Source organism: Gemmobacter nanjingensis, from assembly GCF_014652195.1.
GTDB classification, from domain to species: Bacteria; Pseudomonadota; Alphaproteobacteria; order Rhodobacterales; family Rhodobacteraceae; genus Gemmobacter; species Gemmobacter caeni.
The window spans coordinates 901,599-942,096 of the sequence record NZ_BMYI01000001.1 but is presented as its reverse complement, the minus strand read 5'-3'; the positions used below and the strand labels follow the sequence as shown (position 1 = coordinate 942,096).

Annotated in this window: 43 protein-coding genes and 1 pseudogene (1 of these 44 running past the window's edge); 24 read left to right on the top strand and 20 right to left on the bottom strand. The window is 65.5% G+C overall.

Going from position 1 to position 40,498, the window contains the following annotated elements; genetic code table 11:
- Nucleotides 1-98: 98 nt before the first annotated feature.
- Nucleotides 99-644 (bottom strand): annotated as a pseudogene (locus tag IE126_RS05005) (MFS transporter); the annotation flags it as partial.
- Between the two features lie 158 nt (nucleotides 645-802).
- On the opposite strand from IE126_RS05005, the gene IE126_RS05000 reads away from it, so the two are divergent.
- The 3 genes from IE126_RS05000 to IE126_RS04990 are packed head-to-tail and all read left to right on the top strand — an operon-like array spanning nucleotide 803 to nucleotide 2,944.
- Nucleotides 803-1,843 (top strand): aldo/keto reductase, encoded by a 1,041-nt coding sequence (locus IE126_RS05000; RefSeq protein WP_108128889.1) that lies wholly within the window; start codon nucleotides 803-805, stop codon nucleotides 1,841-1,843.
- A gap of 58 nt (nucleotides 1,844-1,901) precedes the next feature.
- Nucleotides 1,902-2,441, top strand: a complete 540-nt coding sequence (locus tag IE126_RS04995) for a hypothetical protein (RefSeq protein WP_189380316.1) — start codon at nucleotides 1,902-1,904, stop codon at nucleotides 2,439-2,441.
- Nucleotides 2,441-2,944 (top strand): lipocalin family protein, encoded by a 504-nt coding sequence (locus tag IE126_RS04990; RefSeq protein ID WP_229825233.1) that lies wholly within the window; start codon nucleotides 2,441-2,443, stop codon nucleotides 2,942-2,944. The genes IE126_RS04995 and IE126_RS04990 overlap by 1 nt, the downstream gene beginning before the upstream one ends.
- On the opposite strand, the gene IE126_RS04985 is transcribed toward IE126_RS04990, so the two are convergent.
- A complete protein-coding gene (locus tag IE126_RS04985; protein ID WP_108128886.1) occupies nucleotides 2,932-3,795 on the bottom strand; it encodes a helix-turn-helix domain-containing protein in 864 nt (287 codons plus the stop codon). The two genes, IE126_RS04990 and IE126_RS04985, sit on opposite strands and share 13 nt — an antisense overlap.
- Before the next feature lie 99 nt (nucleotides 3,796-3,894).
- On the opposite strand from IE126_RS04985, the gene IE126_RS04980 reads away from it, so the two are divergent.
- On the top strand, nucleotides 3,895-4,794 hold the full coding sequence (locus IE126_RS04980) for a fatty acid desaturase (RefSeq protein ID WP_189380314.1): 900 nt from the start codon (nucleotides 3,895-3,897) through the stop codon (nucleotides 4,792-4,794).
- Here IE126_RS04980 and IE126_RS04975 read toward each other — a convergent pair.
- Nucleotides 4,791-5,477 carry an NUDIX hydrolase gene (locus IE126_RS04975; protein WP_054301543.1) on the bottom strand — a complete coding sequence of 229 codons (687 nt, stop codon included), beginning with the start codon at nucleotides 5,475-5,477 and terminating at the stop codon, nucleotides 4,791-4,793. The two genes, IE126_RS04980 and IE126_RS04975, sit on opposite strands and share 4 nt — an antisense overlap.
- Entirely contained in the window at nucleotides 5,455-5,844 is a 390-nt protein-coding gene (locus IE126_RS04970; RefSeq protein ID WP_054301544.1) for a DUF983 domain-containing protein, read from the bottom strand. Before IE126_RS04970 ends, IE126_RS04975 begins: the two co-directional genes overlap by 23 nt.
- Before the next feature lie 235 nt (nucleotides 5,845-6,079).
- Between IE126_RS04970 and IE126_RS04965 the strand changes: the two genes are divergently transcribed.
- The 4 genes from IE126_RS04965 to IE126_RS04950 are packed head-to-tail and all read left to right on the top strand — an operon-like array spanning nucleotide 6,080 to nucleotide 8,273.
- Nucleotides 6,080-6,718 (top strand): EF-hand domain-containing protein, encoded by a 639-nt coding sequence (locus IE126_RS04965; protein ID WP_229825229.1) that lies wholly within the window; start codon nucleotides 6,080-6,082, stop codon nucleotides 6,716-6,718.
- Nucleotides 6,719-6,776: 58 nt separating this feature from the next.
- A complete protein-coding gene (locus tag IE126_RS04960) occupies nucleotides 6,777-7,382 on the top strand; it encodes an RNA polymerase sigma factor (protein ID WP_054301545.1) in 606 nt (201 codons plus the stop codon).
- On the top strand, nucleotides 7,379-7,759 hold the full coding sequence (locus IE126_RS04955; RefSeq protein WP_108128883.1) for a dihydroorotate dehydrogenase: 381 nt from the start codon (nucleotides 7,379-7,381) through the stop codon (nucleotides 7,757-7,759). The genes IE126_RS04960 and IE126_RS04955 overlap by 4 nt, the downstream gene beginning before the upstream one ends.
- Nucleotides 7,760-7,763: 4 nt before the next feature.
- Nucleotides 7,764-8,273: a periplasmic heavy metal sensor gene (locus IE126_RS04950; protein WP_054301547.1), complete on the top strand. Its 510-nt coding sequence runs from the start codon at nucleotides 7,764-7,766 to the stop codon at nucleotides 8,271-8,273.
- A 6-nt stretch (nucleotides 8,274-8,279) separates the two neighbouring features.
- Here IE126_RS04950 and IE126_RS04945 read toward each other — a convergent pair whose 3' ends face one another.
- On the bottom strand, nucleotides 8,280-9,659 hold the full coding sequence (locus IE126_RS04945) for a diguanylate cyclase (RefSeq protein ID WP_108128881.1): 1,380 nt from the start codon (nucleotides 9,657-9,659) through the stop codon (nucleotides 8,280-8,282).
- A 123-nt stretch (nucleotides 9,660-9,782) separates the two neighbouring features.
- On the opposite strand from IE126_RS04945, the gene IE126_RS04940 reads away from it, so the two are divergent.
- From IE126_RS04940 to IE126_RS04915, 6 genes are all read left to right on the top strand, one after another.
- Entirely contained in the window at nucleotides 9,783-10,064 is a 282-nt protein-coding gene (locus tag IE126_RS04940) for a DUF3572 domain-containing protein (protein ID WP_108128880.1), read from the top strand.
- A 29-nt stretch (nucleotides 10,065-10,093) separates the two neighbouring features.
- A complete protein-coding gene (locus IE126_RS04935) occupies nucleotides 10,094-10,801 on the top strand; it encodes an HAD family hydrolase (protein ID WP_108128879.1) in 708 nt (235 codons plus the stop codon).
- Nucleotides 10,802-10,898: 97 nt separating this feature from the next.
- The gene (locus tag IE126_RS04930; RefSeq protein ID WP_054301551.1) at nucleotides 10,899-12,458 is read left to right on the top strand and encodes a trimethylamine methyltransferase family protein; all 1,560 of its coding nucleotides are present in this window, start codon (nucleotides 10,899-10,901) and stop codon (nucleotides 12,456-12,458) included.
- Between the two features lie 58 nt (nucleotides 12,459-12,516).
- Nucleotides 12,517-14,253: a DUF4153 domain-containing protein gene (locus IE126_RS04925; RefSeq protein WP_189380313.1), complete on the top strand. Its 1,737-nt coding sequence runs from the start codon at nucleotides 12,517-12,519 to the stop codon at nucleotides 14,251-14,253.
- A 53-nt stretch (nucleotides 14,254-14,306) separates the two neighbouring features.
- Nucleotides 14,307-14,906: a heme NO-binding domain-containing protein gene (locus IE126_RS04920; protein ID WP_189380312.1), complete on the top strand. Its 600-nt coding sequence runs from the start codon at nucleotides 14,307-14,309 to the stop codon at nucleotides 14,904-14,906.
- A complete protein-coding gene (locus IE126_RS04915; protein WP_189380311.1) occupies nucleotides 14,903-15,907 on the top strand; it encodes a GGDEF domain-containing protein in 1,005 nt (334 codons plus the stop codon). The genes IE126_RS04920 and IE126_RS04915 overlap by 4 nt, the downstream gene beginning before the upstream one ends.
- A 9-nt stretch (nucleotides 15,908-15,916) precedes the next feature.
- Here the strand turns inward: IE126_RS04915 and IE126_RS04910 are convergent, their stop codons facing one another.
- The 5 genes from IE126_RS04910 to IE126_RS04890 all read right to left on the bottom strand — a co-directional run bounded on the left by IE126_RS04910 (nucleotide 15,917) and on the right by IE126_RS04890 (nucleotide 20,726).
- On the bottom strand, nucleotides 15,917-17,155 hold the full coding sequence (locus tag IE126_RS04910; protein ID WP_189380310.1) for a mandelate racemase/muconate lactonizing enzyme family protein: 1,239 nt from the start codon (nucleotides 17,153-17,155) through the stop codon (nucleotides 15,917-15,919).
- 315 nt (nucleotides 17,156-17,470) lie between these two features.
- A complete protein-coding gene (gene pcaD, locus IE126_RS04905; RefSeq protein WP_189380309.1) occupies nucleotides 17,471-18,253 on the bottom strand; it encodes a 3-oxoadipate enol-lactonase in 783 nt (260 codons plus the stop codon).
- Between the two features lie 3 nt (nucleotides 18,254-18,256).
- Nucleotides 18,257-19,234, bottom strand: a complete 978-nt coding sequence (locus tag IE126_RS04900; RefSeq protein WP_189380308.1) for a threonine ammonia-lyase — start codon at nucleotides 19,232-19,234, stop codon at nucleotides 18,257-18,259.
- On the bottom strand, nucleotides 19,231-20,055 hold the full coding sequence (locus IE126_RS04895) for an alpha/beta fold hydrolase (RefSeq protein ID WP_054301558.1): 825 nt from the start codon (nucleotides 20,053-20,055) through the stop codon (nucleotides 19,231-19,233). Before IE126_RS04895 ends, IE126_RS04900 begins: the two co-directional genes overlap by 4 nt.
- Complete coding sequence (locus tag IE126_RS04890) at nucleotides 20,052-20,726, bottom strand: haloacid dehalogenase type II (protein ID WP_189380307.1); 675 nt, start codon at nucleotides 20,724-20,726, stop codon at nucleotides 20,052-20,054. Before IE126_RS04890 ends, IE126_RS04895 begins: the two co-directional genes overlap by 4 nt.
- 127 nt (nucleotides 20,727-20,853) lie before the next feature.
- Here IE126_RS04890 and IE126_RS04885 point away from each other — a divergent pair, with 127 nt between their 5' ends.
- The 3 genes from IE126_RS04885 (at nucleotide 20,854) to IE126_RS04875 (ending at nucleotide 25,277) form a co-directional block, all read left to right on the top strand.
- A complete protein-coding gene (locus IE126_RS04885; RefSeq protein WP_189380306.1) occupies nucleotides 20,854-22,635 on the top strand; it encodes an ABC transporter transmembrane domain-containing protein in 1,782 nt (593 codons plus the stop codon).
- A gap of 119 nt (nucleotides 22,636-22,754) precedes the next feature.
- Nucleotides 22,755-23,207 carry a peptidoglycan-binding protein LysM gene (gene lysM, locus IE126_RS04880; RefSeq protein ID WP_054301561.1) on the top strand — a complete coding sequence of 151 codons (453 nt, stop codon included), beginning with the start codon at nucleotides 22,755-22,757 and terminating at the stop codon, nucleotides 23,205-23,207.
- Between the two features lie 183 nt (nucleotides 23,208-23,390).
- Nucleotides 23,391-25,277: an acyl-CoA synthetase gene (locus IE126_RS04875; protein ID WP_189380305.1), complete on the top strand. Its 1,887-nt coding sequence runs from the start codon at nucleotides 23,391-23,393 to the stop codon at nucleotides 25,275-25,277.
- 6 nt (nucleotides 25,278-25,283) lie between these two features.
- Here the strand turns inward: IE126_RS04875 and dtd are convergent, their stop codons facing one another.
- The 9 genes from dtd to IE126_RS04830 all read right to left on the bottom strand — a co-directional run bounded on the left by dtd (nucleotide 25,284) and on the right by IE126_RS04830 (nucleotide 34,660).
- Nucleotides 25,284-25,724, bottom strand: coding sequence for a D-aminoacyl-tRNA deacylase (dtd, locus tag IE126_RS04870; RefSeq protein WP_189380304.1), 441 nt, complete (start codon nucleotides 25,722-25,724; stop codon nucleotides 25,284-25,286).
- On the bottom strand, nucleotides 25,721-26,644 hold the full coding sequence (locus IE126_RS04865; RefSeq protein WP_189380303.1) for a carbohydrate kinase family protein: 924 nt from the start codon (nucleotides 26,642-26,644) through the stop codon (nucleotides 25,721-25,723). The genes dtd and IE126_RS04865 overlap by 4 nt, the downstream gene beginning before the upstream one ends.
- A gap of 136 nt (nucleotides 26,645-26,780) precedes the next feature.
- Entirely contained in the window at nucleotides 26,781-27,746 is a 966-nt protein-coding gene (locus tag IE126_RS04860) for a phosphoribosylaminoimidazolesuccinocarboxamide synthase (protein ID WP_189380302.1), read from the bottom strand.
- A 67-nt stretch (nucleotides 27,747-27,813) separates the two neighbouring features.
- Nucleotides 27,814-28,914, bottom strand: coding sequence for a primosomal protein N' (replication factor Y) - superfamily II helicase (locus IE126_RS04855; RefSeq protein WP_189380301.1), 1,101 nt, complete (start codon nucleotides 28,912-28,914; stop codon nucleotides 27,814-27,816).
- Nucleotides 28,915-28,917: 3 nt separating this feature from the next.
- A complete protein-coding gene (locus IE126_RS04850; RefSeq protein ID WP_108128866.1) occupies nucleotides 28,918-30,027 on the bottom strand; it encodes an SPFH domain-containing protein in 1,110 nt (369 codons plus the stop codon).
- Nucleotides 30,028-30,171: 144 nt separating this feature from the next.
- Entirely contained in the window at nucleotides 30,172-31,137 is a 966-nt protein-coding gene (locus tag IE126_RS04845; RefSeq protein ID WP_407645982.1) for a DUF2927 domain-containing protein, read from the bottom strand.
- Nucleotides 31,138-31,146: 9 nt separating this feature from the next.
- Entirely contained in the window at nucleotides 31,147-32,331 is a 1,185-nt protein-coding gene (locus IE126_RS04840) for a toxic anion resistance protein (RefSeq protein ID WP_054300866.1), read from the bottom strand.
- A gap of 84 nt (nucleotides 32,332-32,415) precedes the next feature.
- Nucleotides 32,416-33,324 (bottom strand): 5-bromo-4-chloroindolyl phosphate hydrolysis family protein, encoded by a 909-nt coding sequence (locus tag IE126_RS04835; protein ID WP_189380300.1) that lies wholly within the window; start codon nucleotides 33,322-33,324, stop codon nucleotides 32,416-32,418.
- A gap of 205 nt (nucleotides 33,325-33,529) precedes the next feature.
- Nucleotides 33,530-34,660, bottom strand: a complete 1,131-nt coding sequence (locus IE126_RS04830) for a pseudouridine synthase (protein ID WP_189380299.1) — start codon at nucleotides 34,658-34,660, stop codon at nucleotides 33,530-33,532.
- A gap of 140 nt (nucleotides 34,661-34,800) precedes the next feature.
- Between IE126_RS04830 and IE126_RS04825 the strand changes: the two genes are divergently transcribed.
- Both IE126_RS04825 and IE126_RS04820 read left to right on the top strand, forming a co-directional pair.
- A complete protein-coding gene (locus tag IE126_RS04825) occupies nucleotides 34,801-35,241 on the top strand; it encodes a nucleoside deaminase (RefSeq protein ID WP_189380355.1) in 441 nt (146 codons plus the stop codon).
- A gap of 69 nt (nucleotides 35,242-35,310) precedes the next feature.
- On the top strand, nucleotides 35,311-35,769 hold the full coding sequence (locus IE126_RS04820; protein ID WP_108128861.1) for a DsrE family protein: 459 nt from the start codon (nucleotides 35,311-35,313) through the stop codon (nucleotides 35,767-35,769).
- 29 nt (nucleotides 35,770-35,798) lie between these two features.
- Here the strand turns inward: IE126_RS04820 and IE126_RS04815 are convergent, their stop codons facing one another.
- Nucleotides 35,799-36,494, bottom strand: a complete 696-nt coding sequence (locus IE126_RS04815) for a metal-dependent hydrolase (protein WP_189380298.1) — start codon at nucleotides 36,492-36,494, stop codon at nucleotides 35,799-35,801.
- A gap of 131 nt (nucleotides 36,495-36,625) precedes the next feature.
- On the opposite strand from IE126_RS04815, the gene IE126_RS04810 reads away from it, so the two are divergent.
- The 5 genes from IE126_RS04810 to IE126_RS04790 all read left to right on the top strand — a co-directional run.
- Nucleotides 36,626-37,522, top strand: a complete 897-nt coding sequence (locus IE126_RS04810; protein WP_108128859.1) for a calcium-binding protein — start codon at nucleotides 36,626-36,628, stop codon at nucleotides 37,520-37,522.
- Between the two features lie 69 nt (nucleotides 37,523-37,591).
- Nucleotides 37,592-37,879 carry an Asp-tRNA(Asn)/Glu-tRNA(Gln) amidotransferase subunit GatC gene (gatC, locus tag IE126_RS04805; protein ID WP_054300861.1) on the top strand — a complete coding sequence of 96 codons (288 nt, stop codon included), beginning with the start codon at nucleotides 37,592-37,594 and terminating at the stop codon, nucleotides 37,877-37,879.
- Nucleotides 37,876-39,357, top strand: coding sequence for an Asp-tRNA(Asn)/Glu-tRNA(Gln) amidotransferase subunit GatA (gene gatA, locus IE126_RS04800; protein ID WP_189380297.1), 1,482 nt, complete (start codon nucleotides 37,876-37,878; stop codon nucleotides 39,355-39,357). The genes gatC and gatA overlap by 4 nt, the downstream gene beginning before the upstream one ends.
- A gap of 61 nt (nucleotides 39,358-39,418) precedes the next feature.
- A complete protein-coding gene (locus IE126_RS04795; protein WP_229825228.1) occupies nucleotides 39,419-40,078 on the top strand; it encodes a hypothetical protein in 660 nt (219 codons plus the stop codon).
- Between the two features lie 4 nt (nucleotides 40,079-40,082).
- Nucleotides 40,083-40,498 carry the 5' portion of an N-acetylmuramoyl-L-alanine amidase gene (locus IE126_RS04790; protein ID WP_189380296.1) on the top strand. 274 nt of this gene lie beyond the right edge of the window, so only the first 416 of its 690 coding nucleotides appear in the window; its start codon is at nucleotides 40,083-40,085; the stop codon falls past the right edge of the window.

Sequence of the window (40,498 nt, the reverse complement as noted above, 5' to 3'; positions counted from 1 at the left end):
CTGAAATGCCGCACAAAAGGCCTGATAGAAGACCGCACTCGATCACACCTCAGGAAGCGTCAAAAGCAACTTGCATCACGGGCGGCAACCATAGAAGGGGGCGCCTCGCTGCGGGTCAGGGTCAGCGGGAAGATGGCACAGCAGCACAGCAGCGCCAGCAGGTTGTAGGAAACGTAGGAGGCAGGCTCCAGCACGCCGATCATCAGCTGCGCGCCAAGGCTGCCCGCGATGTCCACAACCCGGTAAACCCCCATGGCGCGGGCGCGGGTCGCGTTCGTCACCTTGTCCTGCAACCATGCCTCGATGATCGTGTAACAGCCTGCAACACAAAGGCCCGAAGCCATCCGCATCACCGACCAGGCCAGCGGATCGACGATCAGCATATGCGCCAGAATGCCGATGGTCCCCGCCGCCGTGAAGGCCGCGAAGGCGCGGGAATGTCCGACAGACCCCATAAGCCGCGGCGCCCACCAACAGCCAATGAAGAAGCCGAAGAAATGGGCCGAGCCCAGCAGACCAAGCTGTTCGGTGGAAAAACCGAGGCTCGCGCCCGAAATCGCGTCCAGCGGCGCGACCCCACCCGAACCGAGTTGCAGCAGCACGACAGCGAGGAACAGGGCGGCAAAAGAGATCAGCAGTCGCATCGGCTCGTCATTCCGGCAGGGCTTGAGGGGCAGGTTGGCCCGGATTGCGCCCGGATGACAGGGCGAAATGATCACAGTTTGTAACAGCGCGTGAGGTGGCGCAGGTCTTGCCACTGCGGCGTTCCGCTCTAAGCTGATGCCCGACAAGGAGAAACGTGATGAAACAGGTTGCACTGGGCCGCAGCGGGCTCATGGTTTCGGAACTCTGCCTCGGCACGATGACCTGGGGCACCCAGAACACCGAGGCCGAGGCCTTTGCCCAGATGGATATGGCGACAGAGCGCGGCGTGACCTTCTGGGACACCGCCGAAATGTATCCGACCAACCCGGTCAGCGCCGAAACCGTCGGCGGGACCGAAGCGATCATCGGCAACTGGTTCGCCGCGCGCGGCGGGCGTGAGCGTGTGGTTCTGGCGACCAAGATCACCGGCAAGGGCAAGACGGTGCGCGCCGATCAGCCGATTAGCGCCGCCACCTTGCGCACGGCGGTCGAAGGTTCGTTGCGGCGGTTGCAGACCGATTACATCGACCTTTACCAACTGCACTGGCCCAATCGCGGCAGCTATCACTTCCGCCAGATGTGGCGCTATGCGCCGCGTTTCGACGACCCCGCAGCGATCCGCGACAACATGGCCGAAGTGCTGCGCGCTGCGGGCGATCTGGTGGCTGAAGGCAAGATCCGCGCGCTTGGCCTGTCGAACGAAAGCGTCTGGGGCGCGGCCGAATGGCTGCGGCTGGCCGGGATGGAAAACCTGCCGCGCATGGCCAGCGTGCAGAACGAATATTCGCTGCTCTGCCGCCAGTTCGATACCGACTGGGCCGAGTTTTCGGTGCTGGAGGACATGCCGTTGCTGGCCTATTCGCCGCTGGCAACGGGGCTGCTGTCGGGCAAATATGCCGGGGATGTGGTGCCCGAAGGCACGCGGCGTGAACGAACGCCCGATCTGGGCGGACGTGTCACCGCGCAGGTGTTTCCTGCCGTTTCGGCCTATCTTGGCCTTGCGCGCGATCATGGGCTTGATCCTTGCCAGATGGCGATTGCCTTCACCCGTCAGAGGCCGTTTGCCTGCATTCCGATCATCGGCGCCACGACACTTGCGCAGCTTGAAAGCAATATCGGTGCGGCAGATCTGACGCTGTCGGACGAGGTTCTGGCCGATATTGACGCCTTGCACCGTCTTTACCCTGCGCCTTACTGAACGGGTTGCGCCCGTGCCGGGCTTCGGGCCTATTGGGGCGGGATGAGTGGGGGACGGGATGCGCCGTATTGCAGCGCTGTTGACGATTGGCCTCCTGGCGGCCTGCCAGTTGCCTGCGGGGCTTGGGGGCGGCAAGACTGCGCCGCCGCCTGAAGCTGGGGTAACTGCCGCGCCGGGGGCGATCACCGGCGGTCCGGTGACGACCACGACATTGGCCCCGGCAACCGCGGCGTCCGATGTCAAACCGGCCGCCGCGCCTGACCCAGCGCCGAAGGCTGCGCCAGAGGCCCAACCCGGGGTGCCTCCCACCGCCGCACCGCCCAGGCCTGTAACGGCGCCTCAACCTGAGCCTGCCACGAAGACCGCCGCGCAGATCAGTTGCGAAAAGGCGGGGGGCACCTGGTCCGCTGCCGGGCTGTCGCAGGCCCGGACCTGCGTGCGGCGCACGCGGGACGCGGGCAAGCAATGCAGCCGCGAAAGCGATTGCGAGGGATTCTGTCTTGCCCGCTCGCGCAGTTGCGCGCCGGTCACGCCGCTTTTCGGCTGCAACCCCATCCTTCAGGCCGACGGGCGCGAGGTGACACTGTGTCTCGACTAATGTTTGCACTGCTGCTGGCGCTGTCCGCCTGTGCCAAAACACCGGAGCCGGAACGCGCCTTTCGCAACACGGCGGTGCCGATCTATTCCAGCGCTGTGCTGGATGCGGCAAGTCTTGCCGGTCGCTGGCAGCAGGTCGGCACCTTCGCGGCAGAGGCGGGGGGCTGCCGGGGCGGGATGGTCAGTTTCGGCCCGTCGGGCGCGCAGGGTCTGCCGGTGGAAGCCGATCTTTGCCTTGACGGGCAGCGCGCGCGCTATCGCGGTAACGCCCGGCTGGTTGCGCCCGGTCGTTTGCAGCTCGAGGCTGCGGAAGGTGCGCTGGCCGAACCGTGGTGGGTGCTGTGGGCCGATGCCGACAGCCGCACGCTGGTCATCGGCACGCCGTCGGGGCGCATGGGCTTTGTGCTGGAACGCGGTGGCGTAACCTCGCCTGACCGGCTGAAGGCCGCGCGCGAAATCCTCGACTGGAACGGCTATAGCCCTGCCGGGCTTCAGATGTTCTGAACGCGCGTCCGCAGATCGCGCATATGCGCGGCAAAATCGCGGGCGCCCAGGGTTGCCTCGCGCACCAGCCAGTCGAAATGCGCGCTGATGGTCTCGACCCGCGCACGGTCCCGGAAGGCGATGTAATGGCGACCGAGATACACCACCGCCAGCAGCGGGCCGAACACCGTCACGGGCGCTGAAAACACCCGCCGCGCATCAAAGAGATACAGCCTCAGCGAGGGGTAAAGCTGATCCGCCAGCGTCTCGAACCGCTCGATCTGACCCAGCCGTACCTCAACCGGAAGCCCGGCGTAATAGCCGGTGCCGGTGGCAAACGCCTCCATCTCGTGCAGCGGCAGGGCGATTTCGTAATCCGATTGCGCGGTGCGCAGCCAGGCCAGCTGATCCTCGAAGGCGCCGATCGCCTGTTCGGCGGTGCGGCCCAGTTGCGGGCGATATTCCCATTCCACCAGAGCGCGGGTTTTCAGCATGTCGGGCAGCGTCGCCGGGACATGCCGGATCTTGTAGCCCGCCGCCTCGCGGTGCCAGCCGAAGATCGCCTCGTCAAACAGGGCGCGCGGCGCTTCCCGCATCGTCAGTTGCGTGGCCAGCAGGTCGGCCACCGGCTCGGGCCGTTCGGTCAGGCCCAGAAGCCAGTCTGCGCTGATCCCCAGCGCCTGCGCGCAATCGGCGGCCAGTTGGGCATTGGGTAGCCGCACCCCATCGGCCAGAAGCTGCGAAATGGTGGAACGGTCTGCCCCGGTCGCGCGCGCCAGCGCGGCCTGTGTCATCTGACGCGCGGCCATCGCCTCGGCCAGTCGGACGCGAAACAGGGTGGCGCGGTCACGTTTGTCGATCTTTTCCATCATTGATGACTATAATCAATTCTGATGACTTTGTCATGCGCATCTTCCGCATTCTCGCAGGTCGTGCCCGGTGCTAAGCCCTTGAAAAATGCCGGAGCCGCTATGCGCCACCCCCCCCGCACCGTTGAATGGATCACCCTGTCGCTGCTGCTGATGACCTATGCGCTTTGGGCGCTGGGCACGACCTGGGCCTTTGATCTGTCGCCTGTGCTGGGGGTGGCGCTGACCGGAGTTGCCATCGCTCAGTTTTCTTCGCTGCAACACGAGATGCTGCATGGTCATCCCTTCCATTCGCGGATGGCCAACGAGGCGCTGGCCTTCCCGGCGCTGAACCTGTCCGTGCCCTATGGCCGCTTTCGCGACACCCATCTGGCGCACCACCATGACCCGGTCCTGACCGACCCCTACGACGACCCGGAATCGAACTATTTCGATCCGGCGGTCTGGGCGCGGCTGTCGCGCCCTGCACGCTGGCTGCTGGAGGTGAACAACACCCTCGCGGGGCGGGTGCTGCTGGGGCCGCTGATCGGCAATCTGCTGTGGCTGCGCACCGAGGCCGGGCTGGCATTGCGTGGCGACCGGGCGGTGATCCGCGACTGGCTGCTGCATCTGGCGGGGCTGGTGCCGGTGATCTGGTGGATCTGGGTCGCCCCGATGAGCGGCTGGGCCTATCTGATGGCGGCCTATATCGGCCATGCACTGCTGAAGATCCGCACCTTTCTGGAACACCGCGCCCATGAGGCTGCGCGCGCGCGCACCGTGATCATTGAAGATCGCGGCCCGCTGGCGCTGCTGTTTCTGAACAACAACCTGCATGTGGTGCATCACATGCACCCGAATGTGCCCTGGTATGCCCTGCCTGCGCTTTATCACGCGCATCGGGATCATTATCAGCGACGCAACGATGGCTATGTCTACCGCAGCTATGCCGAGGTGTTTCGCCGCTATCTGGTGACGGCAAAAGATCCGGTGCCGCACCCGCTCTGGCCGTTCCGGCGTTAGGTGATCCGCCGGAAGGTGGGCCGGGTGCCGGAATTGTCGAAGAACGGCACACCGGGTTGCTGGCCGCCGCGCATCAGAAGGGCGACTTCAGACAGGACGACCTCGGTGATGAAGGGCAGGTCCAGCCGCCGCACCTCGGCCAGAGAGATCCAGTGCAGATGCGAAAGCTCGTCACAGGCGGCCGAGAAATCCTCGACATCGCCCTGAACGGCGCTGGCATCGGCAAGGAAGAACCGCGCGTCAAAGCGGCGCGGCCGGCCCGGCGGCGTGATGGCGCGAAAGATGAAGCGGAAACCCGAGGCATCGGGGCGCAGACCGCGCGCGGCGAAGCTCTGCCAGTCTGCGGGCGGATCGGCCCAGGTGGCGGGCTGGCCCAAAGCCAGGCCGGTTTCCTCGAACAATTCGCGGATTGCGGCGGCGGCCAGCGTGTCGGGTGCGATGTCCGTTCCGGCCAGCCGACTGCGACAAGGCTCACCCAGCGGCGCGACCAGCGGAACGGCAGCATCGGCGCGGTCCACCGCACCGCCTGGAAAGACGTATTTCGAAGGCATGAAGGCCGCACCGGCGCCGCGCTGGCCCATCAGTACCTCGGGGCCACCGGCCCGCGCGCGGGTCAGCACCACGGTTGCTGCAGGCCTTACCGGCGTATCGGCTGGCCGCTCAGTCACTTGAGCCGAATCCATGCATGCGCCGTGACCATTGCAGCGCCACGAAGGCGCCTTTCACGCGCGGCAGAAGCCAGAGGGTCATCGCAACCGCGATCACCGAAAAGATTGACACCAGAATCAGCGGATCGGGCCGCCATTTCACAAAGGCCCACAGCAGCGCCGGTCCCATGATGTGCCCGACGATCAGAATGGTGATATAGGCCGGGCCATCATCTGCGCGCTGGTGGTGCAGTGCCTCATGACAGACGGGGCAGCTTTCGCGCACCGTCAGATAGCCGCGCAGCACCGGCCCCGCCCCGCAGTTCGGGCAGCGCCGCCGCCAGCCGCGCACGATAGCGGGCCACAGCGGGCGGTCGTCTTCGGTCTGCGCCAGTGCTGTCATCGGTGAACCTCGGATCAGGGGGGCATAGCGGTCTGGATCGGCGCAGCATAGTCATGGCGGCAGGGCAGGAGCAAGGGGCGCGGAAAACATGCGCTGGAAAGTCGCATTTAGGTGCTCACGGGGCCGTGACCGAAAGTGAGCGGTGATTGCGACGGAAACCCAGCCGCCGGGCGTTTGTCTGGCATGACGGTGGCGCCATGCAGAGGCGGCCCACCCGACAGACAGGAGATTGAAGATGCAGAAACGCACCCTCGTTTACACCGCAGCGCTGGCCTCGATCCTGGCCGGTGGTCTGGGATCTGCCGCGCTTGCAGACCGGATGCGCGATCATGGCGGTATGGGGCCGATGGGCATGATGATGCAGGACGGCCCGATGTTCGATTTTGACAAGTTGGATGCCGACAAGGACGGCAAGATCACGCCCGAGGAATTCGCGTCAGCCCGCGCGGCGCGGGTGGCTGAACTTGATGCCGACAAGGATGGCAAGATCAGCGCCGACGAACTGGTGGCGATGCGGATGCGGGGTGCGGAAGAGCGTATCCGCGCGCAGGTCGATCAGATGATGCAGCGTCTGGATGCGGATGGCGACGGGATGCTGACGGCGGCCGAGGTTCTGGCGATGCCCGGACCGGGGCCGAAGATGCTGGCCCGCGTCGATACGGACGGCGATGGTGCGATCAGCAAGGCCGAGGCGGATGCCGCGCGCGAGAAGATGATGTCACGCATGGAGCGCCGGGGTCATGGCGAGCACGGCAAGGGCGGGCATGGCAAGGGCTGGCATGGCAAGGACGGTCGCGGGGCCAAGGGGCAGGGCGGCAAGCCGGTGATGCCGCAGCCCGAAGAGGGTGCGGCGGAAGACGGCGCAGGGAATTGACGAGTGCCGGGCCGCGGCGATTGTCGCGCCCCCGTTTCGCGGATAACACCCTTGCAGGATGTCCATGCCCCTTGACGTTTCCTCAGACCTGCCCGACGCGGTTCTGCTTGCCCGGTATGCGGCGGGCGACCGGGCGGCTGCGCGGGTTCTGACCTTGCGGTTCACGCCGCGCGTTCTGGGATATGCCACCCGTCTGCTGGGCGACCGTGCCGAGGCCGAGGATGTGGCCCAGGAAGCCATGTTGCGGCTCTGGCGGATTGCGCCGGACTGGCGCGCGGAAGAGGCGCAGGTCAGCACATGGCTGTATCGTGTGGTCACCAATCTGGTGACCGACCGGCAGCGCGCGCGGGCGAGGCGTCCCCTGGATCTGCCGGAGACGGCACCTGAGGTGGCGGATGATGCGCCTGGCGCGGCGGCGGCGATGATGCAACGCGACAGGATGGCCGCACTCGACACCGCCCTGACTGCCCTGCCGGAGCGGCAGCGTCAGGCGGTGGTGTTGCGCCACCTTGAGGGACTTGCGAACCCCGAGATCGCCGGGATCATGGGCATCGGGGTAGAGGCTGTGGAAAGCCTGACCGCACGGGGCAAACGCGCCCTTGCTGCGGTCTTGTCGGGCCAGCGCGCGGCGCTGGGCTATGAGGATGAGGAGACCGGGACATGAGTGTCAGGCTTCGGGATGATGTGGGACTGACGGCCGAGGCGCTGGACAGCCTGTTTGATGAGGCGCGCGCCGCTGCGCCGCCCGAGGCTTCGGGGCTGATGGCGCGGGTGCTGGCAGATGCCTATGCCGCGCAGGATGCCCTGCCGCAGCATACGGCTCAGCGCCGGCCTGCCGCGCGCCGGGGCTGGCTGGCGGGGTTGTTTTCACCCGCGAACAACCGCGCGGCGGCGGGCCTGGTGGCTGCGACACTGGCAGGGGTCTGGATCGGCTTCGTGCAACCCGCGCCGGTCGCCGATGTATCGCAGGCCCTTGAACCCGCTGCGGTGGATGTGGTCGAACTGATCCCCGATCTTGAAATCTGGCTGGCGGAGGGATGAAGCCATGACGACGACCCCTGAACCACGCCCGGCCAGTCACCGCAGCCTGCGGCGCTGGAAGATCGCCTTCTTCGCCTCGCTGGCGGTCAACCTGATGGTTGCCGGTATCGTGGGCGGTGCCCTGCTGAAAGACCCCCATGACCGTGGGCGCGAAGTGCGGGATCTTGGTTTCGGTCCCTTCACCGAGGCGCTGAGCGAGGCGGATCGTGACGCCCTGCGCAAATCCTTTCGCGACCGTCGCCCCGATTTCCGCGCGGCGCGGGCACAAATGCGGGCGGATATGGGCGAGATGCTGTCTGCCCTGCGGGCCGATCCTTTTGATGCCGGGCGGCTTTCTCGGGCTTTCGACACCCAGCAGGCGCGTCTGGCCGATCACCTGAAACTCGGGCAGGATCTGCTGCGCGAGCGGCTGGCCGGGATGAGCGATGCCGAACGCCACGCCTTTGCCGACCGGCTGGAACAGCGCATCACCCGCAAGCGCCCGCCGCCCGAAGACCGCAAGGGCGACAGGTAAGGCGCCTCAGGCAGCGCTGCGGCTTTGGATCACCTGATTGCGGCCGCGCGATTTCGCGCAAAGCAAGGCCTGATCGGCCATGTCGACCAGATCAGCCGCCGGAATTGCGGCTTGTGCGCTGTCCTGCACGGCGAGGCCTATGGACACGGTAATCTGCAAGGTTTCCCCCCCCGGCAGGGCAACCGGGGGCTTTTCGATGGCATGGCGCAGCCGTTCGGCAATGTGACGGGCCTCGGAGGCGCCGGATTCGGGCAGGATCACCAGAAATTCCTCGCCGCCGATGCGCGCAACCAGATCCGCCGGACGCAGGTTCAGGCTTAACCGCTGCGCGACCTCGACCAGAACCGCATCCCCTGCCGCGTGGCCCCAGCGGTCGTTCACCTGTTTGAAACGGTCGAGGTCGATTACCATGACCGCGAAAGCGCTGCCGCAGGCATGGGCGCGCTCGGCAATCGCGGCCAGTCGGGGCTGGGCATAGCGGCGGTTGTAAAGCCCGGTCAGCGGATCGGTCACAGCAAGGCGCAGCCCGTCCTGCACCGAATGGCGCAGACGGTCGCCGGTGCGTTTGCGCCGCAGCAATGCCTGAAGCCGGAAGGCCATTTCCTCGGCCGGCAGATCGTCGGGCAGGGCGGCGCTGACTCCCATATCATAGGCCATGGCAAGATCGGCGGGCACTTGCCCCTGACCGATCAACACCATGGCGCTGTGCCGTGCGGTGCGGCGCGCGCGCAGGTCGGACATCAGCCGCAACCCGCCGCCCGGCCCGCTGATTTCGGCATCCAGCACAAAGATATCAGGGGCCAGCCCGGCGGCGGTGGCGTTCAGCGCCTCGTCCCGGCCCATGGTCCGCACCTCGATCCCCGCGCGCCCCGCAAGCTGGCGACGCAACAGCAATGCCTGCTCCGGTCGCTCCGCGACGACGACGACCAGCCCCTGCCGCTCAAACCCCGCAGGCGCCTCGGCCAGGCCCAGCACCTGCAGGGCCTGTTCGCGGTGACCCAGTTCGTCGGCGGTTTCGTGCAGCCGCAACAGATTGCGCAGCCGGGCCATGAGCAACTGGTCGTCCAGCGGCTTGGCCAGGCAATCCTCCGCACCGGCCCGCAATGCGGCAAGCCGCAGCCCGGCATCCGGTGATGCCGCCAGCATCAGTACCGGGATATCAGCCGTGGCGGCATCGGCGCGCAATTGTTCCAGCACCGCAAGGCCCCTGCGGTTTCCCAGATCTGCGTCCAGCAGGATCGCATCAGGCTTTTCCGCCCGCGCCATGGCGAGACAGGTTTGCGCATCGCCCGCCAGCAGCGGATGATAGCAGGCCGCCGCCAATTTTACCTTGAAGACGATGCGATTGGTGGCCACATCATCCGCAATGAGGATCTTGCCGACCATATCCAGCTCCGTCACCGTTCCCTGATCGACAGTGTTTCGCGAGATGGTTAAGAAATCATTGCCACCTGTTCACACTTTGCGGATCAAAGCCGAAATGTCGCATCCCAGATCAGAGTTTTCCCGGTGACTGCGCGGGAATCTGCCGAAACTCTGGCCCTTCGTGCGCTGGGCTGGTTGGTGACCCAGGAGGAACTGTTGCCGGGTTTTCTGGCGGCGACCGGCAGCGCGCCCGCCGATCTTCCCGCCCGCGCAACTGAGCCGGAGTTTCTGGCGGCGGTGATGGATTTTCTGCTGGCCGAGGATGCGCTGGTCATGGCTTTCTGCGATGCGGCTGGTCTGCCTTACGAGGCGCCGATGCAGGCGCGGGCCGGTCTGCCGGGCGGCGAGCTGCCACACTGGACATAACCACGCGCAGCGCGCGGGATAGGGATGAAATGATCGACGGGCTCATCTTCGACAAGGACGGTACGCTGTTCGACTTCCGGCAAAGCTGGGGCGGCTGGGCCGCGCGACTGCTGGCCGAGCTGGAACCGGATGCCGACCGGCGCGCTGTGCTGGCGCAGTCCATCGGGTTCGATGCGGCGCGGATGGATTTTGCCCCCGACAGCCCGGTGATCGCCGCCACCGCCCCGGAAATTGCCGAAGCGATGCTGCCGCATCTGGCGCCCGAAGCCGCGAGCAGCCTTGTGGACCGCATGAACCTGCTGGCCGCTGAGGCGCCCACGGTGGAGGCTGTGCCGCTGGTGCCACTGTTCACCGCGCTGAAGGCACGCGGGCTGAAAATCGGGCTTGCGACCAATGATACCGAAATCCCCGCCCGCACGCATCTGCGTAAGCATGGGGTGCTGGAGCTGTTCGATTTTGTGGCCGGTTACGACTCGGGCTATGGCGGCAAGCCCGCGCCGGGACAGCTTCTGGCCTTTGCGGGGCAGATGGGGCTGGATCCTTCGCGCATTGCGATGGTTGGTGACAGCCGGCACGACATGGAGGCCGGCCGCGCGGCCGGGATGACCTGTGTTGCCGTGCTGACTGGCATCGCCTTGCAGGACGAACTTGCGCCGCATGCCGATCTGGTGCTGGATCACATTGGTGCGTTGCCGGGCTGGCTGGACTCGCTCTCTGGCGCGGCCCTGACCGCCTAGATCAAAAACGACACAAACCTGTCGCGCTTGTTGTCCGCCTTGGCGGTTCCTTTCGGCCATTCTGGCGGAAAGCGGAATCCCAGGATGGAGAACGGGCATGAGCGACGATCAGGGCCGCAAACGCAGCCGCGCCGGTGGCCGGGCGGGTAATCAGGCCCGCGCCGGAACCGCCGTGATCGACCAGATGCCCTGGCGCATCCCCGTGCTGCCCGACGCCCCGGTCGAGCCGCTGGATGCCGAAGGCGTGCAGCGCGTCCACCGCACCGCCATGCGCATCCTGAGGGAAATCGGCATCGAAATGCTGAATCCCGAAGCCTGCGAGATCCTGAAGCAGGCGGGTTGCAAGGTTTCGGGCACCAATGTGAAGATGGACGAGGATTTCGTGATGGAGATGGTGCGCAAGGCACCGTCGCAATTCACCATCACGCCGCGCAACCCGGAACGCGAGATCATTCTGGGCGGGCGGCATATGGTCTTCGTCAATGTCTCGTCCCCGCCGAATGCCTGGGATCTGGAACGCGGCAAACGCTCCGGCGATTTCGAGACGTTCAGGGAATTCCTGAAACTGACGCAGTATTTCAACTGCATCCATATCGCAGGCGGCTATCCGGTAGAACCGATCGACATTCATCCTTCGGTGCGCCATCTCGATTGCCTGTTCGAGAAGCTGACGCTCACCGACAAGGTGTGCCACGCCTACAGCCTTGGCGCCGAGCGGGTCGAGGATGTGATGGAGATGGTGCGTCTGGCGGGCGGGCTCAGCCATGACGAGTTCGAGGCGAAGCCGCGGATGTATACCAACATCAACTCGGTTTCGCCCCTGAAACACGACTATCCGATGCTGGATGGTGCGATGCGGCTGGCGCGGCGGCGGCAGCCGGTGGTGGTAACGCCCTTTACCCTTGCGGGCGCCATGGCCCCGGTCACCATGTCCGGCGCAGTCGCCCTGTCGCTGGCCGAGGCGCTGTCGGCCATTGCACTGCTGCAATACATCAGCCCCGGTTGCCCGGTGGCCATCGGCACTTTCACCTCCAACGTCGACATGAAATCCGGTGCCCCGGCCTTTGGCACACCGGAATACATGCGGGCGACACAGATGACCGGGCAGCTTGTGCGGTTCTACGGCGTGCCGCAGCGGTCTTCCGGTGTCTGCGCAGCCAATGTGCCGGATGGTCAGAGCATGTGGGAGACCTGCAATTCGCTCTGGGCCGCCGTGCAGGCCGGGTCCAACATGGTCTATCATGCGGCGGGCTGGCTGGAGGGCGGGCTGATCGCCAGCCCCGAAAAATTCGTGATGGATTGCGAGGTGCTGCAAATGATTCAGCGCTATTGCGAACCAGAGACCTTTGGCACCACCGACGACGATCTCGCCTTCGACGCGATCCGCGAGGTGGGGGCGGGGGGCCATTATTTTGGTTGCCAGCATACGCAGGACCGCTACCAGACCGCCTTTTATTCGCCCTTTCTGGCCGACTGGCGCAATTACGAGGCCTGGCATCAGGATGGCGCGGTCTGGACGGCAGAGCGCGCGCACCGGATGTATAAACAGATCCTCGCCGATTTCACTCCGCCCCCCATTGAGGGCGACCGTCTGGAGGCGCTGACCCGCTTCGTGGCGCAGCGCAAGCAGGAAGGCGGGGCGCCCACTGATTTCTGACCGCCTTTCCCTTGCCCCCGGCGCGGGATAACCTGCGCCGGAATGGCAGGAGGCAGGCATGGACCGGCAGATTTCGCAACGTATCGCCATGGCGGCGACCGGGGGGCTGGCGGGGCTGGCCTTCTTCGGGCTGGGTCAGATTCATGACTATAATCTGCTGCCCGAACGCGCCGCACTCGCGCTGACCGGCTTCACCCTGATGTTCTTTGTTGCGGTTCTGGGCATGGCGGGACCGCTGTCGCTGCGCCGGTCGGTGCTGACGGCCCTGCCGCTGGCGCTGGTGGTCGGGCTGGGGCTGGCCTGGGCCAGCCTTGGCTATGTCTCTGCTGATCAGATGTTTGACACCCCGGCGGTGATCCTTGCCGCTCTGGCCCTGACCTTCCTGCCGCAACCCTTTCTGGTCGCAGCGCAACTCAGCCATTGGCGGGATTACCGGCTGCTTTTCATCGAAGCCTGGACCATCGTCATCCGCTACGCGGCGGCCTGGCTGTTCGTCGGTATTGTCTGGGCGGTCTTGTTCCTGTCGGATGCTCTGCTGAAAACCGTGGGCATCGGCTTTCTGGGTGATCTGATCAGCACGCCGTTCATCAGCCCTGTCATCACCGGCATCGCGCTGGGCCTTGGCATTGCCGTGGTGGACGAGATGGCCGATGTGATGTCGCCCTATCTGATCCTGCGGCTGCTGCGACTTCTGCTGCCGGGGTTGCTGCTTGTGGTGGTTCTGTTCCTCGTGGTGCTGCCGGTGCAGGGGCTGGATGGTCTGTTCGGCGCGCTGTCGGCGGCGGCGACGCTGCTGACTATTGCGGCCACCGGGGCGACTCTGGTCACATCGGCCGTCGACCAGTCGGATGAAGAGGCGGCGCGCGCCAGGCTGGTGCGCTGGGCCGCGCGGGCGATGGCAGTGCTGATCATCGCCCCCGCGGCGCTGGGAGCCTGGGCGGTCTGGCTGCGCGTGGCGCAATACGGCTGGACGCCCGAGCGTGTGCTGGGCGCCGTGATCGCCGGATTCGGGCTGGGCTATGGTGTGCTCTATGCCATTGCCGCGCTGCGTCCGGGTGGCTGGATGGCGCGTCTGCGGCAGGCCAATATCGTGATGGCGCTGCTGATCATCGCAGTTTCCGCCGCCCTGCTGACCCCGCTTCTGAACCCCGAAAGGATCGCGACGCAGAGCCAGCTTGCCCGGCTGGAGAATGGTCGGGTTCCGGTTGCACGTTTCGATCTCGACACGCTGCGAGACTGGGGCCGGCCAGGACGCGATGCGGTCGAAATGCTGAGACTGCGCGCGGCGGAGCCGGGGCAGGAGGCGCTGGCAGAGCTGTTCCGCCGCAAGCCTGCGACAGTCCCCGCACTGCCCGAGGATGCCGCTGCACTGCGTGAGGAACTCGCGACCCTGCTACCGGTGCGGCCCGCTACGGCCACGGCGCTGCGCGACCGGGTGCTGTCTGAACTGGCGGCGCCCGAGCTGGCAGACTGGCGCCAGACCTGCCTTCAGGACCTGCCGGGGGAGGGAGGCACCGCCTGTCTGATGATCGCCGGGGATTTCTGGCCGCATATCGCGGGGGACGAGGCGATGGTCCTGCTGTTGCGCGATGGCAGGCTGCTGGATGTCACCGGCTTCGGCTGGCCTGATGGCCTTTCGGAACGGCGCTATGTCACTCCACTGCGCGGTGTCCTGCCGGAAGGGGCGGCAGCGGTGGCATTGATGCGGCAACTGGCGAAAGGCACACCCGAGTTTGTGCCGGTGCCGCTGAATGCCCTGCGCCTTGGCGAGGTTGAGCTGCCCCTGTTGCCCTAAGGGCTTTGTTAAGGCCCATGCCCTAGCCTCGTCGGAAATCTGAGGGGTTTTCGATGCACGGGCTGATCAACAGGGCAATCCAGTGCTTTCTGCGCGATACCTATGGGCACCCGCTGTGGTCGGCGGTGGCGCAGGCGGCTCAACCCGGTCTTGAAGGGTTTGAGCCGATGCTGCTTTATGAACCGGGCCTGACCGACCGGGTGATTGACGCCGCCGCGCGGCTGCTGGCACGGCCACGCGATACGGTGCTGGAGGATCTGGGCATCTATCTGGTGTCGCATCCCAACGTGCAGGGCCTGCGGCGCCTGCTGCGTTTCGGTGGAGCCACCTTCGTGGATTTCCTGCAATCGCTGGAGGAACTGCCCGGCCGCGCCCGCCTTGCCGTGCCCGATATCGACCTTCCGACGCTGGAATTGCAGGATCATTCCGCCACCGAATTCACCCTGATCTGCCGGTCTGCAATTCATGGGGCGGGGCATGTCGTGGTGGGGCTGTTGCGGGCCATGGCGGATGATTACGGGGCATTGTGTCTGGTTGATCACTGCGGCTCTGGCCCGGAGGGAGAGCGGATTTCCATTACGCTGGCCCAGGCCGGATTCAGCGCGGGTCGTCAGTTCGAGCTTGCCCGCGCGACGCCCGGGGGCACCCGATGACGGTCGCCTGTTTCGATGCAAGGGCCTTGGGTCTGCTCTTGCCGCTGCACTTGCATCTTGGCCCTGATGGCAGGCTCCGGTCCTGCGGCCCGACGGCATTCAGGCTGTTGGGCGCGGCATCCGGCGCGGCGGATTTCTTCAGCCTGTTCGAAATACGGCGGCCTTCGGGCCTGACCAGCATGGGCCTCTTGCAGCAAGCCGCCGGGCAAAGGCTGTTCCTCGCCGCCCGGCATCTGCCGCAGACCCAGTTCCGCGCAATTGCTGTGCCGCTGGCGGGGGAGGGCGACATGCTGGTCAACCTGTCCTTCGGCATCGACGTCATTGAGGCGGTGCGCCTTCACGCGCTGACCAGCGCCGATTTCGCGCCGACCGAGCTGGCGATGGAACTTCTGTATGTGGTCGAGGCGAAATCGGCTGTCACGGATGAGCTGCGCGGCCTGACGCTGCGGCTTCAGGGCGCCAAATCGGTGGCCGAAGAGCAGGCCGCAACTGACATGCTGACAGGATTGCGCAACCGCCGCGCGTTCGAGCTGGCCTTGTCCCGGATGATAGATGCGGCGCAGCCCTTCGGTCTCATGCATCTGGATCTGGATTTCTTCAAACAGGTGAATGACAGCCTGGGCCATGCGGCGGGCGATCATGTGCTGCGCGAGGTTGCGCGCATCCTTACGGTCGAAACCCGTCGCGGCGACACGCTGGCGCGGATCGGGGGGGATGAGTTCATGCTGCTTCTGCCCGGCGCGGCCGATCCTGCGCGGCTGACCGATATTGCGCAACGGATCATCGACCGCGTGTCCGAACCGATGATCTACGAGGGGGAGGTTTGCCGGATTGCTGCATCTGTGGGCATCACCATGTCGGGGTTCTACCAGACCCCCGAAGCGGCTGTGCTGATGCAGGATTCCGATTTGGCGCTTTATGCTGCGAAACATGCGGGCAGGGGATGCGCACGGATGCACCGGCCGCAAGGCATGGGGCAGGGCGCCGGTCAGGCGCCCTGACGCCCCAACTCAGGTCGGGGTGGAAGGGGCGCCCCCCTCAAAATGATTGGGGCGGCTGTAATCACAAGGCGCTTCCTGCATCTGGAGGTGCAATTGCGTGCCGGTATAGGGATGGGCGCGGGCTACCGTCTCGTCAAAGTCGATCCCGAGGCCCGGCGCCTCTGGCGGCAGGATATAGCCATCTTCCCAGCGGATCGAATTGCGGATCAGCTTCTGGTGGAAAGCGCCACCCGTCTCGATGGTCTCGGCAATCAGCAGATTGGGGATCGAAGCCGCAAGGTGCACGTTCGCCGCCCATTCCACCGGCCCGGCATAAAGATGCGGGGCCATCTGGGCATTGAACACCTCGGCCATGGCGGCGATTTTCTTTGCTTCCCAGATACCGCCGACCCGTCCCAGCGCAGGTTGCAGGATCTTCACCCCACCCGCGCGCAGCAGGGTGCCGAATTCGGCCTTGGTCGTCATCCGCTCGCCCGTGGCCAGCGGCACGCGGACCGACTTGGCGACTTCGGCAAATTCCAGCAGATTGTCCGGGGGGATCGGCTCTTCATACCACAGCGGGTTGTAGGGCTCCAGCTCGCGTCCCAGACGGATCGCGCCGGGCGTGCTGAACTGGCCATGCGTACCGAACAGCAGGTCGACCCGGTCCCCCACCGCCTCGCGGATGGCGCGGCAGAAGGCGACCGAACGGGTGATATCGGACATGGCGGGTTCGTGTCCGCCCCGGATCGTGTAGGGTCCGGCGGGGTCGAACTTCACCGCCGTGAAGCCCAGATTCATAAAGCGCACCGCTGCTTCGGCTGCCATCTCGGGCGAGACCCAGAATTCAGCGCTTTCGCGGCCCGGTTCCGGATAAAGATAGGTGTAAGACCGGATGCGGTCATTGATGCGCCCACCCAGCAGCGCCCAGACGGGTCTGTTGCGCGCCTTGCCGAGGATATCCCAGCAGGCGATTTCCAGCCCTGAAAAGGCCCCCATCACGGTGGGATCGGGCCGTTGTGTGAAGCCCGAGGAATAGGCGCGGCGGAACATCAGCTCGATGTTTTCCGGGTTTTCGCCCTGCATGTGGCGTTCGAACACATCCTCGATCACCGCCTGCATGGCCTTTGGCCCCACGGTCGAGGCGTAGCATTCGCCATAGCCGGTAATGCCGTCATCGGTCGTCAGCTTCGGGAAAATCCAGTAGCGCCCACCCCAGCCGGGCGCCGGAGGCGCGACGATGAAGAGTTCCAGATCCTTCAGCTTCATGCGCTGTATCCCTGTCGCAGAGGGCGCGGGCCTGCGCTTCCCGTCGCCGGTTGCCCCTGTTTCACTGGGAAAGGCTAAGCCCGCAACGCGCGTGAGACCAGTGATTGTGCGACAAGGATGGCTCAGGCGCGACAATTTTCGTCGTAAATGTCAGGCGTGCGACCGGACGAAGTTCTGTGCCGGCAAACCGGCCCGAAAGTCGGTAAAGGTCAAGACATTTGCAGGACAAAGCAACAGGACATCAGGAATATTCCACACAGACCAGAGAGTCAGCGGGCTTCCTTCATGCGGATCATTTGGGCTGGATTGTTCGATTTATACATGGCCGATACGGCGCAGGAAGCCGGATAGCGCCTCGGAAAATGCCTCAGGCGCATCGACGGGCGGCAGATGGCCGGAACCGCGCAGCAGGCGGAACTCTGCCCCTGCGATCAATTCGGCGGTTTCGCGCACCAGATCGGGCGGAGTCGAGCCGTCCTCGCTGCCCGCAAGGGTCAGTGTCGGCAGCGTGAGGCTGGCGGTCGGCGTATAGAAATCCGTCCCGCCAATCGCGGCACAGGCGCCGATATAACCCTCGGGCGCACAGGCCAGCAGCCGTTCGCGCCACGGAAGATGGTGGCCCTCGGCGCGGAAGCGGCGGCTGAACCAGCGCTCCATCGTGGTGTCGGCCACGGCCTCCATGCCCTGATCAGACACCGATTGAGCGCGGGCCTGCCACTGGCTTTCGATCCCGATACGCGCGGCGGTGTTCGACAGTACCATACCGCGCACCAGATCCAGGCGCTTCACGGCCAGCCCCTGTGCCACCAGCCCCCCCATCGACAGGCCGACGAATACGCAGTCCTTTACCCCCAGATGATCCAGCAGACGCTCTGCATCGCGCACCAGTGCACCCATCGTATAGGGTGGGGCAGGCACGTCTGACCCGCCGTGACCACGATGGTCATAGCGGATGAGGCGCAGGCCAGGCGGCAGCAGCGGCAGCACCGCGTCCCACATCGTCAGGTCAAGTCCAAGCGCATGGGAAAAGACCACCGGCGCGCCGGTGCCCTCGTCGCGGTAGTTCAGGCGCAGATCGGGCAGGAAGGCCGGCGGCATGGCTCAGCCCCCGAAGCGGGACAGGGCCGAAGTGAACAGGCCCGCGTCTATATTGCCGCCAGAGGCGATGACGATAACGTCATCCCCCTCGATCTCGTCGGGGCGGAACAGGGCTGCGGCAAGGGCCACCGCGCCGCCCGGCTCCAGCACAATCTTCAACCGCGTGAAGGCCAAAGCGACGGCGTGCAAGGCCTCGTCATCCGTTACGGCGAAGCCGGGGCCGCAGAGCCGGCGGTTGATCGGGAAGGTCAGTGCACCGGGGGCCGGGGTAACGATGGCATCGCAGAGCGACCCGGCCAGCCGGGCGTTACGACAAACCTCACCGCTGGCAAGGCTGCGGGCCGTATCGTCAAAGCCTTCGGGTTCGGCCGGGCGGGGGCGCAGGCCCGGCATCCGGCTTTCCAGTGCAAGACCCACACCGGCAGTCAATCCGCCGCCGCCGCAGGGGATGATGACATCGGCCTGCCGGATACGGTGTTCCGTCGCCTGTTCGGCGATTTCAAGGCCGCAGGTGCCTTGCCCGGCGATGACCTCCGGCTCGTCATAGGGCTTGATCAGGGTCAGCCCGCGCTCTGACGCGATCCGGGCGCCGATGGCATCACGGTTTTCCCGTTCACGATCATACAGCACAACTTCAGCCCCGAGGGCGCGGGTGTTGTCGATCTTCAGGCGCGGCGCGTCGCCGGGCATGACGATCACACAGGGCGCGTGATGGCGCTGAGCGGCCAGCGCCACCCCCTGCGCGTGATTGCCCGAGGAATAGGCGATGACACCGGCCTCGCGCTGTTCGGCGGACAGGGCAGAGACCGCTGACCAGCCGCCGCGAAACTTGAAAGAGCCGGTATGTTGCAGGCATTCGGCCTTTACCCAGACCCGGCGCCCGGCGATGTCGTTCAGGAAGGCAGATCCCAGCAGCGGCGTGCGCAGCGCATGCCCGGACAGCCGGGCGGCCGCGGCCTCGATATGGGTGATGTCGATCATGCCATGCTCCTGATCCAGCGATGCAGGGCATCGACGGCTTCGGTTTCGTCGAGGAAGGGGATATGGGCGCGGTCCGGCACATCGGCAAAGATCATGTCGGGGCGGCGGCGGCGCATCTCTGTCGCGGTGGCCTCGGACAACAGATCGGAATTGGCGCCCCGGATCAGCGCAACCGGCAGGTCTGCCAGCGCGTCGAACAGCGGCCAGGCTTCCGGCAGATCGCCCTTGAAGGCGGCAAGGAAAGCGTCGCGCAGCGCCGGGTCATAGGTGATGCCAAGCCCGCGCTCAGTGGGCTGATAATGCAGTCGTGCTTCCTCCAGCCAGCGGGTTGCGGGCACATTGGCGAAGCCCGGCATGTTGCGGGGCAGGGCCTCGGCCAACGCTTCGTAACTTTTGGCGCGGGGATTATGGCCGATGTAGTCGAAGATCCGCTCCAGCCCCGGACGTTCGATCACCGGGCCGATGTCGTTCAGCGCGACGCCGCGCAGACGATCCTTTGCGGTGGCGGCAAGGAACATGGCAATGAGCCCGCCGCGCGAAGTGCCCAGAACAGCGGCTTTGTCGATTTCCAGATGATCCAGGAGGCGCAGCGCATCCTGCGCCTCCTGCGGCACGGTGTAGGTCTCGGCGCCGGTCCACTGGCTTTCTCCGCGTCCGCGATAATCCATGCGGATCAGCCGGACGGGCGGCAGATGCGGGATCATATAGGCGAAATCGCCCATGGTGCGGGTAAGGCCGGGCAGGCAAAGAACCGGAAGCCCCGCGCCTTCGTCCTTGTAGGCAAGGCGGGCGCCGTCTGTGGCGGTGAAGAAGGCGGTCATGGCAGAAGATCCGTCAATGAGGAAAGGTCGCGGGCGATATGGTCGGGCCGTCCGGGCAGGCGGTCGACCGGCGCGCCCATGCGGTTGACCCAGAGCGTGCGGAAGCCGAAGGCGCTGGCGCCCGCCACGTCCCAGCCGTTCGAGGAAACGAAGAGCACCTCGGGCGGGGGTACGTCAAAGTGTGCGGTCACCAGCGCATAGACCGAGGGGGCCGGCTTGTAGATGCCCAGATCCTCGACTGAAAGCACGGCGTCCAGCAGGGGCGCGACACCGGCGGCACGGGTGGCAGAGGACAGCATGGCGGGCGTGCCGTTCGACAGGATCGCGCGGGGCAGGCCGCGCGTCTGCACCGCCTTCAGCATCGCGGGCACCTCCGGATAGGCGGGCAGTTCGTCGTAAAGCGCCAGCAGACGTGCGCGCAGCGCCGCATCTTCCAGCCCTGCCGTCTCCATCGCCCAGTCCAGGGCCTCGGCGGTGACCGAGGCAAAATCGGCATGATCGCGCATCAGGCTGCGGAGCCAGGTGTATTCAAGCTGTTTACGCCGCCAGTCATCGGCCAACCGGGGCCAGAGCCCTGCCAGCCGGGTATCGCTGGCCGCCGCCGCGCGTGCCGCACCCGCCACGTCGAACAGCGTGCCGTAGGCATCGAAAACCACCACTGAAACCTGCATCACGCACCTCCGGGCGCCAAACTGGCACAGGGGCAGGGCAGACGAAAGGGGGGCAGCGGCGGTTCGTCACGCTTGCCCCGCGCCGATCCAGCCCCTAAACCCGTCGGCGCGAGACAGGAGAAGCGCGATGGCCCGTGGCACTGAACCCCTTCCCGACCGCGCCGCATCGAAACGTGTGGGCGCGCTGGCCGGGCTGAAACCCTTCCTTGCGCCCTATCGGTTCATGGTGATCGGCGCGCTTGCCGCGCTGACGCTGACCGCCACGGTCAGCCTGATCCTGCCGCTGGCGGTGCGGCGTGTCGTCGACAATTTCAACTCTGCCGCCGGGCTGCTGGATCAGTATTTCGGGGCGGCGCTGCTGATCGCTGCCGCTTTGGCGCTGGGCACCGGGGCACGCTATTACCTTGTCACCCGGCTGGGCGAGCGGGTGGTGGCCGATATCCGCAGCGCGTTGTTCAACCGCGTTTCGAGCCTGTCGCCCGCCTTCTTCGAACGTATCCTGACCGGCGAGGTTCTGTCGCGGCTGACCACCGACACGACGCTGATCCTGTCGGTGATCGGCTCTTCCGTCTCGGTCGCGCTGCGCAATGTGCTGCTGCTGCTGGGGGGGCTCGGCTTCCTGTTCTGGACCTCGCCGAAACTGACCGGCCTTGTTCTGCTGGTGGTGCCGGTGGTGGTGGTGCCAATCGTGGTGATGGGGCGCAAGCTGCGCAGGCTCAGCCGCGACAATCAGGACTGGATCGCCGCTTCGTCGGGATCGGCCTCTGAAGCGTTGCAGGCGGTTCAGACCGTGCAGGCCTATACGCATGAGGGCCGCACCCGCGCCGCTTTCGCCGATGTGACCGAGAAATCCTATGCTTCGGCGCAGGCGCGGATCGGCACGCGGGCGGTGATGACGGTCATCGTGATCTTCCTCGTCTTTGCCGGGATCGTCGGTGTGCTGTGGATCGGTGCGCGCGACGTGCGCGAGGGCGCGATGACGGCGGGCGAGCTGGTGCAGTTCGTCATCTATGCCGTGATGGTGGCGGGCGCCGTGGGCGCGCTGTCGGAAATCTGGGGCGAGTTACAGCGCGCGGCGGGCGCGACCGAGCGACTGGTGGAACTGCTGCATGCCGAGGACACGGTGCAAGACCCGCCCGCGCCCAGGGTGCTGCCGCGCCCGGTGCGGGGTGAAATCGCCTTTGAGGGCGTGCGTTTCCATTATCCGACGCGGCCCGAAAGCTCTGCCCTGAATGGAGTGGACCTGCATGTGCGGGCGGGCGAGACGGTGGCGCTGGTCGGCCCTTCCGGCGCGGGCAAGACTACGATCCTCCAATTGCTGCAACGGTTCTACGACCCTCAGGAGGGGCGCATCACGCTGGACGGGATCGACCTGCGCGACATGGCGCGCGGCGATTTCCGGCAGGCCATGGCGCTGGTGCCGCAAGACCCGGTGATCTTCGCCACCTCCGCACGCGACAATATCCGCTTCGGCCGCCCCGAGGCGAGTGATGCCGAGGTGGAGGCTGCCGCCCGCGCCGCCGCCGCGCATGATTTCCTGACCGCGCTTCCCGAAGGCTATGACACCTTCCTGGGCGAGCGCGGGGTGATGCTGTCGGGCGGGCAGAAACAGCGTGTAGCCATCGCCCGCGCCATCCTGCGCGACGCGCCGGTGCTGCTGCTGGACGAGGCGACCTCGGCGCTGGATGCGGAAAGCGAACGTGCGGTGCAGGCGGCGGTGGATCGTCTGGCCGAAGGGCGCACCACGCTTGTGGTGGCGCACCGTCTGGCCACCGTGAAACGCGCCGACCGTATCGTGGTGTTCGAGGGCGGCAAGATCGTCGCGCAGGGCAGCCATGACGCGCTGGTGGCCGAAGGCGGGCTTTATGCCCGTCTCGCGCGGCTGCAATTTACCGATGGTACGGCCTGATCCCGCTCAAGGGGGAAAATTGCCGCAGGATGTTCACTGGAACCCGGTGCCGATGCGGGGCATGCTTTTCCTGAAGGGGCCGCGCATGTCGCTGTGGCCGGTACAGGTGGGAGAATGTCATGGGTCTGTGGTCGTTCGTGAAGGATGCCGGGTCGTCGCTGTTTGGCTCGAAAGCTGAGGCTGCCGAGGCACCGGACGCGGCTGCCGCCAAGGAAGAGGCGCTGAAGAAAGAGGTTGAGAATCTGGGCCTTGATGCCAGGGATGTGCAGATCAGGGTCGAGGGCGACAAGGTCAAGCTGACCGGCAAGGCCGCAACGCCGGAAGCGCAGGAAAAGATCATCCTCGCCGTGGGCAATGTCGATGGTGTGGCCGAGGTCGAGGCCGAAGATCACCCCGATGCCCCCGCGCCGGTGTTCCACACAGTCAGGAAGGGCGATACGCTGTCGGCCATCGCCAAGGCGACGCTGGGTAACGGCAACCGCTATATGGAAATCTTCGAGGCCAACAAGCCGATGCTGAGCCACCCCGACAAGATCTATCCGGGCCAGATGCTGCGTATCCCGCAGAAGTGATGCCGCGCGGGCGGCCCCTCCGCCGCCCGCTGTTTCTGACGCTGCGTCGGTCAGGGCGGGACGTAGCGTAGCCTCCAGACCGCTTTGCTTGCGGCAAGGCCCGGAAATCCGCATTCTGGCAGAGAGGAGACCGCCCGGTCGTCGCATCACGCGCGGAACCGGCGGCAGGGGAGGAATTGACGGATGGGAAGCTTTGCCAATGTCGCCGACATCAAGGCGATCGAGGCCGAAATGGGCTGGGCCGAACGTGACATGGCCCGTAGCATTCACGACTTCATCGGCCGCGCGGCCAAGGCTCATGGAGCCCGCCCCGCTGTGACCTACATGCTGACTTCCGGTCCTGCCGATCCTTCGGAAACCCTGACGTGGTCCGAACTTTTCGGCAAGGTCACCCAGGCCGCCAACCTGTTCCGCAGTCTGGGCGTTGGCGAAAAGGATGTGGTGGCCTTCGTGCTTCCCAACAGCTCGGAAACCGTGCAGGTGCTGCTGGGCGGCATGGTGGCGGGGATCGTCAACCCGATCAATCCGCTGCTGGAACCCGAACAGATCAGCGCGATCCTGCGCGAGACCAATGCCAGGGTCGTCGTCACCCTGCGCGCCTTCCCCAAGACCGACCTGTCGGCCAAGGTGGCCGAGGCGGTGAAATACGCGCCTTCGGTCAAGACGGTGCTGGAGGTCGACCTGCTGCGCTATCTGAAGCCGCCGAAGAAATGGATCGCGCATTTCCTGCGCCCCAGATCGCCGGTCGGGCATCATGCCAATGTCAAAAGTTTCCATGCCGAGATACGCAAACATCCGGCTGACCGCCTGACCTTTGCCGATACGCGCGAGGATCGTGTGGCCGCCTATTTCCACACCGGCGGCACGACCGGCATGCCGAAGGTGGCGCAGCACAAAGTCTCCGGCATGGTCTATAACGGCTGGCTGGGGCACCGGCTGCTGTTCCGCGAAACCGATACGGTGATGTGCCCGCTGCCGCTGTTCCATGTCTTCGCGGTCTATCCGATCCTGATGTCCATGATCGCCTCAGGCGCACATGTGATCTTTCCGACGCCTGCCGGTTATCGCGGCGAGGGCGTGTTTGACAATCTGTGGAAGCTGATCGCGCGCTGGAAGGTGACATATCTGATCACCGTGCCCACCGCGTTGGCCGCGCTGATGCAGCGCCCGCTTGATGCCGATGTCAGCACGCTGCGCGGCGCCTTCTCCGGTTCGGCGCCCTTGCCCATTGAGCTGTTCAACCGTTTCGAAAAAGCGACCGGCGTGCAGATCATCGAAGGTTACGGCCTGACGGAATGCACCTGCCTTGTGTCCTGCAACCCGCCTTCGGGGGCCAAGAAGACCGGCTCTGTCGGCATCCCGTTCCCCTATACCCATGTCCGCATCCTGCATACCGACGGCAATGGCGGCTTCCGCGAATGCGGTGTCGATGAGGTGGGCGAGATCTGTGTGGCCAATCCCGGTGTCTTCGAGGGGTCAACCTATACCGAGGTCGACAAGAACCGCTCACTGTTTGCCGAAGGCCGCTATCTGCGTACCGGCGATCTGGGGCGGCTGGATGCCGAGGGCTATCTGTTCATCACCGGGCGGGCGAAGGATCTGATCATCCGGGGCGGCCATAACATCGACCCGGCGCTGATCGAGGAAACCCTGATGCGGCACGAGGCGGTGGCCTTTGTGGGTGCCATCGGTCAGCCCGATGCCCATGCGGGTGAACTGCCCTGCGCCTATGTCGAGTTGGTAAAGGGGGCAAGCGTGACCGAGGCGGAGCTTGCGGCTTTTGCCAGGGAGCATATCCCCGAACGCGCCGCCGTGCCGAAACACGTCGAAATCCTGCCCGAACTGCCCAAGACTGCCGTGGGCAAGGTGTTCAAACCCGATCTGCGCCGTATGGCAATCCGGCGGGTTCTGGATGCCGCGCTCGCCGCCGAAGGTCTGGAAGCGCGCGTGGTCGAGGTGGTCGAGGACAAGAAGCGTGGCCTCACCGCGAAACTCGCGCCGAAGGCCGAGGCGGATCGCGTGGCGCAGGTGCTGGGCAATTTCGCAACCGCCTGGGACTGGCAGGGCTGAGGTCTGTCAATTGTCGGTGTCGATCCAGATCGTCACCGGCCCCTGATTGACCAGTTCCACATCCATATCGGCGCCGAAGATGCCATTGGAGGTGGGTAGACCCTCCGCCTGCATCCGCGCAGTGAAGTACTCATAAAGCCGCTTCCCTTCAGACGGGGGTGCGGCGGTCGAAAATCCGGGGCGGTTGCCGCGCAGATCGGCGGCCAGCGTGAACTGGCTGACGATCAGACAGGCGCCGCCGATGTCGCGCACCGACAGGTTCATCTTGTCCTTGTCATCGCGGAAAATGCGCAGCCTGGCGATCTTCGTCGCCAGCTTATCCGCATCGGCTTCTGTATCGCCCTGCATGGCACAGATGAGGATCATCAGCCCGGCGCCGATCTCCCCTGTCACACTGCCGTCCACAGTGACCTTCGCGCGCGAAACGCGCTGGACGATGGCCCTCACAACTCGGACCGCCAGGGCGGATTGGCGCCCGCGCGCGAAACGGTCACGGCCGCCGCGCGCGTGCCAAGGCTCAGCGCCGCGTCCAGCACCGTATCGGGCAGGGTGACCAGAGCCTGCTTCGTCAGCACCCCCGCCTCGTCCAGCGCCGCCAGAACGCCCGCGTTGAACGTATCGCCCGCGCCTACCGTATCAGCCACAGTCACCTTGGTTGCCGCAACGAAGCGATCCTGCGTTGCCGTCACCGCCCGCGCACCCGCCGCGCCCTCGGTGATGAACACCAGCTTCGGCCCCTGCGCGACAATCCCCCGCGCCAGCGCCGAAACCTCGCCCGGACCCAGCAGCCAGTGCAGATCCTCGTCCGACAGTTTCACGATATCGGCCCGCGCGATCATCCGCTCGATCCGCGCGCGATATTCCGCTTCTTTGCCGGCAATGAAACCGGGCCGGATATTGGGGTCGATCATCGTCACCCGCACGCGGGCCTCGCGCGCCTGCAATGCCTCATAGGTGCTTGCGGCAGGGTCGTTCACCAGGCTGATACCGCCAAAGAACAACGCGGCCGCATCGGTTGGCAATTCGGGCAGTTGATCGACCGACAGCATGCGCCCCGCCGTACCCTCATCATAGAACGCATAGGTCGCCTGACCGTTTACCAACTTGACGAACGCCACCGTCGTCGGCCGTCCTGACCGCGCCAGAAACCGCGTATCCACATTCGAGGCTTCCAGCGTCTCGGCCAGAATCTCGCCCAGCATGTCGGTCGAGACGCCTGAAAAGAAGGCTGAGGCTGCGCCCAGCCGCCCCAGCGCGATGGCGGTATTGAACACCGCCCCCCCGGCATAGGGTGCGAAACAGGGCTCGCCCGCCGTGCTTTTGCGCGGCAACATATCGATCAGCGCCTCGCCACAGCTCAGAATCATCGCAACCTCCCGAAGTTTCGGCGCTTATATCCGAAAAAGCGATGTTAGCGCAAACATAGCCTTTGCTTCTTGCAAAATACTCCCGGAGGGGACGCCCTGAACGGGCGGGGGAGGCAGGCAGCCTCCCCTCGGCGCCTCACGCCCCGAAATACGGCGCGAGATGGGTGCGCACCCGGTCCAGCACGGTGGCGCCTTCCAGATCGGGCACGAAAGTCTCGCCGGTGATCGCCTCGAAAGCCTGAATATAGACGGCGCTCGTCGCCTCGATCATCTCTGCGGGGATCTCGGGGATGGCATCCTTGTAGGGGTCACAGCGCGCCGCGACCCAGGCGCGGATAACATCCTTGTCAAAGCTCGGCGGCCGCGTCCCGTCACGCAGGGCGGTTTCATAGCCGTTGGCCAGCCAATAGCGGCTGCTGTCCGGGGTATGGATCTCGTCCGCGATCAGGATATTGCCGTCCAGATCCACACCGAATTCGTATTTCGTATCGACAAGGATCAGCCCGCGTTCGGCCGCCATCTGCTGTCCGCGCGCGAACAGCGCCAGCGCCTTGGTGGAAACCTCGTCCCATTGTGCCTGGCTCAGCAGGCCCTGTTCCACGATCTCTGTGGCCGTCAGCGGCTCGTCATGGCCACCGTCAAAGGCTTTCGACGTCGGCGTGATGATTGCCTGCGGCAACGCCTCGTTGTCGCGCAGCCCGTCGGGCAGGGTATGGCCATACATATGCCGCTGCCCCTTCTTGTAAAGCGTCAGCACCGAGGTGCCGGTGGTGCCCGCCAGATAGCCGCGCACCACGATCTCCACCGGCAGGATGGTCAGCCGCTTGCCGATCACCACATTGGCATCCGGGTAGGCCACGACGTGATTGCCGCAGATATCGGCGGTGCGGTCGAACCACCAGCGCGCGACCTGCGTCAGCACCTGCCCCTTATAGGGGATCGCCGCCAGAATCCGGTCGAAGGCCGAGATCCGGTCAGACGAGATCAGGATGCGGCGGCCCTCGGGGAAGTCGGGCGTCGGCGGCAGGTCATAGCAATCGCGGACCTTGCCGAAATAGGGGCTGGGCAGTTCCGGGATACGGGCTTCGGTCAGAACACGCATGGGGGCCTCCGGTCGCGGGTTGGCTGCCTATCGCGCGCGGGCGGGGGGCTGTCAACCTTGTGCCCCCTCATCCCAGATAGCCTTTCTGGTTGGCCCAGGCGAAGACCCCGGCCACGATCAGCGCCATCAGGATGGCAAAGGCGATCTTCCAGGCGCTGTAGGGCCGTTCGCCCTGCACCTTGCCGGTCTGGCCGTTCACGACGAAGCGATAGCTTTTGCCGTTATACTTGTAGGCGGCCATCCAGATCGGCAGCAGCACATGTTTGAAGGTTTCCGCCGAATAATCGGTGTCGACCGAGGTGATGCGCTGTTCGTCACCGCCGATGTCGCGGCGCACGTCCTGCGCGATGACCTGCGCCATCTCCTCACGCGCGCGGGCCCAGCCTTCCTCCAGCCCGACGGTGTAGCCTTCGGCGGTGAACCCGGCGAGGTAATCCTCGCGGTAGGGTTCCAGACGACCCAGATCCCAAGGGGCGAGCGCATCGGTATAGCGGCGGGGCAGCGAGGCCGAAGCCAGCACCAGCACATCGTCAAAGAACCGCCGTACCCGGCCGCTTGCGTGATACCAGCGTGTCTTGCGCACCTGTTCCTGACGGCTTTTGCCATCGACGGTCACAGTGCGGGTTTCATAGTAATATTCGCCGCGCTGCCCGGTATAGGCGCTGCGGGTTTCGGCATCGAACGTCCAGTAGGGGACGTAAAGCCCGTTCAGTGCCCGGCCCTTGCGGGCATATTCCACAAGGCCGTTCGGGGCGAACCACAGGCTGCCCAGCCATTTGCCCATGGCCGAACGGGCCGTACGTTCATCCAGTTGGAACGGGATCAGCGCCTGCGGCTTGATCTGCCGGTTGGTGCCGGTGCCGATGACCACGGGCGTGGCACAGAACGGGCATTCGGTGGCATGTTCGGCGCCACGAAACTCGACCAGCGCGCCGCAGGAGGGGCAGGGGGTGGTGCGTACCTCCTCCATCGCGCCGGGGGGCAGGGCGTCACGCAGCGCAGCGGTCAGGTCATGTTCTCCCAAGGCCCGCGTCCGGCCTTCCGGCGCGGCCTCGGGGATGGACTGCACATGGCCACAATGATCGCAGCGCAATTGCGTCTGTCCGGGGGCGAATCGCAGATCCGCCCCGCAGGATTCGCACGGGAAATGCCGTTCGGTTCCGTCCAAGGCTCAGGCTCCGGGCGGCGGCGGGGGGGGCACCTGCGCGAAAAGCCGGCTGAGTTCGGTGTCGGCGGCGGTTTTCCAGCCGTCCTGACCGGCGGTCCAGACCATGCTGTCGCGCGACAGCCCGCCCGACAGCGCCATGGCTTGCAGCTCTGCTTCGGTGAACGGACCTTTCGTCGCGCCGTTTTCGGCGACATGCCATTGCTTCGCGGTCGGCGGCGGGGGAGGCGGGGGCGGGGCCGCCGCCGCACCCTGTGGAGCGGCGCCCCAGGGGCCGGGTTGCATCTGGCCCGCCATGCCCATGCCAAGAGCCGCGCCCATCCCGGCGCCCATCGCGCTGCCCATGGCACCACCCGGCGCATTCATTGCCTCGGCGGCGTTGAACTGCATGTATTTGTTCAGATCGCCCGCAATCCCCATCGAGGTGCGCTTGTCCAGCACCTTTTCGACCTCTTCGGGGAGGCTGACGTTCTCGATATAGAACTCCGGCAGCACCAGCCCGTATTCGGCGATCTTGGGGGCGATTGCGGTGGCGATCAGTTTGGCCAGATCGGCAGTATTCGCCGCCATGTCCAGCACCGGAATACCCGAGGAGGCCAGAACCCGGCTCATCTCCTGCACGATGACGTTACGGATCTGGAAGCTGATCTCGTCGGCGGTGAACTCGCCATCGGTGCCCACGATTTCCTTGAGGAATACCGCCGGGTCGGACACGCGCATCGAATAGGTGCCGAAGGCGCGCAGCCGCACCGGCCCGAATTCGGGATCGCGGCACATGATCGGGTTCTTGGTGCCCCATTTCAGATCGTTGAAACGGGTCGTGTTGACGAAATAGACCTCGCTCTTGAACGGCGACTGGAACCCGTGGTCCCAGTGCTGGAGCGTGGTCATGATCGGCATGTTGTTGGTTTCGAGCATGTAAAGGCCGGGACCAAACACGTCGGCCAACTGCCCCTCATGCACGAAAACCGCCGCCTGCCCCTCGCGGACCGTCAGCTTGGCACCGTATTTGATCGCCTGACCGCGCCGCTCGAACCGCCAGACCATCGTATCGCGGCTGTCATCAAGCCAGGCGATGACGTCGATGAATTCGCCCTTCAGAAAATCGAAGACCATGACGAAACCTTTCCGTTACCGGGCGCAAGAGCCGCGCCGGGGCGGGCCACGGGGCCCGTCCTGCATGAGGGTAACATAGCCGAGGCGACAGAGGTTTGAAGGGGGTTTGCGGGGGAATTGCGTCGCACCCGCGGCCCTGCTGGTTCAGCTTGGGCCGCCGACCAGCCGCATCGCCAGCTCGCGCACGATGGGCCGGGCCTCTGCCGCGCTCATCCCCGGCCGCAGGGCTGGGTTATAGAGCATTTTCAGCATCAGCTCGTCCTGCCGGGTCAGCAGGGCAAATTCCTCGTCGTCATTGAAGATCGACGGGCGTGCCAACGGGCTGTCATTGGCAAGCCCCAACCCCTGCGCGATTTCCTCGTGGATGCAGGACAGCCGCAGCAGATCGGGATGTTCGGCCCGGATGACCGCAAAAGCCCTCCAGTAGGTCGAGGAATGCCCCTCTGACAGCGCATAGACAATGCAATAGGTCGAACGCGGCAGGTTGGTCAGCCCCGCAACCTCCGGGCCGGACAGATCCGGCAGGGTGGCGCTGATGACGGGGCCAAGTGCGCGGCGTTCATCTTCGTTCACCATGTAGACGAAGAAATTCGGGTTGCTGTCTGCCAGCCCGATCGGGTGGCCCGTGATCGCGGACAGCCGCGACAGATAGGAGGCGATGCGCGCCCGGTCGGTCGCACGGCGGTCCGGCGCGACGGAGGCGCCGAACACCAGCTTCATTCGTACCGGCGCATCCCACCGGCGCAACCGGCTGGCGGTTTCCTGCGCAACCAACCCGCCCGGCCCTCGCCGGTATTCATCGAACAGGGCAATGCGGATGAAGTTTTCCGTCAGCATCGTATCGGTGAAGGGCGTATCCACCCCGCCGCCATCGGTGCGCAGCAGATGCTGCGACAGAAGATCGGCCTGCACCTGGGCATAGTAATGTTCCAGCGCCCGGCTTTCCGCCGAAACCTCTGGGCGGGCAGGGGGCTGGGCGGGGCGGGGCGCCGGGCCGGTCGCAGGCGGGGCGGGCGTGACAGGAGCCTGCACGCAAGCCGACAGGACCGCCAGCGCCAGCGCGGCGAGGCCGGAACGGTTCAGAAGAAAACGGCGCAGCCCCTTTGCCACAATGTGAACTCAGACCGAAGTGCCGGTGGCGGTGCCCAGCCCGTCGCGCCGGGCCTTGGCCGAAGCCAGCGTGTCGCGCAGCTCCGCCTCCATCTTGTGCAGATCGGCCTCGGCCGCCGCGCGCTTGGCCTTGCCCTCGTCGGCAATGGCGAGGCTTTCGTTGATCGTGGCGATCAGCGTGGCATTGGCCTGTTTCACCGCCTCGATGTCGAAGACGCCGCGCTCCATCTCGGTGCGGACGATGCGGTTGGTTTCCTGCAGGTTCTTGGCGTTCGAGGTCAGAAGCTCGTTCGTCAGGTCATTTGCCGCCTTGATCGACCCCGCCGCCTCGCGCGAGCGCTGGATGGTGACTGCCTGCGCCAGCTGGGTTTCCCACAGCGGCACGGTGTTCACCAGTGTCGAGTTGATCTTGGTGACCAGCGACTTGTCATTTTCCTGCACCAGCCGGATCGACGGCAGCGATTGCATCGTCACCTGACGGGTCAGCTTCAGGTCATGCACGCGGCGTTCCAGATCGTCACGGGCGCCGCGCAGGTCGCGCAGTTCCTGCGCTTTCAGAACCTGATCGTTTTCGGGCGCGGCGGCAACCTCGGCCTCTTTCGCGGGGATCACAGTCGCATCCAGTTCGGCCAGCTTGGCCTCGCCCGCCGCGATGTAAAGCGCGAGTTCGTTGTAGAAGTCGAGCGTGCGGGCATAGAGCAGGTCAAGCGACTTGATGTCCTTCAGCAGCTTGTGCTCATGCTCCAGCAGGTCGGTGGTCACACGGTCAATCTGGCTCTGCACCTCTTCGTATTTCGCCACGAATTTGGCGAAGGGTGCGGTGCGGCCCAGCAGTTTCTCCCACCAGCTGCGCTCACGGCGCACGTCCAGTTCCGAAACCGAAAAGCCGCGCAACGTCGAAACCATGGAGCGCAGCCCGTCGCCCGCCGGGCCGACATCCTTGTTTTTCACATCGGCCAGCATCTGCTGGCTGATGACCTGAAGCTCGGCCTGCGCGGACGAGCCGAACGAGATGATGGACTGGGTATTGGTCATGTCCAGCTCGTCCATCCGTCTGCGGATTTCGGCGGCCTCGGCCGGGGGGGCGGCCTGCAGCGGAACGACCTCGGTGCCTGGCTCGGGCAGGACGACAGCGGTGACTTTCTCCACTTCCGCCAGGGCGGCGGCGGCTTCGGTGCGAACGGTCTCGGTCATTCTGGCCTCACGGGGTTTGAAACGGTGATACGGGCTACTGTGGCGGTTATACGGAGGGTGCTGCGGCTTCTCAACGGTCTTGCGTCAGGCGCGGTCCGCTTTGGGCGTCTCGTACTCCAGCCTCTCGCGCAGCACCTGAATCTCGACATCCAGTGCGTTTGCGTCATTTGCCAGCAAAGCCTTGGTGCGGCCCGCGAAATTGGTTTCAAGATCCGTCAGAAGCGCCTCGTAATCGCCGCGCGCCTTCGGGTCGCGGTTCTGCGCGTAAAGATCGGCAAAGCGCACCGTCGCATCGCGCGCGCCCATCAGATAGACGGTCATGTATTTGCGGGCGGCGGACAGGTCGCCGGGATCGTTTTCGACCATGCGGAACAACTGGCGCGCAGCGGCTGTGAAACGATCCACCCGCGCTTCCAGTGCGCGGTCGCGGGCGCGCAGGATCGCGTCTTTCATGGCTGCCAGATAGGCCTCGGCCTCGTCCACGGCGCGGGCGACGCGTTCTGTCTGGAAGGCATCGATCCCCTCGGCGCCTTTATCCCGCAGCGGGTCAAGCCCGAAGGCGCCCAGATGCAGCGCAGTGCCGATGACGCCGAACACGACTGCCAGCAGCGGTGCGCCGGTGGTCATCATACCTGCGGCGGCAAGGCCAAGCCCGGTCAGCACGGCGCCTGCGATCTTGCGCGGGAAGGCGGGGCGTTTGGCGACGCGGCGCTGGTCATAGGCCTCCTGCGCGCGGATGCCTTCCCGCGTCAGCCAGGCCGCGCCGAGGCTGAACCCGGTCGCGGCAAGGCCATACACCAGCCCGGCCGGATCGGCGCGGAAAGCCTGGAAGGCAAAGATCACCGGCACCGCGAACAGAAGGTTCGAGCGCGCGCCGGCCCGCACCGGGCGGCGGCTGTCGAACGGATTGGCGGGCTGTTGCGACGGGGCGGTGGCGTGATCGCGCTGCACCTCGCCGGTCGGGGAATATTTGCCACCGAAACGCTGCGCCATCTCAGGCGCCTCCGGCAAATGCGACATAAAGCACAAGCGCCATCAACAGGATGAAGCTGAAGCTTTGGATGGCGGATGCGGGCATCGGGCCTCCGGGGGCAGGGTCAAGCCAGCGTGGCGGGCGCCACGCCACTGATTATAGGGAAGGCTGGGCCTGCATTCCAGTGCTGCGGCTGCACGAAATTCCCCCTTGATCCCCTGCCGGTCAGCCGCGGCTGCGCGGCGGACGGGGTTTGCCTGACGGCGCGCCGCTGCGGGCGGGGCCGGGTTTGCGCGCGGCGCCACCTTCGGCAGAGGCACCGGCCTCGGGGCGTGTTGCACGGGGTTTGCCTGCTGCTGATTTGCCGGGCGCGGCCTTCCCGGCGCGGATCGCCCGCACCTCTGCCCCATCCAGCCACTGATCGGCGGATCGCGCCAGCCGTGCGGCGGCGGTGCCGGGTTTGGCGGCGGATCGTGGCGTGGGTTTTGCCGGGGCCTTCGCCGCCCCTTCGCGGCGGGGCGCGGGTTTCGCGCGGGGCCTTTCGGGCATCGCGAGATCCTCGCCGCCGTCGGGATCAAAGCCCAGCTGATCGCGCAGGATGCGGCCTTTCACCTCGGCGACCTCGCCGGGTTGCAGCTCGTTCAGGCGGAACGGGCCATAAGAAACCCGGATCAGCCGGTTCACCGTCAGCCCGATGGCCGACATGGCACGGCGGATCTCGCGGTTCTTGCCCTCGCGCAGGCCGACGGTGGCCCAGGCATTCGCCCCCTGAACGCGGTCAAGTGTCACCTGCATGGGCTGAAAGCGTTCACCCTCGACCTCGATCCCCTTGCGGAGCGGTTCAAGATCCGCGTCGGTCGGGTTGCCATGGACCCGGACCCGGTATTTGCGCAGCCAGCCGGTTGAAGGCAGTTCCAGCTGCCGCTTCAGCCCGCCATCGTTGGTCAGCAGCAAGAGCCCCTCGGAATTGAGGTCGAGCCGCCCGACAGACATGACGCGCGGCATTTCTTCCGGCAGATGGTCGAACACCGTGTCGCGGCCCTTTTCATCCGCGGCCGAGGTGACCAGCCCCTCGGGCTTGTAGTAAAGCCAGAGCCGGGCGGGTTGTTTTTCGGCCAGCGGCTCACCCCGCACGGTGATGCGGTCCTTCGCGGTCACGTTCAGGGCGGGCGAGGTGATGACCTTGCCGTTCACCTTGACCTCGCCAGCCTCGATCATCCGTTCCGCCTCGCGCCGCGAGGCGACGCCTGCGCGCGACAGCACCTTGGCGATACGCTCGCCTTCGGGGGCCGGTTTCCCGGACGCCGGTTTCTGGGCCGCGGATTTCGGCGCTTTGGGCCTGGCTTGTTCTGACATGGGTTTCCCGGCATGTAGGAGGAGGCGGGGGGCGGCGGCCCCGGGGGCTGTCTGCCCCCGGACCCCCGAGAGTATTTCTGCAAGGTGCAAATTACGGGTTTGCAGGGGAAAGGGCAACGGTGAGCGGATTCCGGTCGTATATGGATCTGGCGCTGGCAGAGGCGCGCGCGGCGGGTGACCGGGGCGAAGTGCCGGTGGGGGCCGTTGTCGTTGCGCCTTCAGGGAGGGTGGTGGCGCGGGCGGGGAACCTGACGCGCGAATTGTGTGACCCGACCGCCCATGCCGAGATTCTGGCGATCCGCGCTGCCTGTGCCGCCTTGGAGCAGGAGCGGCTGACGGGGTATGACCTCTACGTCACGCTGGAGCCTTGTCCGATGTGTGCTGCTGCGATTTCGGCGGCACGGATCGCGCGGCTGTATTATGGCGCCGCTGATCCGAAAAGCGGGGGCGTGGCGGTGGGGGCGCGGGTCTTTGCGCATCCGCAATGCCACCATGTGCCCGAGGTTTATGACGGGATTGCCGGGGCCGAGGCGGAGGGGCTGTTGCGGAGATTCTTCGCGCAGCGGCGAGGCTCCGCGTAAAGGGCTTGTCTCGCGGCCTGGATGAACGCAATATTCATATATATGAAAAATCTCATAAGGGAGGATGGGATGCGTTTCATGCAAGGGCTGCGCGGTCTGGCCGTGGCGGCGGTTCTGGCGTTTACACCTGTGGCGCACGGCGCGAAGGCGGAGGTTCCCGAAGTGCCGAAAGTGGCGATCCATGTCGATCAGGACGATCCGGCTGTGATGAACATGGCGCTGAACAATGCCGTCAATATCATCGCGCATTATCAGGCGCTTGGCAAAGAGGCTGTAGTCGAGATCGTGACCTACGGGCCGGGGCTGACCATGCTGCGGTCGGATATTTCGCCGGTCGCCTCACGCGTGGGGGATCTGGCCTTGCAGCACGAGAACCTGACCTTTTCCGCCTGTCTGAACACGGTAGAATCCATCAGGCAGAGGACCAACAAGGACGTGCCGCTGCTGGAGGATGCGCAGGTGGTGCCCTCCGGTGCGGTGCGGCTGATGGAGTTGCAATACGAGGGCTATGCCTATCTGAAGCCCTGAAACGGGGCGCCCCGTCGGGCGCCGCCGGGTCAGAGGATGATGGGCGTCATCACCTGCGGCTCGATCACCTGCACGCCGGGCAGTCCTTCGATCAGCGGTGCCGCATCCTGCGCAAGGATCGGGAAGGTCTTGTAATGGCAGGGGATCACGGTCGTGAAGTTGAAATAGCGCCGGGCGGCATAGGCCGCGCGGGCCATGTCCATCGTATAATGGCCGCCGCAGGACAGAATCCCGATGTCGGGTTTGTGGTAATCGCCCATCCAGTCCATGTCGGCCATGATGTCGGTATCGCCCGAGACATAGATCGTATGGCCTTCGCCTGCGATCATGAAACCGGCGGCGGAGCCTGCGGGCTGCAAACCGCCGGTCTTGAAGTCGATGGAGGCGGAATGGGTGGCGTTGACCATGGTCACCGCCGCGCCGCCGAGGCGGATGGTGCCACCCTTGCCGAAGCCGATGGTCTGCACCTTGCCATCGGCATTCAGCCATTCGGAAACTTCGTGGATACAGGCGACCGGGATGCCAAGCTCGGCTCCCAGCGTAGCGGTATCAGCGGCATGGTCGCCATGGGCGTGGGTCAGCAGGATATGGGTGGCCCCTGCCAGCGCCTCGGCCCGGCGGTCGGCGGGAAAGACCGGATTGCCGGTCAGCCAGGGGTCGATCAGGAGCACCGCGTCCTCGATCTCGATGCGGAAACCGGAATGGCCGAGCCAGATGATCTTCATGGGGATGGTCCTTTCTTCTATCTGTCCGAATGTGGGCGTTTGCGGCCGTGCTGGCAAGTTTCGTTGCCCGAAGCTGTGTTTGGGTTTAACTTTTCGGGGCCAAGCAATTTTGAAGCTGATGGAGAGATTTCATGCCCAGACTTTCCTTCGCGGCGTCTTTTGGCCGCAAGCTCGCGGGTCTTTTCGACGATATGCAATTCATCCTGGAACGCACGGGCGAGCGGCCGAATGTGCCCGCGCCGTCGGAGCAGGTGCTGGAGGGCGGCTTGCGGGAATGGACCTATGACCGCGACGGCCTGTTCGACCTGAAGATTACCGGCCGGTTCAGCACGGCAACCCGGTTTGATGCCGACAAGGGCGGTTTGCAGGCCCTGTCGAACCAGGCCCCCGGTTCGGTCAAGGCCATCGAACTGGTTTCGGCGCTCAGCGGGCGGAGTATCATCAGCTTTGATGGCCTGTCGGTTGATCCGGCGGATGTGGTGTTGTCCATTGTCAACAGCGAGGACGGCGCCGGGCTGGCGCGGCTTCTGCTGGGGCAGGATGACCTGCGGATCGACGGGACGCGGGCCAATGATCGTTTCGACCGTTCCCTGTTTTCGGCTTTCGCGCAGCTGGATCTTTCGGGCGACAACCGTATCAGCCTGGGCGCCGGCAATGATGTGGCACGGGCTGGCGCGGGCCGGGATACGGTTTTTGGCGGGAGCGGGCATGATACGCTGATCGGTGGCAGTGGCAGGGACCGGCTGGAGGGCGGCGCCGGGCGCGACCGGCTGGAAGGGGGCTCCGGCAATGACGTGCTGAAAGGCGGGGCCGGGGCCGATACTTTCGTGCTGCGTGCGGGGGGTGGTCGTGATGTCGTCATGGATTTCGTGATCGGGGTCGATGTGATCGACATGATCGGCAATGCGCAACTCCGGCCGGAGCAGGTGGACAATGGCACGCTGTTGACGATCCGGCAGGCCAGCATCCTTCTGCGGGGGATTGATCTGGCCGACCTGCTGGCCAGCGAGGATACCATCCTGGTCTGACCCCTGCGCCTTGCGCGCCTGCCCCGGCCCCGTTAAACGGTGGGCAAAGATGCGAAGGGAGATCGGGCAATGTCGATCGACGTTGAAACCGCGCGGCGGGTGGCGAAACTCGCCCGTATCCAGGTGGATGAAAGCGACCTGCCGGCGCTGGCCGGGGAGCTTTCGAATATCCTCGGCTTCATGGAGCAGCTCAACGAGGTCGACGTGACTGGGGTGGAGCCGATGACCTCGGTCACGCCGATGCGCCTGAAGCGCCGCGCCGATGTGGTGACGGATGGCAATATCCAGGAGCTGGTTCTGAAGAACGCCCCCGATGCCCGCGAGGGGTTCTTTGCCGTGCCGAAGGTGGTGGAATGACGAACGCCAACGAACTGACGCTTGCCGATGCGCGCGATGCGCTGCGCAAGGGGGATCTGTCTGCGACCGACCTGACGATGGCCTGTCTGACCGCGATGGATGCGGGCGATGCGCTGGGCGCCTATGTCCACAAGACGCCGGAAATGGCGCTGGATCAGGCGCGTGCTGCGGACGCGCGGCTGAAGGCGGGCGGGGCGCCCGATCTGTGCGGCATCCCGCTGGGCATCAAGGATCTGTTCTGCACCAAGGGCGTGCCTTCACAGGCTGCGTCGAACATCCTGAAAGGCTTCAGGCCGGAATACGAATCCACCGTCACCACCAAGCTGTTCGATGCGGGTGCGGTGATGCTGGGCAAGCTGAACATGGACGAATTCGCCATGGGCTCGTCCAACGAATCCTCCTGCTATGGGCCTGCGGTGAACCCATGGCGGGTTGATGACCGCGAGCTTTCGCCGGGCGGCTCGTCCGGTGGTTCGGCCAGCGCCGTCGCGGCCGATCTGTGCATCGCGGCCACCGGCACGGATACCGGCGGCTCGATCCGTCAGCCCGCCGCTTTCTGTGGCATCGTCGGCATCAAGCCGACCTATGGCCGTGTCAGCCGCTGGGGCATCATCGCTTATGCCTCGTCGCTGGATCAGGCCGGGCCGATGACCAAATCGGTGCGTGACGCCGCGATCCTGCTGGGCGCGATGTCGGGGCACGACCCGAAGGATTCGACCAGTGCCGATCTGGCTGTGCCGGATTTCGAGGCGGCGCTGACCGGCGATATCCGCGGCAAGAAGATCGGCATTCCGCGCGAATACCGCCTGCCGGGCCTGCGCCCGGAGATCGAGGCGCTGTGGCAGAAAGGTGCCGACATGCTGCGCGACGCGGGCGCCGAGGTGGTCGACATCTCGCTGCCCCATGCAAAATACGCGCTGCCCGCCTATTACGTCATCGCCCCGGCCGAGGCATCGTCGAACCTTGCCCGCTATGACGGGGTGCGCTATGGCCACCGCGCCAAGCTGGGGGCGGGCGACGGCATCACCGAGATGTATGAAAAGACCCGCGCCGAAGGCTTCGGCGCCGAGGTGCAGCGCCGCATCATGATCGGCACCTATGTGCTGTCAGCCGGTTTCTACGACGCCTACTACAATCGTGCCCGCAAGGTGCGTGCGCTGATCAAGCGCGACTTCGAACAGGCGTTTGCCGCCGGGGTGGATGCAATCCTCGCGCCCACTACGCCCAGCCCGGCCTTCGGTCTGGGCGAGATGCAAAGCGCCAATCCGGTGGAGATGTATCTGAATGACGTCTTTACCGTGACGCTGAACCTTGCCGGGCTTCCGGGCGTGTCGGTCCCGATGGGGATGGACCGCGAGGGTTTGCCGCTGGGTCTGCAACTGATCGGGCGGCCCTGGGAAGAGGGCGATCTGCTCAATCACGCCTATGTGCTGGAACGTGCCGCGGGATTTGTGGAAAAACCCCGGAAATGGTGGTAATCCACCGCGAAATCTTTGCGACCGGCCCCTCGGGCCGGTCCTGTCTTTCTGGAAGGATGCCATGCGCCGCTCGCTGCCTGCCCTGATCCTCTGTGCCCCTGTCCTGATTCTTTCTGCCTGCGGTGGGCCTTCCGTGCCGGATTCCGGCGCCGGAGTGGGATTTGAGGATTACGGCAGCTATGCCGCGCGGCGCGAAGCGGCGCTGAACAACGGCACCCCCATGGTGGCGACTGGCGCGCAGCCGATCATGCCGGGCGGCGTGACGGCGGGGCAGCCTTTGGGAGGCACCACCACCGCAACCTCGCCCGGCTTCTCGGCCGAGCGTGTGGGGGCGGCCATCGACCGCGCCTCGGGCGGAAGCGAGCCGATGCAGGGCGCGATGATTGGCGCGGCTCCGGTGGCTGCCCCGGCGCCCGCACCGCAACCCGTGACCCCGGCGGTGACCATGCCGTTGCCGGTGCAGAAAAGTTCCAGCGGGCCGAACATCGTGCAGTTCGCGCTGTCCACCTCGCATGCGGTCGGCACGCCGATGTATCCGCGATCCTCACTGCAACTGAAGAACGCCGACCGCGCCTGTGCCGCCTTCTCCTCCTCGGATCAGGCGCAGATCGCTTTCCTTCAGGCGGGCGGACCCGAGAAGGACCGCAAGGGGCTTGATCCCGATGGCGATGGCTATGCCTGTTCGTGGAACCCTGCGCCGTTCCGCGCGGCGGTGAACTGATCTGATGCTGGCCTTTGGCGATCATCCCTCGCCGAATTGCGGCCCGCGCCGCAACGGGGCACAGCCCGATCTGATCGTGCTGCACTATACCGCAATGGCCAGTTGCGCCGAGGCGCAGGCCCGGCTTTGCGACCCCGGTGCCGAGGTTTCGGCGCATTACCTGATCTCGGAACAGGGTAAGGTCATCGCGCTGGTGCCCGAGGAGCTGCGCGCCTGGCATGCCGGGGCAGGGGCCTGGGGGGGCGCCAGCGATGTGAACTCGCGGTCCATAGGGATCGAGCTGGATCATCCCGGCACGGGGCCATTCCCCGAGGCGCAGATGGCGGCTCTTGAGGTGTTGCTGGCCGATCTGATGCATCGCTGGCAGATTCCGCCTGAGCGGGTCATCGGCCACAGCGACATGGCGCCCGCGCGCAAATC

What these genes read in the sequence shown, in the direction of transcription:
- IE126_RS04980 (WP_189380314.1), top strand. Translation starts at nt 3,895, where the DNA reads ATGCGCCACCCCCCCCGCACCGTTGAATGGATCACCCTGTCGCTGCTG.
- gatA (WP_189380297.1), top strand. Translation starts at nt 37,876, where the DNA reads ATGACGAACGCCAACGAACTGACGCTTGCCGATGCGCGCGATGCGCTG.
- IE126_RS04960 (WP_054301545.1), top strand. Translation starts at nt 6,777, where the DNA reads ATGTCCATGCCCCTTGACGTTTCCTCAGACCTGCCCGACGCGGTTCTG.
- IE126_RS04815 (WP_189380298.1), bottom strand. Translation starts at nt 36,494, where the DNA reads ATGAAGATCATCTGGCTCGGCCATTCCGGTTTCCGCATCGAGATCGAG.
- IE126_RS04965 (WP_229825229.1), top strand. Translation starts at nt 6,080, where the DNA reads ATGCAGAAACGCACCCTCGTTTACACCGCAGCGCTGGCCTCGATCCTG.
- IE126_RS04820 (WP_108128861.1), top strand. Translation starts at nt 35,311, where the DNA reads ATGCGTTTCATGCAAGGGCTGCGCGGTCTGGCCGTGGCGGCGGTTCTG.
- IE126_RS04840 (WP_054300866.1), bottom strand. Translation starts at nt 32,331, where the DNA reads ATGACCGAGACCGTTCGCACCGAAGCCGCCGCCGCCCTGGCGGAAGTG.
- IE126_RS04945 (WP_108128881.1), bottom strand. Translation starts at nt 9,659, where the DNA reads ATGGTCGGCAAGATCCTCATTGCGGATGATGTGGCCACCAATCGCATC.
- IE126_RS04875 (WP_189380305.1), top strand. Translation starts at nt 23,391, where the DNA reads ATGGGAAGCTTTGCCAATGTCGCCGACATCAAGGCGATCGAGGCCGAA.
- IE126_RS04985 (WP_108128886.1), bottom strand. Translation starts at nt 3,795, where the DNA reads ATGATGGAAAAGATCGACAAACGTGACCGCGCCACCCTGTTTCGCGTC.
- IE126_RS04995 (WP_189380316.1), top strand. Translation starts at nt 1,902, where the DNA reads ATGCGCCGTATTGCAGCGCTGTTGACGATTGGCCTCCTGGCGGCCTGC.
- pcaD (WP_189380309.1), bottom strand. Translation starts at nt 18,253, where the DNA reads ATGCCGCCGGCCTTCCTGCCCGATCTGCGCCTGAACTACCGCGACGAG.
- IE126_RS04915 (WP_189380311.1), top strand. Translation starts at nt 14,903, where the DNA reads ATGACGGTCGCCTGTTTCGATGCAAGGGCCTTGGGTCTGCTCTTGCCG.
- IE126_RS04950 (WP_054301547.1), top strand. Translation starts at nt 7,764, where the DNA reads ATGACGACGACCCCTGAACCACGCCCGGCCAGTCACCGCAGCCTGCGG.
- IE126_RS04810 (WP_108128859.1), top strand. Translation starts at nt 36,626, where the DNA reads ATGCCCAGACTTTCCTTCGCGGCGTCTTTTGGCCGCAAGCTCGCGGGT.
- IE126_RS04900 (WP_189380308.1), bottom strand. Translation starts at nt 19,234, where the DNA reads ATGATCGACATCACCCATATCGAGGCCGCGGCCGCCCGGCTGTCCGGG.
- IE126_RS04935 (WP_108128879.1), top strand. Translation starts at nt 10,094, where the DNA reads ATGATCGACGGGCTCATCTTCGACAAGGACGGTACGCTGTTCGACTTC.
- IE126_RS04830 (WP_189380299.1), bottom strand. Translation starts at nt 34,660, where the DNA reads ATGTCAGAACAAGCCAGGCCCAAAGCGCCGAAATCCGCGGCCCAGAAA.
- IE126_RS04885 (WP_189380306.1), top strand. Translation starts at nt 20,854, where the DNA reads ATGGCCCGTGGCACTGAACCCCTTCCCGACCGCGCCGCATCGAAACGT.
- gatC (WP_054300861.1), top strand. Translation starts at nt 37,592, where the DNA reads ATGTCGATCGACGTTGAAACCGCGCGGCGGGTGGCGAAACTCGCCCGT.
- IE126_RS04795 (WP_229825228.1), top strand. Translation starts at nt 39,419, where the DNA reads ATGCGCCGCTCGCTGCCTGCCCTGATCCTCTGTGCCCCTGTCCTGATT.
- IE126_RS04865 (WP_189380303.1), bottom strand. Translation starts at nt 26,644, where the DNA reads ATGATTCTGAGCTGTGGCGAGGCGCTGATCGATATGTTGCCGCGCAAA.
- IE126_RS04925 (WP_189380313.1), top strand. Translation starts at nt 12,517, where the DNA reads ATGGACCGGCAGATTTCGCAACGTATCGCCATGGCGGCGACCGGGGGG.
- IE126_RS04890 (WP_189380307.1), bottom strand. Translation starts at nt 20,726, where the DNA reads ATGCAGGTTTCAGTGGTGGTTTTCGATGCCTACGGCACGCTGTTCGAC.
- IE126_RS05000 (WP_108128889.1), top strand. Translation starts at nt 803, where the DNA reads ATGAAACAGGTTGCACTGGGCCGCAGCGGGCTCATGGTTTCGGAACTC.
- IE126_RS04930 (WP_054301551.1), top strand. Translation starts at nt 10,899, where the DNA reads ATGAGCGACGATCAGGGCCGCAAACGCAGCCGCGCCGGTGGCCGGGCG.
- IE126_RS04895 (WP_054301558.1), bottom strand. Translation starts at nt 20,055, where the DNA reads ATGACCGCCTTCTTCACCGCCACAGACGGCGCCCGCCTTGCCTACAAG.
- IE126_RS04970 (WP_054301544.1), bottom strand. Translation starts at nt 5,844, where the DNA reads ATGACAGCACTGGCGCAGACCGAAGACGACCGCCCGCTGTGGCCCGCT.
- IE126_RS04860 (WP_189380302.1), bottom strand. Translation starts at nt 27,746, where the DNA reads ATGCGTGTTCTGACCGAAGCCCGTATCCCGGAACTGCCCAGCCCCTAT.
- lysM (WP_054301561.1), top strand. Translation starts at nt 22,755, where the DNA reads ATGGGTCTGTGGTCGTTCGTGAAGGATGCCGGGTCGTCGCTGTTTGGC.
- IE126_RS04910 (WP_189380310.1), bottom strand. Translation starts at nt 17,155, where the DNA reads ATGAAGCTGAAGGATCTGGAACTCTTCATCGTCGCGCCTCCGGCGCCC.
- IE126_RS04825 (WP_189380355.1), top strand. Translation starts at nt 34,801, where the DNA reads ATGGATCTGGCGCTGGCAGAGGCGCGCGCGGCGGGTGACCGGGGCGAA.
- IE126_RS04955 (WP_108128883.1), top strand. Translation starts at nt 7,379, where the DNA reads ATGAGTGTCAGGCTTCGGGATGATGTGGGACTGACGGCCGAGGCGCTG.
- IE126_RS04975 (WP_054301543.1), bottom strand. Translation starts at nt 5,477, where the DNA reads ATGGATTCGGCTCAAGTGACTGAGCGGCCAGCCGATACGCCGGTAAGG.
- IE126_RS04920 (WP_189380312.1), top strand. Translation starts at nt 14,307, where the DNA reads ATGCACGGGCTGATCAACAGGGCAATCCAGTGCTTTCTGCGCGATACC.
- IE126_RS04835 (WP_189380300.1), bottom strand. Translation starts at nt 33,324, where the DNA reads ATGGCGCAGCGTTTCGGTGGCAAATATTCCCCGACCGGCGAGGTGCAG.
- IE126_RS04850 (WP_108128866.1), bottom strand. Translation starts at nt 30,027, where the DNA reads ATGGTCTTCGATTTTCTGAAGGGCGAATTCATCGACGTCATCGCCTGG.
- IE126_RS04990 (WP_229825233.1), top strand. Translation starts at nt 2,441, where the DNA reads ATGTTTGCACTGCTGCTGGCGCTGTCCGCCTGTGCCAAAACACCGGAG.